This window comes from Brevibacillus borstelensis (assembly GCF_036700025.1).
GTDB classification, from domain to species: domain Bacteria; phylum Bacillota; class Bacilli; order Brevibacillales; family Brevibacillaceae; genus Brevibacillus; species Brevibacillus borstelensis.
Map to the genome: position 1 here is coordinate 2,093,355 of NZ_CP144922.1, position 57,671 is coordinate 2,151,025.

Annotated in this window: 50 protein-coding genes and 10 pseudogenes (2 of these 60 cut by a window edge); 45 read left to right on the top strand and 15 right to left on the bottom strand. The window is 45.6% G+C overall.

What is annotated here, in order from left to right; genetic code table 11:
- The 10 genes and pseudogenes from V5G20_RS09665 to V5G20_RS09710 form a co-directional block, all read left to right on the top strand.
- Positions 1-819 carry the 3' portion of a hypothetical protein gene (locus V5G20_RS09665; protein ID WP_338463364.1) on the top strand. 285 nt of this gene lie to the left of the window's left edge, so 819 of the gene's 1,104 nt are visible here — the last part of the coding sequence; the start codon falls outside the window, past its left edge; it ends in the stop codon at positions 817-819.
- Positions 806-1,633 (top strand): ThiF family adenylyltransferase, encoded by an 828-nt coding sequence (locus V5G20_RS09670; protein WP_338463365.1) that lies wholly within the window; start codon positions 806-808, stop codon positions 1,631-1,633. The genes V5G20_RS09665 and V5G20_RS09670 overlap by 14 nt, the downstream gene beginning before the upstream one ends.
- 539 nt (positions 1,634-2,172) lie before the next feature.
- The gene (locus tag V5G20_RS09675; protein WP_024984344.1) at positions 2,173-3,057 is read left to right on the top strand and encodes a hypothetical protein; all 885 of its coding nucleotides are present in this window, start codon (positions 2,173-2,175) and stop codon (positions 3,055-3,057) included.
- Between the two features lie 63 nt (positions 3,058-3,120).
- On the top strand, positions 3,121-4,038 hold the full coding sequence (locus tag V5G20_RS09680; RefSeq protein WP_024984345.1) for a hypothetical protein: 918 nt from the start codon (positions 3,121-3,123) through the stop codon (positions 4,036-4,038).
- Positions 4,039-4,312: 274 nt separating this feature from the next.
- Positions 4,313-5,072 (top strand): annotated as a pseudogene (locus tag V5G20_RS09685) (transposase); the annotation flags it as partial.
- 48 nt (positions 5,073-5,120) lie between these two features.
- Entirely contained in the window at positions 5,121-7,682 is a 2,562-nt protein-coding gene (locus V5G20_RS09690; protein ID WP_122958800.1) for a LuxR C-terminal-related transcriptional regulator, read from the top strand.
- Between the two features lie 221 nt (positions 7,683-7,903).
- Positions 7,904-12,745 (top strand): leucine-rich repeat protein, encoded by a 4,842-nt coding sequence (locus V5G20_RS09695; protein WP_338463366.1) that lies wholly within the window; start codon positions 7,904-7,906, stop codon positions 12,743-12,745.
- Positions 12,746-13,015: 270 nt separating this feature from the next.
- A pseudogene (gene istA / locus V5G20_RS09700) lies at positions 13,016-14,216 on the top strand (IS21 family transposase).
- Entirely contained in the window at positions 14,213-14,584 is a 372-nt protein-coding gene (locus tag V5G20_RS09705) for an ATP-binding protein (RefSeq protein WP_024985588.1), read from the top strand. Before istA (V5G20_RS09700) ends, V5G20_RS09705 begins: the two are co-directional and overlap by 4 nt.
- Positions 14,553-14,933: pseudogene (locus V5G20_RS09710) on the top strand (radical SAM protein); the annotation flags it as partial. The gene V5G20_RS09705 and the pseudogene V5G20_RS09710, both read left to right, overlap by 32 nt.
- Here V5G20_RS09710 and V5G20_RS09715 read toward each other — a convergent pair.
- The 4 genes and pseudogenes from V5G20_RS09715 to V5G20_RS09730 all read right to left on the bottom strand — a co-directional run.
- Positions 14,915-15,082 carry a macro domain-containing protein gene (locus V5G20_RS09715; protein ID WP_081787894.1) on the bottom strand — a complete coding sequence of 56 codons (168 nt, stop codon included), beginning with the start codon at positions 15,080-15,082 and terminating at the stop codon, positions 14,915-14,917. The pseudogene V5G20_RS09710 and the gene V5G20_RS09715 sit on opposite strands and share 19 nt — an antisense overlap.
- 183 nt (positions 15,083-15,265) lie before the next feature.
- Complete coding sequence (locus tag V5G20_RS09720) at positions 15,266-16,483, bottom strand: IS256 family transposase (RefSeq protein WP_243014977.1); 1,218 nt, start codon at positions 16,481-16,483, stop codon at positions 15,266-15,268.
- A gap of 110 nt (positions 16,484-16,593) precedes the next feature.
- Positions 16,594-16,797, bottom strand: a pseudogene (locus V5G20_RS09725) (macro domain-containing protein); the annotation flags it as partial.
- A pseudogene (locus V5G20_RS09730) lies at positions 16,796-17,704 on the bottom strand (sensor histidine kinase); the annotation flags it as partial. The pseudogenes V5G20_RS09725 and V5G20_RS09730, both read right to left, overlap by 2 nt.
- 72 nt (positions 17,705-17,776) lie before the next feature.
- Here V5G20_RS09730 and V5G20_RS09735 point away from each other — a divergent pair.
- Together V5G20_RS09735 and V5G20_RS09740 are read left to right on the top strand one after the other, a co-directional pair.
- The gene (locus V5G20_RS09735) at positions 17,777-18,109 is read left to right on the top strand and encodes a transposase (protein ID WP_025848869.1); all 333 of its coding nucleotides are present in this window, start codon (positions 17,777-17,779) and stop codon (positions 18,107-18,109) included.
- A complete protein-coding gene (locus tag V5G20_RS09740) occupies positions 18,100-19,029 on the top strand; it encodes an IS3 family transposase (protein ID WP_283858068.1) in 930 nt (309 codons plus the stop codon). The genes V5G20_RS09735 and V5G20_RS09740 overlap by 10 nt, the downstream gene beginning before the upstream one ends.
- 430 nt (positions 19,030-19,459) lie before the next feature.
- Here the strand turns inward: V5G20_RS09740 and V5G20_RS09745 are convergent.
- Positions 19,460-19,741, bottom strand: a pseudogene (locus V5G20_RS09745) (winged helix-turn-helix domain-containing protein); the annotation flags it as partial.
- Between the two features lie 515 nt (positions 19,742-20,256).
- Here V5G20_RS09745 and ltrA point away from each other — a divergent pair.
- Positions 20,257-21,600, top strand: coding sequence for a group II intron reverse transcriptase/maturase (gene ltrA / locus V5G20_RS09750; protein WP_023555181.1), 1,344 nt, complete (start codon positions 20,257-20,259; stop codon positions 21,598-21,600).
- 92 nt (positions 21,601-21,692) lie between these two features.
- Here the strand turns inward: ltrA and V5G20_RS09755 are convergent.
- Positions 21,693-22,094: pseudogene (locus V5G20_RS09755) on the bottom strand (response regulator transcription factor); the annotation flags it as partial.
- Between the two features lie 211 nt (positions 22,095-22,305).
- Between V5G20_RS09755 and V5G20_RS09760 the strand changes: the two are divergent.
- From V5G20_RS09760 to V5G20_RS09860, 21 genes are all read left to right on the top strand, one after another.
- Positions 22,306-22,521 carry a hypothetical protein gene (locus V5G20_RS09760; protein WP_115311194.1) on the top strand — a complete coding sequence of 72 codons (216 nt, stop codon included), beginning with the start codon at positions 22,306-22,308 and terminating at the stop codon, positions 22,519-22,521.
- A gap of 68 nt (positions 22,522-22,589) precedes the next feature.
- Entirely contained in the window at positions 22,590-23,612 is a 1,023-nt protein-coding gene (locus V5G20_RS09765) for a DJ-1/PfpI family protein (protein WP_122958834.1), read from the top strand.
- 43 nt (positions 23,613-23,655) lie between these two features.
- Positions 23,656-24,300, top strand: a complete 645-nt coding sequence (locus V5G20_RS09770) for a DUF2306 domain-containing protein (RefSeq protein ID WP_338463367.1) — start codon at positions 23,656-23,658, stop codon at positions 24,298-24,300.
- Positions 24,297-25,067: a DJ-1/PfpI family protein gene (locus tag V5G20_RS09775; protein WP_338463368.1), complete on the top strand. Its 771-nt coding sequence runs from the start codon at positions 24,297-24,299 to the stop codon at positions 25,065-25,067. Before V5G20_RS09770 ends, V5G20_RS09775 begins: the two co-directional genes overlap by 4 nt.
- 345 nt (positions 25,068-25,412) lie before the next feature.
- Complete coding sequence (trxA, locus tag V5G20_RS09780) at positions 25,413-25,727, top strand: thioredoxin (protein WP_036623452.1); 315 nt, start codon at positions 25,413-25,415, stop codon at positions 25,725-25,727.
- 24 nt (positions 25,728-25,751) lie between these two features.
- On the top strand, positions 25,752-26,654 hold the full coding sequence (locus tag V5G20_RS09785) for an NAD(P)/FAD-dependent oxidoreductase (protein WP_036623451.1): 903 nt from the start codon (positions 25,752-25,754) through the stop codon (positions 26,652-26,654).
- A 110-nt stretch (positions 26,655-26,764) separates the two neighbouring features.
- A complete protein-coding gene (locus tag V5G20_RS09790) occupies positions 26,765-27,673 on the top strand; it encodes a class I SAM-dependent methyltransferase (RefSeq protein ID WP_036628257.1) in 909 nt (302 codons plus the stop codon).
- Between the two features lie 78 nt (positions 27,674-27,751).
- Positions 27,752-29,137 (top strand): DHA2 family efflux MFS transporter permease subunit, encoded by a 1,386-nt coding sequence (locus tag V5G20_RS09795; RefSeq protein WP_036628256.1) that lies wholly within the window; start codon positions 27,752-27,754, stop codon positions 29,135-29,137.
- 122 nt (positions 29,138-29,259) lie between these two features.
- Complete coding sequence (locus tag V5G20_RS09800; protein WP_036623450.1) at positions 29,260-29,661, top strand: Rrf2 family transcriptional regulator; 402 nt, start codon at positions 29,260-29,262, stop codon at positions 29,659-29,661.
- Between the two features lie 432 nt (positions 29,662-30,093).
- Positions 30,094-30,243 (top strand): type II toxin-antitoxin system HicA family toxin, encoded by a 150-nt coding sequence (locus tag V5G20_RS09805; protein WP_227872737.1) that lies wholly within the window; start codon positions 30,094-30,096, stop codon positions 30,241-30,243.
- Between the two features lie 39 nt (positions 30,244-30,282).
- Positions 30,283-30,567 carry a type II toxin-antitoxin system HicB family antitoxin gene (locus V5G20_RS09810; RefSeq protein ID WP_213509925.1) on the top strand — a complete coding sequence of 95 codons (285 nt, stop codon included), beginning with the start codon at positions 30,283-30,285 and terminating at the stop codon, positions 30,565-30,567.
- Between the two features lie 320 nt (positions 30,568-30,887).
- Complete coding sequence (locus tag V5G20_RS09815) at positions 30,888-32,354, top strand: spore germination protein (protein ID WP_095397578.1); 1,467 nt, start codon at positions 30,888-30,890, stop codon at positions 32,352-32,354.
- Positions 32,355-32,369: 15 nt separating this feature from the next.
- The gene (locus V5G20_RS09820; RefSeq protein WP_007130944.1) at positions 32,370-33,554 is read left to right on the top strand and encodes a Ger(x)C family spore germination protein; all 1,185 of its coding nucleotides are present in this window, start codon (positions 32,370-32,372) and stop codon (positions 33,552-33,554) included.
- Positions 33,551-34,642, top strand: a complete 1,092-nt coding sequence (locus V5G20_RS09825) for a GerAB/ArcD/ProY family transporter (RefSeq protein WP_007130945.1) — start codon at positions 33,551-33,553, stop codon at positions 34,640-34,642. Before V5G20_RS09820 ends, V5G20_RS09825 begins: the two co-directional genes overlap by 4 nt.
- 7 nt (positions 34,643-34,649) lie before the next feature.
- Complete coding sequence (locus V5G20_RS09830; protein ID WP_007130946.1) at positions 34,650-34,868, top strand: hypothetical protein; 219 nt, start codon at positions 34,650-34,652, stop codon at positions 34,866-34,868.
- Between the two features lie 462 nt (positions 34,869-35,330).
- Positions 35,331-35,930, top strand: a complete 600-nt coding sequence (locus tag V5G20_RS09835; RefSeq protein WP_246000570.1) for an AAA family ATPase — start codon at positions 35,331-35,333, stop codon at positions 35,928-35,930.
- 1,202 nt (positions 35,931-37,132) lie between these two features.
- The gene (istA, locus tag V5G20_RS09840; RefSeq protein WP_243014969.1) at positions 37,133-38,131 is read left to right on the top strand and encodes an IS21 family transposase; all 999 of its coding nucleotides are present in this window, start codon (positions 37,133-37,135) and stop codon (positions 38,129-38,131) included.
- Between the two features lie 112 nt (positions 38,132-38,243).
- Positions 38,244-38,972, top strand: a complete 729-nt coding sequence (gene istB, locus V5G20_RS09845) for an IS21-like element helper ATPase IstB (RefSeq protein ID WP_338463369.1) — start codon at positions 38,244-38,246, stop codon at positions 38,970-38,972.
- 434 nt (positions 38,973-39,406) lie between these two features.
- Positions 39,407-40,444, top strand: coding sequence for a DNA cytosine methyltransferase (locus tag V5G20_RS09850; protein ID WP_338463370.1), 1,038 nt, complete (start codon positions 39,407-39,409; stop codon positions 40,442-40,444).
- Positions 40,445-40,517: 73 nt separating this feature from the next.
- On the top strand, positions 40,518-40,850 hold the full coding sequence (locus V5G20_RS09855) for a transposase (protein WP_025848869.1): 333 nt from the start codon (positions 40,518-40,520) through the stop codon (positions 40,848-40,850).
- The gene (locus tag V5G20_RS09860; RefSeq protein WP_283858068.1) at positions 40,841-41,770 is read left to right on the top strand and encodes an IS3 family transposase; all 930 of its coding nucleotides are present in this window, start codon (positions 40,841-40,843) and stop codon (positions 41,768-41,770) included. Before V5G20_RS09855 ends, V5G20_RS09860 begins: the two co-directional genes overlap by 10 nt.
- 176 nt (positions 41,771-41,946) lie before the next feature.
- Here the strand turns inward: V5G20_RS09860 and istA (V5G20_RS09865) are convergent, their stop codons facing one another.
- The 5 genes from istA (V5G20_RS09865) to V5G20_RS09885 form a co-directional block, all read right to left on the bottom strand.
- On the bottom strand, positions 41,947-42,540 hold the full coding sequence (istA, locus tag V5G20_RS09865) for an IS21 family transposase (protein WP_338463371.1): 594 nt from the start codon (positions 42,538-42,540) through the stop codon (positions 41,947-41,949).
- Between the two features lie 203 nt (positions 42,541-42,743).
- The gene (locus tag V5G20_RS09870) at positions 42,744-44,336 is read right to left on the bottom strand and encodes an HNH endonuclease (protein WP_338463372.1); all 1,593 of its coding nucleotides are present in this window, start codon (positions 44,334-44,336) and stop codon (positions 42,744-42,746) included.
- A gap of 445 nt (positions 44,337-44,781) precedes the next feature.
- The gene (locus V5G20_RS09875; protein ID WP_338463373.1) at positions 44,782-45,870 is read right to left on the bottom strand and encodes a restriction endonuclease; all 1,089 of its coding nucleotides are present in this window, start codon (positions 45,868-45,870) and stop codon (positions 44,782-44,784) included.
- Positions 45,871-46,162: 292 nt separating this feature from the next.
- Positions 46,163-47,092, bottom strand: coding sequence for an IS3 family transposase (locus V5G20_RS09880; RefSeq protein ID WP_283858068.1), 930 nt, complete (start codon positions 47,090-47,092; stop codon positions 46,163-46,165).
- Positions 47,083-47,415: a transposase gene (locus tag V5G20_RS09885; RefSeq protein WP_025848869.1), complete on the bottom strand. Its 333-nt coding sequence runs from the start codon at positions 47,413-47,415 to the stop codon at positions 47,083-47,085. The genes V5G20_RS09880 and V5G20_RS09885 overlap by 10 nt, the downstream gene beginning before the upstream one ends.
- A 66-nt stretch (positions 47,416-47,481) precedes the next feature.
- Here V5G20_RS09885 and V5G20_RS09890 point away from each other — a divergent pair, with 66 nt between their 5' ends.
- From V5G20_RS09890 to V5G20_RS27110, 3 genes and pseudogenes are all read left to right on the top strand, one after another.
- Complete coding sequence (locus V5G20_RS09890; RefSeq protein ID WP_338463374.1) at positions 47,482-48,429, top strand: Mu transposase domain-containing protein; 948 nt, start codon at positions 47,482-47,484, stop codon at positions 48,427-48,429.
- Between the two features lie 11 nt (positions 48,430-48,440).
- Positions 48,441-49,168, top strand: a pseudogene (istB, locus tag V5G20_RS09895) (IS21-like element helper ATPase IstB).
- A gap of 170 nt (positions 49,169-49,338) precedes the next feature.
- A pseudogene (locus tag V5G20_RS27110) lies at positions 49,339-49,470 on the top strand (IS256 family transposase); the annotation flags it as partial.
- A gap of 18 nt (positions 49,471-49,488) precedes the next feature.
- On the opposite strand, the pseudogene V5G20_RS09900 reads toward V5G20_RS27110, so the two are convergent.
- Positions 49,489-50,401 (bottom strand): annotated as a pseudogene (locus V5G20_RS09900) (transposase); the annotation flags it as partial.
- 340 nt (positions 50,402-50,741) lie between these two features.
- Entirely contained in the window at positions 50,742-51,161 is a 420-nt protein-coding gene (locus V5G20_RS09905) for a TIR domain-containing protein (protein ID WP_221843794.1), read from the bottom strand.
- Positions 51,162-51,214: 53 nt separating this feature from the next.
- Here V5G20_RS09905 and V5G20_RS09910 point away from each other — a divergent pair, with 53 nt between their 5' ends.
- The gene (locus V5G20_RS09910) at positions 51,215-51,418 is read left to right on the top strand and encodes a PGDYG domain-containing protein (protein WP_221843793.1); all 204 of its coding nucleotides are present in this window, start codon (positions 51,215-51,217) and stop codon (positions 51,416-51,418) included.
- Here the strand turns inward: V5G20_RS09910 and V5G20_RS09915 are convergent.
- Positions 51,408-51,950 carry a DUF4231 domain-containing protein gene (locus V5G20_RS09915; protein ID WP_338463375.1) on the bottom strand — a complete coding sequence of 181 codons (543 nt, stop codon included), beginning with the start codon at positions 51,948-51,950 and terminating at the stop codon, positions 51,408-51,410. The genes V5G20_RS09910 and V5G20_RS09915 overlap by 11 nt on opposite strands.
- Before the next feature lie 187 nt (positions 51,951-52,137).
- Here V5G20_RS09915 and V5G20_RS09920 point away from each other — a divergent pair, with 187 nt between their 5' ends.
- Genes V5G20_RS09920 through V5G20_RS09935 form a run of 4 tightly spaced genes read left to right on the top strand, consistent with a single transcriptional unit; the run spans position 52,138 to position 53,209 of the window.
- Positions 52,138-52,422, top strand: coding sequence for a YolD-like family protein (locus tag V5G20_RS09920; RefSeq protein WP_221843645.1), 285 nt, complete (start codon positions 52,138-52,140; stop codon positions 52,420-52,422).
- 13 nt (positions 52,423-52,435) lie between these two features.
- Positions 52,436-52,651 carry a WYL domain-containing protein gene (locus V5G20_RS09925; protein ID WP_221843644.1) on the top strand — a complete coding sequence of 72 codons (216 nt, stop codon included), beginning with the start codon at positions 52,436-52,438 and terminating at the stop codon, positions 52,649-52,651.
- Positions 52,641-52,883 (top strand): hypothetical protein, encoded by a 243-nt coding sequence (locus V5G20_RS09930; RefSeq protein ID WP_221843643.1) that lies wholly within the window; start codon positions 52,641-52,643, stop codon positions 52,881-52,883. Before V5G20_RS09925 ends, V5G20_RS09930 begins: the two co-directional genes overlap by 11 nt.
- Positions 52,868-53,209: a YolD-like family protein gene (locus V5G20_RS09935; RefSeq protein ID WP_221843642.1), complete on the top strand. Its 342-nt coding sequence runs from the start codon at positions 52,868-52,870 to the stop codon at positions 53,207-53,209. The genes V5G20_RS09930 and V5G20_RS09935 overlap by 16 nt, the downstream gene beginning before the upstream one ends.
- 615 nt (positions 53,210-53,824) lie before the next feature.
- On the opposite strand, the gene V5G20_RS09940 is transcribed toward V5G20_RS09935, so the two are convergent.
- Complete coding sequence (locus tag V5G20_RS09940; RefSeq protein WP_024985259.1) at positions 53,825-55,270, bottom strand: IS1182 family transposase; 1,446 nt, start codon at positions 55,268-55,270, stop codon at positions 53,825-53,827.
- 125 nt (positions 55,271-55,395) lie between these two features.
- Here V5G20_RS09940 and istA (V5G20_RS09945) point away from each other — a divergent pair, with 125 nt between their 5' ends.
- The 3 genes in view from istA (V5G20_RS09945) to V5G20_RS09955 are tightly spaced (at most 37 nt apart) and all read left to right on the top strand, a layout consistent with a single transcriptional unit that may run on beyond the window.
- Entirely contained in the window at positions 55,396-56,637 is a 1,242-nt protein-coding gene (istA, locus tag V5G20_RS09945) for an IS21 family transposase (protein ID WP_024985197.1), read from the top strand.
- Positions 56,634-57,473, top strand: coding sequence for an IS21-like element helper ATPase IstB (gene istB, locus V5G20_RS09950; protein WP_338463376.1), 840 nt, complete (start codon positions 56,634-56,636; stop codon positions 57,471-57,473). The genes istA (V5G20_RS09945) and istB (V5G20_RS09950) overlap by 4 nt, the downstream gene beginning before the upstream one ends.
- Before the next feature lie 37 nt (positions 57,474-57,510).
- Positions 57,511-57,671, top strand: partial view of an IS256 family transposase gene (locus V5G20_RS09955; RefSeq protein ID WP_338463377.1) — the 5' portion only. 1,066 nt of this gene lie beyond the right edge of the window; only the first 161 of its 1,227 coding nucleotides appear in the window; it begins with the start codon at positions 57,511-57,513; its stop codon lies off the right edge, out of view.

The window sequence follows — 57,671 nt, forward strand, 5'->3', positions numbered from 1 at the left end:
GATGAACAAACCAGCATCGAAGAGAAGTTGAGGAAAATTACCGGCGAAGACGTGCGGAAACGGATGGAGAACGACTTTGGCGAATTAACCGAAGAATTAACGACGATGACATTCAACAAGGAAAAGAATATGATCATTCCGGTTCTAACCGCACGTAAAAAGGGTAGCGGGATGATTTTGGATCGCCGATATGGTGTATACCTCCGATTGGAAGATGCTGTGGCAAACCGACGGTCCAACATGTATGTTCCCGGAGCTGACGGTCATATGTACCATATCCGCGAAACAGAAGCGCTAACGATCTGCAAAAAGGCACGGAAGGTTCCCAGTGTTCACGCGTTGGTGGAAGGCGTGCGCCTCAAATTCCCCAGGATTCCCTGGGGGATTCTGACGCAGTTTTTGATAGTTGCCCGTCACTTCGCCCGGACATACAGCTCTGAGATTCACGGTGAGATATATTGGGATGGGCAAGGTTATCAATTGGTGATCCCGGCGCAGATCGTTAGCAAGCACATGTGCGAGCCGATTGAACAAATCTTTGATGAGAACCACGTCAAAGTAATGGAAATTCATTCGCACAACACGATGGACGCCTACTTTTCTGCCCAAGATGATCGCTCCGAGCAGGCTCCGATCCTCTACGCGGTTGTGGGAAGGGTGCTGGATTTCTTCCCGCAAATCCTGGTGAGAACGTGTCTGGACGGGGAGTATCTGATCATCAATCCCCATATCGTCTTTGAATCACCGTTGGAGTCTCCGACGAGCCTGGACTTTCCTCAAGTGTCCGTGAAAGGAGCGGGAGACGATGATACGGTTTAACGAACGGAAGAAGATCTTTTACTATATTGTTCAGATCGGCGCAGGCGCAAATGGCGGATATATTCTGCAGCAATGCGCTCAAATGATGAATATATTCAAGGTACAGGGGTTTTACCTGGTGGCCGATCCGGATACGGTAGAACAAAAGAATTTGGCTAATCAACTCTTTATACCAAAGGATGTCGGACAGAAGAAAGCTGCGGTACTGGCTAACCGGTACCGCAGCCATTATCAAGTGCCGATCGCTGCATTCGATGAACGGTACATTGAGGATGAAAGAACGTTAGACCGGCTGTTTCAGTTCACAGATTATCGCGGATGTTACAGGTGGGACACGTTTTTTCTTCCGATTTTGATCGGCGCGGTGGATAACAATTACACGCGCCAGGTCATGCACAGTTACTTTCTCAGTCAAGAGAAGCTCCTCTACATCGATGTGGGAGTAGAAGCTGCCTGGGTTCCCCGTGACGGCCGTCCACAAGAAGAATGGACGGAGGAGGATCAACAGCGCCACGCGAATACTGGATGGACAGGACAAGTAGTAGCCGGATTGAGATTGAACGGAGAAACGGTTCTGGAACCGGTGGCCGACCGCTTTCCAGACATATTGGAGAACGAGTTCGCTCCCTCTGAAATGGTCTGCTCACAGGTGATCGCGTCGAAGCCGCAGCGGTTAATTACCAACAGGTTCGCGGCGCAAGCAGTGGCAGTTTATCTAAATGAACTGTTTGGGGAGAGCTCCTTGTCTACACACGTGACGTTCTTCCACGCGAAGAAATTGTACATGCGTGGGGAAAGGATTGTTGATGGGTGAGTGTCCAGATTGGGCACTCTTTTTTTGTTTTGTTAGAAATTCTTGCAGTTTCAGTTAATCGGACTGGTATCCCGTCAGTGCTATTGATTGACTCAAACCTACTCAGGGCAGCGTTGCTCGTGGTCATGAAAAAGCTCCCTCACGCTGTTGTAGGCACGAACAGGTAGATAAAGGTAACTACACCAGGGTAATAACAAGTAAGCTGTTGGTTGTTTGAGCGAGTAGGGTACATCCATAGCGTTTAAAGCGTAGCCAATTTCTTGCCAATAGACGGGATTAAAAGGATTTTTCCATAAGATTACGCTCCTAAGTCGGTGGTAACGCACATGGGCATGACTCGTCAGGGCCTTACCTCCGAAGAAAACGAAAAAGTTAAACTATTACAGCCCTCCTTCGGAGAGATTCGGGGAGGGGATTTTTTCTCCTTAATACCATTTTTTCGTCGAACAGTGTAGAATTTTTTTTGTAGATTTATAGGAAAAATTGTTATAAAATCCATTTTAGTTAATTAATTGTAAAAAATGTATAGAAGGATTGCGATGAAGTTTTCACTGTTTAGTCGTTTACTTACTTTTTTGGTCGCTGTAGCTTTGCTAATTACTTCTCCTTTAAACAGTCATGCATTAGCCGCAACTTCCAAAAAAGAGGCACAACAATTTAATATTGATCGTGTTGCAGAGGTTATTCTAGTTTCACTTGACGGGAAAAAAATTGAGACAACTTTTTATGTGACTGAAGGAACCGAGATAGATGAATCTACTTTCGATTCGTTAGGAAAGGGTTATAAGCTTAAGGAACTAGAAATTAGAAAAATAGGTCCTGATGGATTCGATATTCAGGAATTAATTAAGTCAAACAAATCTGCTTTGTCTGCGGACACAGAAGATGGTGTAATTAAACCTCTATGGGTAGAAACTGCATTTGATGTTGGTAATTTCATGATGTCTTTAGCTGACTTTAGGGCTGAACCTTCTGTTTGGAATGGCTTTAAAGTAGTGTTTGATGGTGCATCAGTAGTTTTCCCCGGCGTTCCAGCAATTTCTGGCGTAGAGAGAATGATAAAAGCCAGTAAGACATTAAAACAATCACTACAAATTGGAGTGAAAAGCTTTCGTGACTTAAAGAAAGATAGTGTTCCATCTGGGTGGCATCGCCATCATATTTTTGAGAAAAGGTTTGCAGATCGTCTAGGTACAACAGAGAATGATTTGTTTGCAATTGCAATTCCAAAAGATTATCACAATATAATTACTCAAGCATTAAGAAAGGAAATCCCATATGGTGCAAACTATCGGGATTACAGCCGTTCTGAAATAATTCAAGCGCACATAGACGTGTATAGAGATTTATGGCAAGAATACGATGATGAAGTTTACGAATTCTTGTATAAATTTGCCAGAGAAAAACAACATAGTATCCGGTAATTTAAACGCTCCACACCTTATTGGTGTGGAGTTATAATAATATATAGAACTGGAGGTGAAGTAATGAAAATAAAGGTGCATTTTACGTTTCGTGTGTATGATCTGAAAACCAAATTTAAAATTGATCAAATTCTAAATTCTTTGATCAAAGATTTTGTTGTACCGGAACCTGATATAAAAAATGATGATGTTTATGTTCGGTATAAGTTTGAAGTCGTTTACGATAAATATTTAATTGAATCGATATTAGAGAAGCTTAACTCTATATACGAAGATTCTTTAGGAAGTAAAAAAATGTCATCTACCTTCCGGGATTTCCGATATATATATGAATATACGGATGATGAGATGGAAAATGCTGAATTGTATAGAATCACTTCCATCGGTAATAGGCCGGAATTATATGTATCTAACAAAACAAAATATGAACTAAAGCCATTTTGTCCAAAATGCTCAAGATATGAACGAATCATAAAAGATGAATTAATGTTCAATACATTCGTCCTTAAAAAATCCCCATTAGTTTTTGTCAACGACTATATGGTTATTTCTCAGGATCTTGCAGAAAAATTTAGGGAGTGGAACCTATCAGGTTATGAATTACGAGAGGTAAGGCATAAAGGATCAAAACCAGGGCAAAATGCCTTTCAAGTTATCCCAACCAATATCTTACCACCCCAAACATCAACTGCTCCATTAAGTGATGACCCTCAGATAAAGATGCGAAAATGCCCTGAATGCGGTGTTGTAGAGCATTTGCAGCTACCTTATGTCTATGATAAGAAAGCCATTCATTTCATGCAGGATTTTAATGTAACGTATGAATATTATCCCATTAATGACGACACAGTCATTCGAGATATGTTAATAAGTAAGAAGGTAATTAGGTTACTAGTTGAACAAGGAATTGCGAATATTAAAACATCGTCTAATGATAATAATTGGACTCTTGTTCCAGTTTTGACGAACACCACACTTTAAACAACCGTTTATTCTATACGATCCGTCTTCGTTATTAGAGACTGGACTGTAAAAACTTTCGTATTAGGTGGTCAGCCAGAAAAAATCTGGCTGGCCGTTTTTTGTGAAAATAGCTGTAAGATGACGATAGCCGAGTAGAACGATCCATAGTTAGGGCTTGCTGAACGAATAAAAAATTGAGAAACGACAAAGGTTTTGCCCCGTTTTCATTGAAGTCATGTGCAAGGAAATCAAAGATTTCCCTTCAAATTCCTTGCACATGGAGCGGATCTGAATGTACGAATTTCTCTCTCATCGTGAAAATCAACTGCTTCTCCCCGATGATTTTTTCTTGCCGTTTGGCGGCAAGTTGAATAAAGAAAATCGCTGGGGCAAGTTGGCTCGGTTGGTACCGTGGGCATATGCGGAAGAAAAGTATGCCAAGTCCTTCCGCAAATCGTTTCGTGGACAAAAGGCCGTTTCCATCCGTGTCGCCCTCGGGGCACTCATCATTCAGGAACGTTTGCAACTGTCGGACCGGGAAACGGTCCAGCAGATTGTCGAAAACCCGTATCTGCAATATTTCATCGGGCTGGAAGGCTATCAGGATCATCCGCCGTTCCACCCGTCGCTCATGACGCATTTTCGAAAACGTGGGCGAGCAGGTTCTCCGCGAAATCAACGAGATTATCGCGGTCGAGGCTGCCAAATCGACACCAGATTCCGACCGTGACGATGAACCGAAATCCGGTAGAAAATCCAAAGGTAAACGTACGACCAAGCATCATTCAACATCCGAGGAAGATCCGAACCAGGGTGTCTTGTTGCTGGATGCCACATGTGCCCCGGCGGATGTGGCGTACCCAACCGATTTGAACTTGCTGAACGAGGTGCGTGAGAAACTGGAGGAGATCATCGACACGTTACATGCTCCACAGATTGGTCGTGCCCGCAAACCACGGACTTATCGGGATCAAGCGCGAAAGGAGTACCTGGCCGTGGCCAAACAACGTCGTGCAGACGGCAAGGTGATTTGTCGAGCGATCGGCAAGCAGCCCTTAAGTAGATATTTGGTAAGATGATAGGGAAGGAGGGAGCAAACCGTGATCATAGCCACGAAACTTCATATTCCCCGATCACGAAGCCCGCTTGTTGTTCGTTCCAGACTCACCCATCGTTTGCATGAAGGGCTGGATCGTGCACTTACCTTGATCACAGCGCCTGCCGGGTATGGCAAAACCACCCTGCTGGGCGAGTGGGTGACGACGCTGGAAAAGCCCGTCGCCTGGGTCTCTCTTGATCAAGCGGATAATGATCGCATGCGTTTCTGGGCACATACCATTGCGGCGCTTAAACAGGCCTATCCGTCTTTTGACGAACAGGCTGTGCTTCGTCATGCCGTGGAAGATCCATCGGGGTTCTCACTGATTGCCACGCTCGTCAACGGGCTTCATCGTATACCGCAAACGACGGTGCTCGTATGGGATGACTTTCATCACATCGAGGAAGCGTCCATATTCAAGGGAGTCACTTATCTGCTGGAACGCTTGCCGTCACATGTTCATCTCTATCTCGCAAGCCGAAACTTCCCATCGTTGCCCCTCTCGAGAATACGGGCGGGAAATGGGTTGAACTGGCTGGATGCGAGAGATCTCCGCTTCTCTTCGGATGAAACGACTGAATTTTTTGCGAAGTGCGGCGGTATGGACATGGCCATCGAAGACGTGGCTGTCGTACAAAAAAAGACGGAGGGATGGGTAGCGGCGATGCGATTGGCGATCTTATCGTTACATGAACATGCTGATCCCGCATCGCTGGTCCGGAAGATGGCGGGAACGGAACGTGACATATCGGATTATTTTTTCGATGAAGTGTTATCCTATCAGTCTGAAACGATGCAGCAATTTTTGCTGCAAACGTCGATTTTAGATCGGATGACGGGCGAACTTTGTGAGGCGGTAACTCACATAGCCGAAAGCGATGCCTATCTGCAACAGTTAGACAGGGAAAGCTTGTTTCTTGTGGCTCTGGACGAGCGTCGGGAGTGGTACAGGTACCATCATTTGTTTCAGCAGTTTTTGAAGGCGCACCTGAAAAGGCGGGAGCCGCGGCGATGGCAAACCCTTCACATGGCAGCGGGAGAATGGCTAGAAGCGAACGGGTATCCTCGTGAAGCGGTGAATCATTACCTGGCGGCTACCAGTTACGAACATGCGCTTTCATTAATAGAGGCGATTACACCAGAGCTGATGGCCAATGAATGGACGACGCTCTGCACGTGGCTCAGCGCTATTCCCGATTCACTGTTATTTGCTAGGCCGATGATGCTTTTGACAAAGCTCGCTTCCCAGTACATGTCCGGGCATGTCGAAGCGGCCACAGTCGGGTATTGGCGAGCGGTTCGCAGGCTGGAAGAGGACACAGCTTCCCTTCATCCTTCTGAAGCCGAAACATTGCATGCCGGACTCGCTTTTCTGACCGCATTTCGCACGTTTTTGGATCGGGATTTTGAATATGCCGTTCAATTTTCAAAGGAATATGTCGAGAAACAACCGGAAGGCAATCTCTTCATTGGATTCGGAAGCGACCGGGATGGCTATCATCCGCTGTGGGACATCTATGTGTCGGATGACGGCCTTCGACTGGCGGAACAGGTGGTAACGCCCTTGCTGTCGATTTGGTCCGGAACCCGAAACGTGTATTTTGTTGCTCATCTGTATATTGACTTTGGGAAAATGCAGTACGAACGAAATCGCTTGGTCGAAGCGGAAAAGGTGATGCGCCAAGCCTATGATATTGGAAGAACGCATCATAATATAAGCCTGATGACCATCGCGGCGCTATGGCTTGCTCGCATTGCCGCCGTGCAGGGAGACGAGGAGATGGCAGACGACAGATTACAAGAGTTAGCCAAACTAGCGTCTGTGAAGGCGAATCCCAATTTGTCCGGGAAAATGGCCTTGTTCCGAGCCATGCAAGGCTGGATGCGTGGGGAAGAGAAACCGATGAGACAATGGCTGAGAAAGAGCGGCTTGCGATTTCAGGATGAGATTCCGGTATCCATGATCAAGGAATATGATCTGCTGGCTGCTATACTGGCAGAGCAGGGAAAAATCGAGGAAGCTGCATCTTTAACGGAGCGTCTCCTCTTTGTTGCTGGAGAAACAAGACGGCAAAGCGATTACATTCGCCTTCTCGTTCGTAAGAGCAGAATTTTTTTTCTTCAAGGAAGGATTACAGAATGTATGGATGTATTAGAAGAAGCGCTTGCATTGGCGTGGCCCGAAGGATATATCCGAACCTTTGTTGACGAAGGGAATGCCTTTGGGCAAATATTGGATCGATATATCCGACTGCGTCAAAATCAACATCGCCGCCCCAGTCATAAGGTGCCTTTATCCTACGTGAAACGATTGCTCAGACTGTTCCCGCCACTTGAAAAGGAAGCCAGCATTCCCCCAGAAAGAACGGCGGTTGCTTTAACAGCCAAAGAACAATGTGTGCTTCGTTTGATGGGAACAGGGATGTCCAATAAAGAAATAGCACTGAAACTGAATGTTTCCCTGGCAACCATAAAAACACACATTAACAATATCTATGGGAAATTACAGACGAATAATCGATTGCAAGCGCTGGAACGAGCCAGAACACTACAGTTGTTCTGACCCGTTCCTCTTTTTTTGTATAAATCATCTCCACCTCCCTGCTCAACCTTTTTGATCTCTTGTGCCAGGCAGGGTTGATCACAAAGGGATTTGGAAGTTAGTATAATGAGTTGGATAAAGCTATGAAGTGAGGGCAGGAGGATGATGAGGAGATGAATGTTTTAAAGATAAGGCAAATGAACATACCGAAGCGTTACAACGTGACCAGGATTGGTTTACTCATGCTGACTATACTTTTCGCATGGTTGGGTACAGACACTAAAGAGGCAACAGCAAGTGAAAGTGATTATGAATATCAGGAGATTGCCGGTGGTGTAGAGATTACGAAATATGTGGGCACGGCGAAAGATATAACGATTCCGGATACGTTAGGCGGTAAGGGCGTTATACGAATAGGAAATACAGCTTTTCGTAATAAAGATCTGACAAGTGTGACGATTCCGGACAGTGTGACGACCGTCGGGGAATCCGCATTTGCATCCAATCAACTCGAGAGTGTGACGATTCCGGACAGTGTGACGAGTATTGGGAGGTGGGCATTTCAAAACAACCGACTCAAAAGTGTACAAATCGGGAACGGTGTGACGAACATCGAGACTTCCGCATTTGCATCCAATCAACTCGAGAGTGTGACGATTCCGGACAGTGTGACGAACGTCGGACATTACGCATTTAAATCCAATCAACTCGAGAGTGTGACGATCCCGGACAGTGTGACGAACATCGGGGATGGGGCATTTGATGACAACCAACTCGAGAGTGTGACGATCCCGGACAGTGTGACCAGCCTTGGGGAGGGGGCATTTCGAAACAACCGACTCCAAAGTGTACAAATCGGGAACGGTGTGACGAACATCGAGACTTCCGCATTTGCATCCAATCAACTCGAGAGTGTGACGATCCCGGACAGTGTGACGAGTATTGGGGGGTGGGCATTTCGAAACAACCGACTCCAAAGTGTACAAATCGGGAACGGTATGACGATCATCGGGAATGGGGCATTTGAAAACAACCAACTCGAGAGTGTGACGATCCCGGACAGTGTGACGAGTATTGGGGGGTGGGCATTTCGGAACAACCGACTCCAAAGTGTACAAATCGGGAACGGTGTGACGAACATCGGGACTTACGCATTTGCGATCAATCCCCTTAAAGTGATCATCGGGGAAATTGAATCTCAGGCACAAGACTATGCCCAAAATAATGGCATTCTATTTCTGAATTTCGATCCATGGAGCAGCGGCGGACAGGAGCAAAAGGAAGCGGCGACGACTGTCAAGGCGCTCTGGAGCAAAACGTTCAGCTTGCAATATCAGTGGACAACAACTGAAGAGACTCCGGCTTTGCCAACCGAACCGGAAGGCGACGGCTGGACGGCGTTTGAAAGCGGAGATACCCTTAATCACTCCCTGGATGATGCGCAAACGACAGATAGTACCTGGTATGTGCACATTTATGCCGAAGATGAAGATGGCAAGGAATTATTTACAGTCCATTCCGGAGCATTTCTACTTGAAGTGCCGGAACAGGTCGCCAAGCCGGTGGCAGACCCGGCCGGCGGCGCAGTTCCGTCCGGCACCAAAGTGACGTTGAGCACAGCGACCGAGGGGGCGACGATTTACTACACGACAGATGGCAGCGAACCGACAAGCAGCAGTGCCGAATATACCGCGCCCATCGAAGTGACAACAGAGATGACAATCAAAGCAATAGCCGTGAAGGATGGCATGCTGGACAGTGAAGTGATGGAGGAGCGTTATACGATTGCAATGATACCTGCACCGACGAATTTGAGGGCTTCGGCGGGTGACCGTTCCGTTACATTAGAGTGGGATGTGGTCACGGAAACAGGTAGCGTGACTTACGCGGTCTACCAGGCGGAAGGTACATCAGCTCCTGACGATCCGGCGAACTGGAAACTCATTCAATCGGATGTTACCACGAACTCCTGCAACGTCACGGGATTGACGAATGGAACATCATACGCATTCGCAGTAAAGGCTGTCTCTGCAGAAGGAACCAGTGATTTCTCCAATGCAGCGACAGCGACCCCAAGAGCAACAGGAGATTATGAATACGAAATCAAGACGGATCCTGAGGGCAGTGAATATGTGATCATTACCGGTTATACCGGGACAAATACGGAACTGAGTATCCCCGATACTTTGGATGGCAGGCCAGTAAGAGAAATAGGGGAGAGAGCTTTTTATTTGAAGAGTCTCAACAATGTGATTATCCCGGATAGTGTAACGAGCCTTGGAGATTGGTCTTTTTACGGGAATTACCTTAAGTCTGTAGTAATAGGGAAAGAAGTGAAGGTGATCGGACGAAGTTCATTCGATAGCAATCTACTTGAGGACGTGATTATCCCGGACAGTGTGACAAACATCGGGGACGGAGCATTTCGAAACAATAGGCTAAAAAGCGTACAGATCGGAAACAGCGTAGAGCGTATCGGGGCTCAGGCGTTTGCGAACAACCAACTCACCAGCGTAACGTTCCCTGACAGCTTGTTAATCGTTGGTTCCCAATCATTTTATAAAAACCAACTCCAAAAGGTGTCGATTCCGGACAAAGTGACGACTATCGAGAATTCGGCATTTGAAGAAAACCAACTCACCAGCGTACAGATCGGGGACAGTGTCGAAAGTATTGGGGCGTCGGCGTTTGCGAACAACCGGCTTACCAGTATAAAAATTTCTGATAAGGTCACATTGCTCGGCCCAAGTCTATTTAGGAACAATCCCCTTAAAGTGATCATCGGGGAATTTGAATCTCAGGCACAAGACTATGCCCAAAATAATGACATTCTATTTCTGAATTTCGATCCATGGAGCAGCGGCGGACAGGTGCAAAAGGAAGCGGCGACGACTGTCAAGGCGCTCTGGAGCAAAACGTTCAGCTTGCAATATCAGTGGACAACAACTGAAGAGACTCCGGCTTTGCCAACCGAACCGGAAGGCGACGGCTGGACGGCGTTTGAAAGCGGAGATACCCTTAATCACTCCCTGGATGATGCGCAAACGACAGATAGTACCTGGTATGTGCACATTTATGCCGAAGATGAAGATGGCAAGGAATTATTTACAGTCCATTCCGGAGCATTTCTACTTGAAGTGCCGGAACAGGTCGCCAGGCCGGTGGCAGATCCTTCCGGTGGTGTGGTTCCTTCCGGCACCAAGGTGACATTGAGTACGCCAACTGAAGGAGCGACGATTTACTACACGACAGATGGCAGCGAACCGACGAGCAGCAGTGCCGAATATACTGCGCCCATCGAAGTGACAACAGAGATGACGATCAAGGCGATTGCCGCGAAGGACGGTATGCTCGACAGCGAAGTGATGGAGGAGCATTATACGATCTTGTCTCCCGAGCAAGTCGCCAAACCGGTTGCAGATCCCTCAGGCGGTGCGGTTCCGTCTGGTACAAGGGTGACATTGAGCACGGCGACCGAGGGAGCAACAATTTACTACACGACGGACGGCAGCACGCCGAGCCGCAGCAGTATGGAATATACCGCACCAATCGAAGTTGCTTCGGAGATGACGATCAAGGCGATTGCCGCGAAGGACGGTATGCTCGACAGCGAAGTGATGGAGGAGCATTATACGATCTTGTCTCCCGAGCAAGTCGCCAAACCGGTTGCAGATCCCTCAGGCGGTGCGGTTCCGTCTGGTACAAGGGTGACATTGAGCACGGCGACCGAGGGAGCAACAATTTACTACACGACGGACGGCAGCACGCCGAGCCGCAGCAGTATGGAATATACCGCACCAATCGAAGTTGCTTCGGAGATGACGATCAAGGCAATTGCGATAAAGTCCGGCATGCTCGACAGCGAACTAATGGAGGAACAGTATACGATTGAAACGATACCTGCACCTGCGAATCTGACAGCTTCGGCAGCTAATCGTTCCGTTACATTGGAGTGGGATGCGGTCACGGAAACAGGCAGCGTGACTTACGCGGTTTACCAAGCAGAAGGCGCATCAGCTCCGGTCGATCCGGCGAACTGGAGGCTCGTTCAATCGAATATTGCAATGAACTCCTACATCGTCACCGGATTAACGAACGGAAAAACGTATGTATTCGCAGTGAAGGCTGTCTCTGCAGAAGGAACCAGTGATTTCTCCAATGTAGCGACAGCGACCCCAAGAGCATCAGGAGGTAACCGCGGTTCCGGTGGTGGCGGAGGAGGTCGCGGGTTGTCCAACAATGCGGATCTTGCGGATCTGCAAGTATGGGCGGGAGGCAAACCATTGAATCTAAGCCCTTCATTTGCTTCTGGAACAACGGCATATACGGCACGTACAACATCCGAACAAGTGGAGCTTGTAGTAAAAGAAGCGCACTCCGCAGCCAAAGTCATTCTACAGAATAAAGTCATGGCCGACAGGGCGAAAGTCGATCTGGAGGAAGGCAAAAATACGTTCGTATTAACGGTACGAGCAGAAAATGATGCGGAGAAAAACTATACGTTGACCATTTACCGCGAAACGCCACAACCGTCCGAACCGGCCATTGAATTTTCCGATATCGCCGGACATTGGGCAAAGAACTACATCCTGCGTGCTGTAGAGAAAGGCTTCGTTAGCGGTTATCCAGACGGCACATTTAAACCGAACAATCCGGTCACTCGCGCCGAGTTTACCGTGATGCTGGCAGGCGCTTTGAAACTGAAAAGTGAAGGTACAGCACTTACGTTTGCCGACAACGAACAAATCGGCGAATGGGCAAAACAAGCCGTTGCACAGGCGGTAGAGGCGAGAATTATCGATGGATACGATGATGGCAGTTTCCGGCCAAACAACCGCATCACGCGTGCAGAGATGGCGGCAATGATCGCCCGGTCCCTTACATTGCAGACGAATCCCGGCATGTCAACCGGCTTTGCCGATGATGAAGTGATTCCACAATGGGCGAAAGGTGCAGTCGAAGCGATCTGCAAACTTGGCATTGTCGATGGGCGGGGAGGAAACCGTTTTGTAGCAAACGAAATCGCAACCCGCGCAGAAGCGACGGTGATTCTGCTTCGGATGTTGGAAGTCAACAAATCATAACCCCCGTCCAACGGGTGGTTCAGACTGTCGACAAAGTACCTGTCGGCAGTTTTTATTTTGTCAAGAATCTTTATCTATTCACTGCGTTAATATGTTATAATAATATAAGATATACCGTAGGGTTTGCTGAACGGTTTTCAAACCACAAAAATGTTCCCAAATGTCACCGCCGGGATATAATTGACCCAGGTTCGCCGGAATGAAAATGACCCACCCCTGTAGAATACCTCTCTGAAATTACCGACCAAAGTAGCTTCAGAGGGGAGATATATGCTAAGGAGTGGGACTGTGATCAGATTACACGAACTTCAAGCGAGCGGCAAGAGTATCCGCGAAAGCACAAGAGAAACGGGCTATTCTCGTAATACCATTCGAAAATACCTCCGTGCAGACGGAATTCCGGAACCTCGTTCACGAAAGAAGAGAGTTTCCAAGCTCGATCCGTTCAAATCCTTGCTGGATCAATGCCTGGAAAAGGGGATTTTTAATTGTGAAGTTCTGCTGCGTCTCTTGTATTACGATCATCAAGGACTATGTGAAGCCCCGTCGGCCTCCAAAGCATGCACCTGCGGTGCAACGCTATGAGACAGAAGCCGGGTACCAAGCCCAAGTGGATTGGAAGATTTGCGAGTACATCGATTTAAACGGTGAAGTGCGTAAAATCCCCGTTTTTGCGATGGTGTTAGGTTACTCTCGAGCCATGTACATCGAATTTACAAAGCGTTGTGATATCCACAGTTTCTTACGCTGCCTGATGAACGGATTGGAATACTTCGGTGGTGTCCCGAAGACCATGCTGACCGACCAAATGAAGACCGTGATTCTAGGCATGGGCGATGATCGTAAGCCGAGATGGCATCCGTTGTTTGAAGATTTTGCTGCTGCAATCGGCTTGATTCCCAAGGTCTGTCGCGTTCGTCGTCCCCAAACGAAAGGAAAGGTCGAACGAAGTGTTCAGTTCATTGAGCAAAGCTTCATGCCAGGGCGATCATTCACCGATCTTGGTGACCTAAATCGCCAAGCCAGACAGTGGTGTGATGAGCAAAACCGTCGGATCCACGGTACAACTGGAGAAAGACTGATCGATCGCTTGGCACAAGAGAAGCTCGGTATGCTTCCGTCTCCGGAACGCTGGGCAAAGTACCGATTTGAACCGCGGAAGGTAAGCCGTGACGGATTTGTAAGCTACGACGGCGTTCGTTATGGCGTTCCATGGCTGTATAGCGGACGTGAAGTAAGGGTGCGAGACATAAACGGATTCATCGAAATTTACTGTGAGAAGCAGCTCATCGCTCGGCACGAGAAGCAGTACCGATCCCGAATGCTCGTCATGTGTGAGGGCCAATACGCGAATCTGAGTACGGCTCAGGGATATGCTTATCCAAAGCCGCAAGGCGTTCAGATTCCTGTTCAAGACGTGGAAGTGCGTCCGTTGGACGTGTATGAGCATCTTGTAGAGGTGGGCGTATGATCGAGCTGGAACAAGCCCGTCACCGTTTGGAGGAGCTCGGATTGGGCCAAGCGGCCCAATCGCTCGATGCCAAGCTGGAAGCCGCCAGTCGTAGCCAAAGTACGTATCTCTCTTTTCTCATTGAATTGCTGGACGCTGAGATACAAGAGCGCCAGCGCCGAAACGTAGAGGTTCGCATGAAGCTGTCCCACCTTCCTTTTCGGCGCACGCTGAACGAATTCGACTTCTCCTTTCAGCCGGGGATTGATGAGCGACTGATTCGTGAACTGGCGGCTCTTACGTTCGGAATATTTGCGCGTGTTCAAGTCCTGATCTTCCGGAAAGGTACCCAGTTAAATGAATATAGAGATCAAAGATATCCTGTCTAAGAACATTCTTAGCGAAGTGAAAGGTTATCTGGATGTCGGATTTACCCATTCGTTGAATCCGTACAGTGGCTGTGCCTTTTTTTGCACGTATTGCTACGTAAGGGAAATGCCGATTCAACGGTTTAAGGATATTCCATGGGGAGAATGGGTGGATATTAAAACGAACGCAGCAGAAAACTATCTGGCTGAGGTGGTCAGACTACGTCGCAGAAACAAATCTATTAATATCTTTATGTCCTCTGCAACGGATCCTTACCAGCCGCTCGATCGAAAGGTAGCTCTTACAAGAAGGATACTCGAAGCAATGATTGAAATGCCGCCTGACCTACTTCAAATCCAGACAAGAAGCCGCCAATCATTCACCGTTTGAACAGCTACTTTTGCAGCTTCAGGCTTGGGGAATCCAAAAACCCCTGTTGAGATCGCACAAAATGTAATACTCTTTATATCCGGGATCTTAGCCGCTAGTTCCAAACAAGCGCGATAACAAGCAGCCAGCGGGAATGTAAATTATTTTGTGTAAATGGGTTTTTAAGAAATGAAGAGTTACATCATAGGCTTTACATGGAGGGGCGGGCATGATAGGCTGGTTCGCCATGCGATGCATGGTATACTGGCATCGCCCAATCGCAAGAAATCATGCCCGCAGAGGCTCCATGTCAAGCCGGCTCAACAGTTGGATTAGGCGGACAGTTCCGCTTGCAACCGATCCCCAAAATGGATGGCAAGCTGCGATATACATTCTTTCCAACTCCTGACTGGCATAGTCCACTTCCTCGAAGCCTCAATCGTCGCAAGATAGATGATTTTACGCAGAGCATCATCAGACGGATAGGCGGTTTTCGTTTTTGTTACCTTGCGGAGTTGACGGTGATATCCCTCAATCACACTCGTGGTGTAGATCATCTTGCGAATCTCTGGAGGATAGGTAAAATAAGCGGTCAACTCAATCCAGTTATTTTCCCAGGAACGGATAATAATCGGATACTTCTTCTCCCACCTCTCTTTAAAGGCAGAGAAGGCAACTTCGGCTTCTTCTAACGTAAGAGCTTGATAGACTTTCTTTAGGTCCGCCAAGACTAGTTTCTCTTCCTTGAACGGTACATATTTCATGGAATTCCGTATCTGATGGATGACGCATAGCTGAATCTGCGTTCTCGGAAACGCGGCGTTAATGGCCTCTGAAAACCCGGAAAGCCCGTCCTTACACGCAATCAGGATATCTTCGACTCCACGACTTTTCAACTCCGTACACACATTTAGCCAAAAGCTAGCACTCTCGTGCTCGCCAATCCAGATACCCAAAATATCCTTATGTCCAGACATAGTAATTCCTAGAACGCTGTATGCTGCTTTATTGATGATCCGATTATCTTGGCGAACTTTAAAGTGAATGGCATCAAGAAATACAATGGGGTAAACGCGGTCAAGTGGTCTACATTGCCATTCCGCTACCATTGGCATGATCTTATCCGTTACTTTACTGACCATCGCTGCTGATACTTCAATTCCATATAGATCCTTCATGTGCTCCTCAATGTCTCGCGTAGACATCCCTTTCGCATAGAGAGCAATGATTTGGTCCTCTAAGCCATTCACGGTAGTCTCGTGTTTTTTTACAATATGAGGTTCAAATTCGCCGTTGCGATCGCGAGGCACACGGAGTTCAGTATTGCCAAATTTGGTTTTTACCGTCTTTTTGCTGTAGCCGTTTCGACTGTTTCCAGTATGATCACCTTCAGAGCTATGCTTGTTGTAGCCCAAATGCTCATCCATTTCAGCTTCAAACAACTGCTGGATCGTGTCACGAAACAGGTCCTTCAGCATCATGTGGACATCCTCAATCGTGCGGCAATCCTTAGCCAATTCTTTAATCGTAAGATCTCTTTTGTCTTGCATAAATGATCATCTCCTTAATGGGAAGTTTAACTATTTACACAAAACTTTTTACGCTCTCCAGCCAGCTCGACACGGTGTTTATCTGTTAATTTAGTTTCTTTAGGTACAATGGGACCTACCGTATGAAGCACATAATCTGACGGTAAGTTATAGCCCCTTGTGATCTTAGCCCCACCTGTTGCCTCTGTCTCGCCTTGTATTCGCATGATCGTGCTGCAATCTTCGCGTAGTTGTGGTCCTGCTGCGGAATGAATAGCATTATCGATACAAGCGTGATAGGGCTGAAAGCATCCCAGTAAATACTTATTGGCGGAAGCCCGGGCCTGTATCACGGATCATAAACTTTATTTTGTTACCTTCTTTATAACATTGAACAACAATTTCACCAAACGAGGGTGTGTGTCTGACGGCATTATCCAACAAATTGTTCATCGCTCGTTCCAATAAATGCATATCACCGCTAATGAAGCAGTCATCTACAGTATGGGTCGAGATCGAGAGGTTCTTTTGGCGAGCTAGCGGACTTAAACTGTCAATCGATTTCAGGATGATGAGTTTAAAATCAATCGTTTGCTTGTTAAGATTCATCTCCACATGCTCCATCTTTGTAAATGTGAAAAGGTCCTCTACCAACCGGTCCAATTGCGCCGATTTTTCCTTACAAACCGCCAAATACTTGGTTATTTTATCCGGAGATTGGGCAATGCCCTGCTCCAGACCATCCAAATATCCTCTTAATACGAAGAGTGGAGTCCGCAAATCATGCGCAACTGCTGCGATCACGAATCGGCGTGCTTCTTCCAATTCCGCTTGTTTTTGAAAAGCTTTTTGTATTCCATTCACCATCACTTCGAATGCATCGCGTACTTCAGAGATTTCGGTGATCCTGGATCTAGGCAACTCCACGCCCCAATCTCCTGCAGCGATTTTTCTAGCTGCAAAACTCATCTTTTCGAGAGGCTTAAGAAGAAACCTTCGCATTTCAACACCGACAATAAAAAAAGCTAACAATAGCCCGGCAAATATCGAAATGATCCGAACCCCATTTGACTTCGGAAGATAAATAATGACCTTTCCAAGTAAATGACCGTCCTCTATAATGGAGAACCGTTCGGTAGAAGGCAATATGCCATGGCTCTGCGGATTAGAACGGTAAATTTCTTGATCTGATGCAGATAGAATAGCCGCTTCCATTTTCGCTTGTTGCAACTCACTTTTAAGCCCCAAAATTGGATTTGAGTCATACCCCCTTATCTTGTTAAGCTGATATCAGAAGAACAGGGGGATATTTTTATGCAACGGAGACGCTATTCAATCGAGTTCAAACAACAATTGATCCAGGAAGCCCACGAAGTAGGAAACGCTAGCCAAGTAGCCAGACGGCATGGGATAGACCCTAAAATGCTGTATCGATGGATACGTGACTCCAAACACGCAGATTGGCAGAATACGTCTTCCGAAGCTAAAGCTGTAACAAGCTATACACCAAGTCCAGGAGAGTTTCGGGAACTGGAAACGGAGAATGATAAACTGAAGAAATTACTGGGAGAAAAGGACTTGGAAATCGCGATCCTTCGTGATCTTGTAAAAAAGGTGAACCCAGCTTATCGGACAAAATGGAAATAGCCGACAAGTGGATACAGCTGGGGTACACAGCCAAACTAGTGCTACGTATTGTCGGCATCCTGGAAGCAACCTACTATTACCGAAAAAACAAAGCCTCCCAAAAACCTCGCGTTTATCACGGAGGAAGACCTATACCCGGTTATTCGTTGTCAAAAGACGGACAACCTGTCAGTGACGAACAAATCAAAGAATGGCTATCCGAGTTGATTGCCGATGAAGAATCTGCTTATGGATATCGAAAGCTTACCGTCTGCCTACGGCGAGACCACCAACTGGTCATCAACAAGAAAAAGGTTTACCGCTTGCTGAAAGAAGAAGAACTCCTGCAACCACAACGACAAAAGAAAAGGAAACATCCTCGAAAGTTGGCAAACAACCGAGAGATTACCGCTCCGAATCAATTGTGGGAGATAGACGTAAAATACGGATTTATCGTAGGAGAACAGCGTTTCTTTTTCCTGATGAGTCTCATTGATGTCTATGATCGAGCGATCGTGGACTACCATTTCGGACTGACCTGCGAAGGAAAACATGCTGCTCAGATTCTCCAACGTGCTTTGTGGAAACGGCAGCAATTCAATTGTGATGATCGCCCTGTTATCCGTACGGATAACGGTCCACAGTTTATTAGCCATGCCTTTGAAGAAGCCTGTCAGCATTTCCAAACGGTGCATGAGCGAATTCCTCCAAAGACACCCAATAAAAACGCTCACATTGAGTCATTTCACAGTGTTTTGGAGAAAGAATGTTTGCAGCGGAATGAATTTCAGAGCTATCAAGAAGCCTATGAAATCGTGACAAACTATCTGCTCTTTTATAATCAGCGACGGATTCATGGAAGCTTGTACGATTTATCACCTGTAGAATTTGGTAAAGCCTTTGCCTTGCAACTCATTACACCATTTGTTGTGAAAGTGTAGTATGGCAAAGGATTGCAGAATGATCCCTACTTCAACCTAGCTGACAAGCAGGAAGGAAAACGTCTGGGGTCAAGTGATCTCCTTGACGCTAGGCGTTTTCCTTCCTAGACTCCTAGGTGGTTGAAGGAGGGAAGAAGCATATGAAAATGCGAGAATAAGGGAGAAAGACTCAAATTTTAAGGGGTTAAACCGCTCATGATGCAATTGGTTTTGCCAATTCGGATCCCTCCATTTGTCCGAATTGGTTTCGATCAGCTGTACGATCTTCTCGATCCATTGTCCTTGCAGAATCTCGGCTTGAGCTCCGTTTTTTGCGAAGCTGAGCGTTTTTGTCTCTATGAAGTGTGTTGTCACATAAAAGATCCACGGCACTAACATTAAGAAAAAGAAAAGCAGTATAGTAAACGAACGAATACGAAGTGTTCTCATCTTAACCTCCCTCGAAGCGATACCCTATTCCCCATACGTTGACTAGGTATTGAGGATGGTTCGGATCGGATTCAATTTTCTCGCGAAGTCGGCCGATGTGCACCCGAATCGTATGCCTGTCGCCTACCCCGTTCCAAAATTTCGAAAGTATCTGTTCATATGCAAAAACATGCCTGGGGTGTTCGGCAAATAATCGCAATAATTCATATTCCCTCGGGGTGAGCACTACACTCTTCCCATCCACGAATACTTCTCTTGTGGATAGATTTAGCTTGAGGCGGCCAGCGCGCCCAGCAAGCCGTTAATTGCTAGTTGGTGAAAGTCCAACCGAGGTAAGAGCCAAGTCGCCTCGTAGCTGACAGGCAACTGGTGGAGAGATCCTAAGGTTGAAGCCCTGTGACAAAGTATCCCGTAAGGGAGCGAGCAAATCAGCGGACCGTAACATAAAGTGAATCCTGCCGCTTCGTTAAAGGGACCATCAGTGGATGGACAAGGAGGAGACGAGCCCGGTGGCCGCAGGCGAAGTCCATGGACGATGTGTAGAACTTGGAGACAGCATCAAGGAACCTCCCGGAGTATGGGGAGCGGTACGCTGAGAAAGTAGTTAACGGAACTGGGGAGACCCTACTCTGCACACCCCGTTGGGGTGTAAAGCGAAAGCCTATAAGCACATGCGAAAGGGTGGACGGCAGAGAGGGAGTCGGAGGGGTTTATAGTACCGTTGAACATAAGGACAACACAACCTTGTGGAGGGAAGGAACCCTGCTTTGTTCTTGGGTTGAAAGGAGGTAAGAGTGAGTGAATGCAAGTAAACTTGCTAACTACACCAATGTAAAAGCTCGACAACTTTGGACAACCCTATATCTTTGTGCCAAGGAAAATCCAAAACGGCGATTTCATGCTCTGTATGACAAAGTGTACCGGCCAGATATTCTTGCGGAAGCGTGGCGTAGAGTTCGAGCCAATAAAGGTAGCGGCGGGATAGATGGACAGACAATTGAAAGAATCGTTCAGGAGTATGGGGAAAGTAAATTTCTCAACGAAATTTATCTCGACCTGAAGGGTAAGCAATATCATCCATCTCCTGTGCGGCGCACGTACATCCCGAAAGCGGATGGGAAACAAAGACCGCTTGGTATCCCGACCATCCGAGATCGTGTTGTTCAGATGGCAACCAAGATGGTTATTGAGCCTATCTTTGAAGCCGATTTCAAAGATTGCTCATACGGATTTCGTCCCAAACGAAATGCCCACCAGGCGATTACACAAATCAAGAAAACCAGCAGGACGGCCTCCTGGGTAGTCGATGTAGACATCAAAGGATACTTTGACAACATTAATCAGGAAAAGCTCATGAAGCTAGTAGAGAAAAGGATTTCTGATCGCAGGATACTAAAGCTGATTCGGAACTGGCTCCGTGCGGGCGTCATGGAAGATGTACAGTTTCATGAAACCGAATGGGGCACTCCGCAAGGAGGGGTAATCTCTCCACTGTTGGCAAATATTTATTTGGACTACATGGACACGATTTGGGAGAAGCAATTCACTCATCTTGGGAAGCTGATCCGATATGCGGATGATTTTGTAATCATGTGTAGATCGAAACAAGACGCTTTGGAAAGTATACAAGTCATAAAAGCGGTACTAAACAAACTGGACCTTACACTTAGTAAAGAAAAGTCTCGACTGGTTAATATCTGGGACAATACCACGGGCTTTGACTTCCTTGGTTTACACCATCGAAAATTTCCCATTCTTCTCAAGGGTGGAAAGAAAATGTACGTCATGTCACACATTCCGAGCAAGAAGGCTATGAAGGAAATGAGAAGGAAAATCAAAGAGTATACCAAACCGCGCAACAAGTTGTACTGGTCACTAGACGAGCTGATACAAGGGCTGAATCGAAAACTTCAAGGTTTCAAGAATTATTACTCACTTTCACCCATAGGAGCTAAGTGGTTATGTCGCATCGACTGGTATGTTCTGACAAGACTTGTGCTCTTTAACAACAAGAAAAGGAATAAACAAGCGAGACATGCGCGGATGAGAGAGATAGCAAAAGCTACAAGAGGAATTCTTGTGAAGCTTGCCGTACGCGATAACCGAATGCCAAGGAAAGAAGAACATCGGAAAGCCGTATGAGGGAGAACCTCACGTACGGTTTGATGAGGGGGAACTGAAAGGAGTAAGGCGACCAAACGGTCGCCAGAAAACGTCAGTTCTCTACTCTACAAATCCAAGATTCTCTCACTCATTTGCAGTTGGGAAACAGAACGTCGTAGTACAGCTTTTATCCTGGCTACAATTTCACCGGGTGAAGCGGTTTTGACAATATAATCATCGCCGCCGAGCGTCAGGCCGCGAATCTTGTCCACATCGTCGCTGCGTGCGCTCAAGAAAAGGATCGGAACGTTACTCTTCTCCCGAATCCGGCGACATAACTCAAACCCGTTTTGACCCGGCATCATGATGTCAAGAACAATACAATGAATGGAATTCTGCTCAAACAATGTCCAAGCTTGAACAGAATCGCAAGCGGTTATAACGCGATAATTTTCATACTCTAAAAAGTCGCTCAATAGTTCAACAATGCTTTGATCATCGTCTACAACCAGTATGGTACTGATTTCACTCATGAATATCCCACCTTTGAAAACTAGTTTATCATTTAACCCCATGCAACAAACAGAACCACCTAATTTGTGATGATTTGTTTATTGTTTTGTGACCTTTATACAACTTCATTTGAGATACTCGTTTGTTACGATACTTCTTGCCGAGTCGGACAGCAAATATCGCGAGTTAGGGCCCGTTCTACGCAAAAACGGATGAAGGAGGTTGACAAACTTGGAATACGGAAGTTTCTCATTTTTTCCATTCGGTGCTCTATTTTGTCTTACGCTTTTTTCTTTTGTCGCAATTCGAATTTATCTGATTCGTCATCGCTACAGAGATTCCAATCCAAAAGACCGTGACATCGCATTGATTCTAAAAGGTCGGATGGCGAGTGGTGAAATCGACGAGAAGGAATATCACAGGCTGAAGGATCTTCTGACAAAATAACTTTTCCCTGATACGATCCGCAGGTTCGAGGATCAATCTATTGACTTTGAATATGAGGAGGTTTATGGATGTTAACGGTTCAAGTCGTGCTTTTTGATGGCTTTGACCTTCTGGATGCCATTGCACCTTACGAAGTTTTTTGTGCCGCGGCAATGTATGCTGAACACGCGTTAAGCGTAGAATTCGTTACCGCTGAAGGGCCGAGATCCGTCACCAGCGGCATCAACGGGTTAAAAATTGAAGCGAGTGGCAGACTGAACCCGGAACGAACAGGCATCATTCTTGTACCTGGCGCGTCGGGCGACGTCGAAGGAGATGGGCCGAATTCGCCCCCAGCCATTCTGTCGCGGGCACTGAATACCGAATTGGTTGAAATGATTGAGCAAGCACTCGGGCAAAATGACATCATCGTTGCCACGGTTTGCGGCGGTTCCCTGTTACTGGCCATGGGAGGGCTCTTGGAGGGCAGACCGGCGGTAACGCATCATCTGGGCATGAATGTACTTGGAGCAACCGGAGCCATTCCCGTCCCGGCACGCGTAGTGGATAGCGGCAATCTGGTTACTAGCGGCGGCGTTACTTCGGGACTCGATGCAGCGCTGTATCTGGTGGAACGCGAGCTTGGACCGCGTATCGCGCACGCGGTAGAGCAGCTGTTCGAATATGAACGGAGAGGAACGGTCTGGCGGGAAGAAGGAAGGGCGCCTAGCTCTCACAAGGCAGAGACCGACGAAGAAACGAACAATACGGGGATGATTTATGATACCTCGGAAATCAAATTACCCGGAGAATCTGAATTCGACGGGGATTGGGATACGACAATTGCTACGCCTGTTGGGAAACTGGAGGTCAAGCTCTCCATTTCCATAAGGAATGGGTTGATCCAAGGCCAGGCCACACAAGGGGATGAAACGGTCGAGTTTATAAACCCCTTACTTCAGGACAATAAGCTTACCTGGTCGCTGCGCGTCACGAAACCTATGCGGTTAAATCTAAAATTCGAAGTTATCGTGCGTGGAGATGACATGATTGGATTCGCCAGGGCCGGCATACTGCCTGCATCCAAATTAACAGGCAAGCGTGTTACCTAACCCATAAATGCGAATTGGCAATTAAAATGAGGGGATGGATCGCATGAAGGAGTGGAAAATATCATACGGACTTTTGGCCTGCATCAGTATTCTATTTATCCTTTACGCTTTGGTGGCCAATTTTATTATCGATCCTGGAGCCAAGGCGTTTTTAAGCCATAAAATCGGCCTGAAGTGCGAACTAAATCTTCCAGTCTGGATCAACGTTATGCACGTTCATGTTGCGTTTGCCTGCATCGCCATGGCGACAGGGTTGCTCAACTTCTCCAACCGCGTCTTTGAAAAAAGCCGCAAGCTCCACCGTATAAACGGCTACGTTTATTTAGTATCCGTCCTTCTTGTCGTGCTTACTTCCGGATATATGGCTCCTTATGCTACCGGAGGAAAAATAAGCAGTATGGTGTTCAACGCTCTTAATCTAATATGGCTGTTTATCACCATTACGGCGCTTGTACAAATCAAAAAGAAACGCATCATTCGGCACCGGAACTGGATGATCCGAAGTTACGCCTTTTGTTTTACGAACATGACAATTCATCTCATCACCTCCCTTTTTTATCAGGGATTTGGTCTCAACTACGCTACCAGCTATACAATTGGCGTTTACGGCTCTATTGTGCTGCTGTTGATCATTCCTAACATCATTATCAGAAATATCAATCGATCCAGAAAGGCAGTGGTAGGATGAAAAAAATTATGGGAGTACTCATGTCGTTTGTACTAGTTCTATGTCTAGTTACCTCTGCAGCAAGTGCGAATTCAAAAGAAAATAATGATCCATTCAAAGACAAAAGGATGCATGTTCAAATCGTCTTGTTCGATGGTTTCGATCTGCTGGACGCATTAGCACCATACGAAGTATTTGCTGCTGCGGGAATGTACTCAAACGGAGCAGTTACTGTGGAATTGGTTTCCGCGGAAGGCAAGCGTTCTGTCCCGAGCGGTCTGAACGGGCCGGCTCTCGAAGCGCAAGCTGCATTAGACCCCAAGCGTCCTGGAATCATTTTGGTGCCCGGGGCTTCGGGCAAGCCAGCAGGAAATTCGGAAGATACCATTCCGAATATTTTAAAGAAGGCCATGATGACGGGCTTGTCGGAGAAATTGAAACAAGCTTTTAACAATGAGGAAGTTATTGTAGCTACAGTATGCGGTGGTACACTGCTGCCTGCGATGGGAGGTTTGTTGAAAGATAGACATGCGGTTACCAATCAAATAGGCATGGAAGCGTTAGGAGCTCTCGGTGCAATTCCGATTGAAGCAAGAGTCGTTGAAGATGGTCCTCGCTTCGTAAGCGGGGGAGGCGTGACTTCGGGTCTTGATGTGGCCTTGTATTTGGTTGATCGTGAGTTAGGTCCTCAAATCGCAAATGCTGTAGAACAGTTATTCGAGTACGAGAAAAGAGGCACGGTGTGGCGAGCGGAAGGCATTGCGCCGATCCATTTTGACGAAAACTAATACCGATCCGATAAGAGCAACAGCGGCAGACTAGGATGATGCAAAACACCCTGGCCTGTCCGCTGTTGTTGGCTCGATCACAGGCCAAAAGAATACAACTGGCCTGGGTTTGGCTAAATTTTCTTGGGACTGACTTGCATCTTATCCAAAACAAAGTTATCATAGATACATGAAGTCTTTAATTCGAATGGAGGAGTGCTATGAAAACTCACAAGCCACTGATTATGCGTTTGAGGTGATGTTCCATTTACTGGCAACAACGCCGGACAAGATTACTAGACCCATCTTATGACAAATTAAAGATATTATATATCCATAGTATATTTAATCGAAAGGAAGATCACGATGGCTATTCAACATGCGAAAGATTCTACTTTTAATGAGATGGTGCAAACGGAAGGTATAACAGTAGTGAATTTTTGGGCCGCTTGGTGCGGTCCATGCAGAATGTTTGCACCTGTATTAGAGGAGTTTGAAAGGGAAGCAAATGATTCCATTAAAGTCGTTAAAGTTAATGTAGACGAAAATCCGGTAACCTCTTCACAATTTCAGATTATGAGCATCCCGACAACCATTATATTCAAAGATGGACAGCCTCTATATAAAGAAATAGGCATATTGTCGAAAGGTGAACTGCAGCAGCTTGTTGGCTCCAAATAAATCAACAAAAAAGGGGAGATTCTTTTGATTTATGATTGTGCTATTATCGGCGGAGGCCCGGCAGGACTCAATGCGGCTCTGGTACTTGGGCGGGCCAGACGCAGTGTTGCGTTATTTGATAACAGCCAGCCCCGAAATGCGGTTACACATGCCTCTCATGGATTTATAACAAGAGACGGTGTGACACCCGCCGAGTTTAGGCGTATTGCATATGAGGAGGTTCTGGGGTATCCCTCCGTTGAACTTTTACCTTGGGAGGTAACCGAGATTCACCGGACTGATCACAGGTTCGTCGCCGTGGCGTCAACCGGAAAACGGATTGAAGCACGCAAATTACTGATCACCACTGGACTTAGGGAGATTTTCCCGGATATTCCAGGTTTGCGTGATTGTTATGGAACAAGTTTGTTCAGTTGTCCCTACTGCGATGGTTGGGAGCTTCGAGATCAGCCGCTAATTGTTGTTTCCGAGAACTCTGGAGTGTTTCATATGGCCAAGCTGCTCTATACCTGGAGTAAAGATCTTGTGGTTTGTACAAATGGGCATGCGGTTCTGGACAACGATCAAAAACAACTGTTGAAATCCAGAAACATCGAAGTGGTTGAACAAGCAGTAACGATGTTTATCGGTCATGAGGGGAAATTGCGGCAGGTGGAATTTGCAGATGGCACGCGAATCGAGAGAACGGGAGGATTCATTACACCGGAATGGAAACCGAAGGCGTCTTTTCAGGGTTCGCTTGGTTATGAGGTAAATGAGTTTGGCGGTATCGCCACAAATGAGTGGGGCAAAAGCTCGGTTCCAGGTGTGTATGCCGCCGGGGATGCAGCTTACGTCATGCCTTCCCAGTTGATTTATGCCGCAGCAGGCGGAAGCAAAGCGGCGATTGGCATCAACATGGAGCTGACCGAAGAGGATTTCGTTTAGCTCTAAGTGGACATGTCCTTCTCTTGGGGAAAAGTTTCTTAGAGAGAAGGACTTTTTTCAAAAGTCATAAGTGTAATGACTGCATCAAACAGAAAGGGATGAAGAGGATGATGACGAACGATTTTTTTAATGATGCCGTTTGGGAAGCAGCTTGGAAGAAGGATCCAGATACAGCGATTAGCAAAATGAAAAAAGTTGGAATTGATCCAGCACATACTTTTGACCATAGGGCAAAGTCATTTAACGAGCAGGCGTTTAGCGAAGAAGGCAGGCGAAGAACAAAACGGATAATGAATTGGCTGGAAAGTCAGGGTGTGACATTTAAAGATACCTCCATATTAGACATTGGAGCGGCCTCAGGCGGATTTACAGTGCCGTTTGCGGAGAGAGGGGCTAGTGTTACTTCTGTGGAGCCTAGTCTTCCATTAGTTGAGCTCTTGAAAAGTAATATAACGGGATTAAAGAACGGGAATGTAGAGATTGTGGCTGAGCCTTTTGAAGACATTGATATTCAAGCAAAGGGGTGGGAAAAAGCCTTTGATTTCGTATTTGTCTCCATGTGCCCGGTTATTGCCGACTGGGAGAGTGTGGAGAAAGTGCTGAGCTGCGCACGACAGTATTGCTATATCAGCCTGTCTGTCGGCTCCAGGGAGCACAGTCTGGTAAAAGAGATTTGGCCTTTGGTCACTGATCAGCCCATGAAAACGGAACATTTGGAAATGGCTTATTTGCTCCATTTACTGTATCTCAAAGGGTATTCCTATCAGTCGCTCGTAACCCGGGAAATGAAATCTACAGAGGTACCTAGAGACACGGCGCTCCAGGAGGTGATGGAATGGCTGAGAATCTTCGGTTTGCCTGCGGACGACCAGAACAGGAAAATCATAGCCAATTATTTGGAACGGACCTATCCGACGGATAAGGTTGTCATCCAGCAGGGTGGGCGTTTTGGCAAGGTGCTTATTCAGTTGAAGGATCAGAGCATGTACACCGGTGTCCAAGAATTTTCCCATAAGTAATTTCTTTAACTATATAATGGACAAAAAATATCTGTAATATCTACAAACTGGAGTGTCTGTAGTAAATTGAGGAACGTTATGAAAAGAAAACCTGTAATCATTGTCGCATCTCTAATCGTCGCGAATTTTTTGGCACAACTCATGCAAACCATGCTGAACACGGCTTTGCCACAAATGATGCTTGACCTTGGAATCCAGGTCAATCGGGCGCAATGGCTGATCACCGTCTATCTTCTGGTTTCTGGAATTGTCATCCCTGTGACGGGATTCCTGATCGGAAAATACTCGACGCGAACCCTGTTTTTCGCATCCGCTGGGGCCTTTACGACAGGGACGCTAATTGCCGGCTTCTCCGTCGACTTCACATTGATCCTAAGCGGACGAATTATTCAGGGGATTGGCGCCGGATTGCTGGTACCGGTGTTCCTGAATACGATTATCCTAGTGTTCCCAAAGGAAAAACTCGGGGCAGCGATGGGACTGGCCAGTCTCATTGTGGGACTCGCCCCTGCACTGGGGCCGACGATTTCCGGCTTCGTGATTCAACATCATTCTTGGAGAATCTTATTCTATGGGGTGGCGCCCATAGCGATCGCGAACCTGTTTGTCGCCTATTATTGCTTGGAAAACGTTTGGGATACGCATAAAGCGAAATTGGACTGGAGATCGATTCTTTATTCAAGTTTGGGCTTCGGCAGTCTGTTGTATGGATTTAGTATCCTTAGCGATCAGGGAAAAGGGATTCAGCTTGCGCTGACCTTCCTTATCGTGGGATTCGCACTGTCGTTTCTGTTTGTGAAGCGCCAATTCAAACTGGCCGTCCCTTTGCTTGATTTCAACGTATTTCGTTACCCGAGATTTACTTATGCATCGATTATAGGCGTAGTCCTGTTCATTGTGATGGCCGGGGTGGAACTGCTGCTCCCGATATATGCACAAAATGTCAGGGGACTACTGCCTAGAGAATCGGGGCTAATGCTGCTCCCAGGTGCATTGCTGATGGGGGTGTCCGGAGTGGTATCGGGTAAAATCTACGACCGTTATGGCGGTCGCTATTTGATTCGGATCGGCTTCTTCGGGATAGCCGCCGTAACGGCTCTATTAACGATAGCGCTATCGATTCACGCTCCGTATGGTCTGTTGGTAGGGTTATATGCGTTGCTTATGACCGGGGTCGGTTTTATGATGACCCCAATTACTGCTTTTGCCATGGCGAGCTTGCCGAATTCGATGATGAATTACGCTTCGCCGATGACCACGGCCATACGTACATTGGGCATGTCAATGGGCGGGGCACTGCTCATCACCCTGGTGACAATTACCGCAGATTATAGCTCATTCTCTTTTCCGATCAATATGCATCAAGGAATTCAAGCCGCGTTTTGGTCACTAGCCCTCGTTGCAGCGAGTGGTTTTCTTCTTACTTTCTTTGTTCCATATGGTAAAGGTTCAGTGGAATCGTAGGTCTTGGAGTGTTGCCAGTTACAACGAATAAAGGAGTAATAAGGGAGGCGATATTTGACATAAGCCAATATAAAAAGTTATTATGGGCACATAAAGTCCATAATTGAGGTGAACATCACGTTATGAAATTTTCTAAAGCGACAAACTATGCTCTTCATACGATGCTCTTTCTTGCCGCATTCCCGCCGAACAAACTTATCGGCGTACAGCAATTGGCGGAGAGACAAGAGGTTTCTCCAACGTATTTATCCAAAATCCTTACCAAGCTGGTCAAGGCAGGAATGATTGAATCGACTTCAGGAGCCAATGGTGGATATCGCTTAAAACGGAATTGGGAAGAAATCTCGTTTCTCGACGTGATTCATGCCATTGAAGGCTCCGCCTCCTTATTCGACTGTGAAATGAATCATGGATCAGAGTGTTTAGTTCAGAAGGTGATGGTATCGGCTGAAGAGAAAATGGAGGACTTTTTAAAAAACCAAAAATTATCTGAGATTGCTAAGAAAATGACGGTAGTTCTTTGAAGAAAAACTGTTTTTATGAGAATGGTTTATTTTATTAAACCGTTTGGGAAAAGCATGAAAGGAAGATATACAAACGGCATTGAACAAGATTGTGCTGCGTTAGATTGATACCATTGTCCTCTCGACCGCATCGATGTCGCGAAGAAGAGCTCTCGATATACCTTAATGGTGAATCGAGAGCTCTTCTTTTGCATATTCGGAAACTTGTCGAATGCAGGAGCCTGGAGGGTCTGGTTTAATTCGTGAAATGATGGGTCAGGAATCGGGATGATGGACTGAAAAATAAAGTATTAGACGGGAAAGCACTCGTCCCTATTCTTCCTCCGCAGGATAAATTGCCGACGTTCGGACAATATCGTTACTGGTTCAAGACTTGGAAGATACCTTAAAAAGGCGGATTAGTTTGCGTTCTCAATTGACAAATATAATAGTATTTGTTACCGTGGATTTTTCTCGGGAAGTCATCACCAGTTCAAGCACCCAACCCAAAAGGGACGAACAACCGTCAAACATCCTGACAAAGACATTCCCGTTCCTACGCTCAAAAGCATTGAACGGCGGTCGGGGTTAAAGTTTGAATAGCCCCGGCTCCCTCCCGACCATTCAAAGGAGGTATCCGACATGAAGAAGCCGGAGCGATATTTCTACCCTGCCGTTTTCACTTATGACCCCGGCAAGGAAATCGCTGTTGTTTTCCCTGATCTGGATTGCGCGACAAGCGGAACGGACGATCACGATGCGCTTTTGTCCGCGCGGGAACTGCTCGGCATTGTCCTGTACGGGCTGGAAGAAGATGGCGAACCTATTCCCGCTCCAACGCCGCTTTCCCAGATTCAAACCACGCAAGCGAACGAACGCGCTGTGCTGATTGATGTCTATATGCCATCTATCCGCAGGCGCAAGTGAACCGTTCTGTCAATCGGACGGTCACGCTTCCGGCTTGGCTGAACGCCGCCGCGCTGGAGAAGGGCATTAACTTTTCACAGGCACTGCAATCCAAGCTGATGCAGGAATTGGGCATTGATCGCGTGAACGATGCGAAGTGCTTCCTACACAGTCACATTCGCACTCCCGGCGCAACCTTTCCCGGCTTGGACGTTTTCTTGAATGTCTCGTATGGATTTCACCTCACGATAATTTGCAACAGCATAACTGCCAATGGAATAAGAATCCACCCAATAGGAAACAATGATAATGATGAGATGTGAGAATCTGGAGGTTCGTCGATGGCAAGAAAAAAACAAAATCAATCGATCAAGAATGATTTTTTCGGAGACATTCAATCAGCCCTCGGGTTACCCCCGGACTTGGTCTGCCGATCCTTGTTTGTCCAAGGGGAACAAACCGTGCAGTGCGTATATCTGGAATCGATGGTCAATAAAAAAACGATTGACGAATATATTTTGAAATCGTTCACGGAAAATACGTTTTCCGAAGGGGAAGCGCCTCTTTCCGCCGAAAGCGGTTTTTTGCGCGAATTTTCCTTTTCCGATCCATATGAACAGTTGCGGGAACATGCCGTAAAAGCTCTCCTGGCAGGCCATTGCGCACTAACCGATTTTTCAAGGGAGCGCGTTTGTCTCATCAATGTGACCGAATCCAAACAACGCTCCATTGAAGAACCGAAGTCGGAATCGACCATTCGCGGGCCGCACGAAGGCTTTACGGAAAGCATTCTGACCAATGTGGGGCTTGTCCGCAAAAGAATCCGCAACCCATTCCTCCGGTTTGATAAAATGAACATCGGCAATCAAACCGGGACGACTTTGCTTATGGTGTACATGGAGAACCTCGCCCCGGAATCGCTGGTCCGGGAAGTGCGCGGCAGATTGTCAGCCATCCGGACGGACAGTGTGCTGGAAAGCGCTTATGTGGAGGAATTCATCCAGGACCGGATTTGGTCTCCTTTTCCGACGCTTACCAACACCGAGCGCCCAGATATGGTAGCTGCCCAGTTGCTGGATGGTAAAGTGGCCGTAATGGTGGACGGAACGCCCAACGTCCTGCTTGCCCCCATGACGTTTTTCGAGTTTTTCAGTTCTCCTGAAGATTATTATCAGCGGGCGGACATCGCCACGTTTATTCGCTGGATTCGGTTGATTTCCTTTTTTACGGCCGTGTTCGTCCCTTCCTTGTATGTCGCGGCCACGACGTTCCACCAGGAACTGATCCCGACCCAACTTCTGATCAGTTTGTCCGCCCAGCGGGAAGGGGTTCCCTTCCCCGCCATCTTCGAAGTGTTGTTAATGGAAGTCGTGTTTGAAATTATCCGGGAAGCGGGGCTGCGTATGCCGCGAGCGGTCGGACAGGCGCTTTCGATCGTGGGGGCGATTGTACTGGGGCAGGCGGCGGTGGAAGCCGGTCTTATTTCCGCCGCGATTGTCATTGTCGTAGCCATAACCGGCATCACCAATTTTGTCGTTCCGGTTTACAGCTTCGGCATGTCACAACGCCTGCTTCGCTTTTCGTTCGTGCTGTTGGCCGGCTTTATGGGCCTTTTTGGCATTTTATGCGGTGCCCTGTTTCTGGTTGCCCATCTGGTGTCGCTTAATTCATTTGGCGTTCCTTACTTCACTCCCGCTTCCCCGTCCATAGGAACCGATTGGAAAGATGTGTTGGTGCGGCTGCCCCGGCCCTGGCTGGATCCGAACGGTCTGCCCGGATATATTCGGAATATGAAGAGAAAAAGGTAATCTGGAGGAACAAACATGACCAACCGGTATGCAGCGGGTCTGTTCATCCTGATGATGTTTACCGCCCTGCTTACGGCTTGCTGGGACAGGACGGAGATGAACGAACTGGCGCTGGTCAGTATGATGGGGGTGGACAGCGATCCGGAGAGCGACAAAATAACCGTGTATTACCAGATCATCAACCCGCTCAGCGGCACTTCCGCCAAAGGTACGCCGGGAGGCGAACAAGCCCCTGTGTACACTTACGAAATCAGTGGATCGTCTTTTGGAGAAATCAAATCTACGATTTACAAAATGTTGCCGCGCAAGTTATTTATGGCCCACTGCAAGGTGCTGCTCGTTTCCCAGCGGGCCGCCAAACAAAACATGCGCGATATTGTCAACTTTATCGAAATGCAACCCAACGGCCGCTCGTCGGTCCCGATGCTGATTGTCGACGGATCGATATCTCAGGTCATGAGAACATTAACTCCCCTGGAGCGGGTGCCGTCTGACACGATCGATTCCAGGCTCGACCTGCTGATCCGGAATTCGCTCCTGGTGGGAAAACAGATCAAGGTCAGTGATGTCATTGAACGGATGGAAAAGTCAGATACGATCGTATTACCGTTGATCACCGGAATGACAGAGGCACCTTCTTCCAACAGCGGGGAAAGGTCGGCGGATATCGACGCCAATCAAAACAACTTTATCATCCGAGGCGGGGCGGTTTTCCGTGATTATCGCATGGCGGGCAAACTGAATGATACGCAGCTGGTCTGGTACCATTTGCTAAATGGCGATCGAGGTCGCCACGTGCGACAGTTTCAGGTGGAAGGAAAACAGGTATCCGTGGAATTGAGACTGGTTCGCATAAAACGTGAGGTCTTCTGGAAATCCGACCAACCTGTCGTTCGGATCCGCTTGGACCTCGAACTTTCCACTGCCTATACAATCGAGTTCGTCCCGAAGTCTCGGAACGAGGTGGAGAGACTTGAAAACAGACTGAATCAGATCATAGCAGACGAGTCGCTTGCTTTCTATCAAATGATAAGGGAGCGTGGCTGGGATCTGTTAAGCATCAACGACTTGTTGCGCAAACAAACGCCAAATCATCCGGATATCGACCAAGCGGCGAAAAATGCACAAATTGAGATTCGTGCAAATACCCGGCTGCTCCGAACGGGAAGCATGAGTCAACCTTATGGAGGAACAGGATGAAGCCAATGATTTCCCGATTCCAGTTTTATCTGCTGACAATCAATTATATCCTCGGAACCACCCTTTTCGTGCTGATCGGGCGGCTGGTCGTACAGGCGGGACAGGATGCCTGGCTCATGCCCTTGTGGGCAGGAAGTTTTGGCATACTCGTCGGTCTGTTCTGGATTTTTCTTTTCCGATATTACCCGGGCAAAAGTCTGGTGCAAATCCCGCTGGAAGCTTGGGGACGTTCTCTGGGAACGCTTGTTTCCGTCCTGTATTTTCTTTATTTCTGTATTTTGGCTGGATGGGCTCTTCGAAATTTAAGCGATTTTTTAAATGGAACCATCATGCCGGAGACGCCGAAAACCGTTTTTCACGTCATGTTTTTGCTTGTCGCCTTTTACACGGTCGCTCAGGGGACGGAAGCCATCGGACGATTAAATCAAATCATCACTCCGTTTTTGTTCTTCCCGTTCTGGTTTGTTCTGTTGCTGGCAATGGTGAACTGGGATTGGGGAAGACTTCAGCCAGCTTTCCATTCCGGCCTGGGTGCCATTTTACAATACCATTCCTTTTTGGGCTTTCCCTATATGGAAACTATTGCGCTCACGATATTGTTTCCGCTGGTCAAACAGGGGGCAACACGCCCCTTTTTGCTTGGGTTGATGACCGCTTCCCTTTCTCTTAGCATGACCTTGTTTATGATTATCGGTTTATTAGGAGTGGAGAGGGCGTCACAACTTACCTTTCCAGTGTATACGACCGTGCAGGAAATTTCCATCGGAGAGGTGATCGTCAACATCCATTCCATTATCTCCGTTATTTTACTGATTCTGATTTTTATCAAGCTGTTGGTACTCGTTTACGGAGCTTCCGAAACGCTGCGTCAAGTATTTCGTCCAAAAACCCGGTGGCCTCATTTTCTGGGTTTGACGATTTTGTTGTCGGCGACCGCCTTGTCCATCTATGAAAACCCGATCCAAAACGAGGAATGGGATGAAAAATATACATTCATATATGACAGTTTCTTTGTTCTACTGATCCCCTTTTTGTTGCTAGTGACAACATGGGTCAAACGCACGTTCGAGAAGCGAAAAGGAGGATGAATTGAACATGTTGATGCTTCACATCCTGCTGGCGCCTTTGATAGGTTTGCCGATGTTGGGATTGCTTCGAAAGAGACTTTATCGGGATGCAGCAGTTTTTGGGGCTGTATCTGTTATTGGATACGGATTATGGATTTGTATCGTGAATCATCGTCCTTTTATCATTACGATTTTTATTGAAAGAATGATTGAAATGTTAAAATCCATTTCAACGACGATGATATAAACGTAGAATGAATAGTTTTGCGGGTTCTTCCCAGTTTGTTACCACTATGATCCGCCAATCCTTGTGATAGAACTTTAACAGGAGATATGAAGGATGACTGAAGTGGCAGACTTCACCTGAAAGGTGCTCCTCCCTTTGGGTGATGTGTTTCAGTCAAACACCATTCTACCAAAGATTTGGATCCCTTTTATCGTTATCAAGAACATATGTAACTATACAAAAATCGCTCGAATAGTCAACAACATAACTTTTCCACGTTGTATAACCAAGGATAGCCCCGCCAAAATAAAAGATTTTGTAAAATGGTAAGGAAGTTGTTCATTCCTGATGATTATAGTCAAAGGGAAGGGGGCAAACCATGATCATAGCCACGAAACTTCATATTCCTCGATCGCGAAGCTCGCTTGTTGCGCGTTCCCGTCTCACCCGGCGTTTGCATAAGGGTTGGATTGCACGCTTACTTTGATCACAGCTCCAGCCGGGTATGGCAAAACGACATTGCTCGGCGAATGGGTGATGACGCTGGAAAATCCCGTCGCCTGGGTCTCGCTTGATCAAGGGGATAATGATCGCACGCGCTTCTGGGCACATACCATTGCAGCGTTAAAACAAGCGTATCCGTCTTTTGACCAACAGGACGTGCTTCGTCATGCCGCGGAAGATCCATCGGGTGTGTCGCTGATTGCTGCGCTCGTCAACGGGCTGCATCGCATTCCGCAAACGAAGGTGCTCGTTTGGGATGACTTTCATCATATCGAAGAAGCGTCAATCTTGAAGGGCGTCACTTATCTGCTGGAACGTTTGCCACTACATGTCCATCTCTATCTTGCAAGCCGAAATTCTCCAGCGCTTCCTCTTTCCAGACTACGAGCAGAAAATAGGCTGATCTGGTTGGATGCGCGCGATCTCCGGTTTGCGCCGGACGAAACGACCGAATTTTTTGCAAAGTGCGGCGGTATACAATTATCCAACGAAGATGTGGCGCACATCGGCATACTCCGGGTTTTCCAATGTACATCCATATCCGCTCCATGTGCAAGGAATTTAAAGGGAAATCGTTGATTTCCTTGCACATGAGTTCGATGAAAACGGAGCAAAACCTTTGTCGTTTCTCAATTTTTTATTCGTTCAGCAAGCCCTAAATAGGGCAGCAACATCAGTTTTTTGTCTCTGACCTAAAACTAAAGAAAAAAGCTTCTGGTTTCCAGAAGCTCAGGCTGTCGACTTTCTCGACAGCCCCATTATGTTTACTCATTGGCTAAGCGTTTCTTTGTCACCCATTCATTCCAATATTCTACTTCCTCTACACCTTCTCCTATTGCTTGAATTTTGCCAGTACAATATTCGCATACTAAAAAAAGGATCTTCTTCACGGATAATGGAGCACTGTTTTGGGGTTAATTTATCTAGTTCCCATAAGTAGAAATGTTTATTACAATGATCACATTTTACGATATCATTGTCATCTGCCATTTTTTCCTCCCTGATTATCCTTAAGAAGTCGTTATTTATATGGTACAACAGATCTCCTTCCATTCCTATCCTTCAGCAAATTTCTATCTTTCTTTGCTTGCTTAGATTTTTTTCATAGTCTAATTGATCTCTTGTGGTTTTTTGTAAATGCTCGTTATAACTGGGGTTGTAACGAACTTTATCAAAAATTTGAAGTCAAAGTTACCGAGATAACGCTGATGTTTTAGCTCCTTTGTTCTATCAGCCTGGGGAACAAAGTGGGCATGGAATAACCGTTGATCTTTGTGACTAAAAATTAGGAATACAGTATAGCCACTTAGATTTAAACTTTCATTGCGGTATGATGAATTTGCAATTTTTGACCCATCTACATAATTACCAAGATGCCTATTTACGGTTGTTCTAAGAGTAGAATTAATGTCGTACACCAAAAGAACAGATCCTCTGATATCTGTAGTGCTAACAAAGATCTCTAGGTCCCCATCATTATTTCTATCTCGATTTATTCGATTTACAATTTCGTTAACACCTGCTAATTCAATATGTCTCGTAGCCGAGGTTGCTCTATCGTTAGGAATTTCAGTAAAGTCACTCCAATTATCTACATAAGTATCCCTTGTTCGTACCTCTGCGGTTTCATCTGATGTTTATGGCAGGATAAAAGTGCAGAGAATTGCGGCGGAAAACTGCAGAGTTCCACCGCAATTCTGAGGCCATGAAAAAGGCACTTGCCAACATCCCCCTACAAAATCTACCCTTGGATTTGGCTAGAATCTGAGGGAGTGAGAGGAATGTTGAAAGTGCCACAACAACAGTATATCCGATTTTTGCGGGAAGTCGAAGGGTGTTCGATTCAGGAAATTGCAGAACGTGTCCAGGTGAATTGGCGGACCGCCAAGAAATATGCGGATCGCGACGATTGGAATGAACCGGTATGCAAGCGAAAAGGCCGCCATCCGGTGTTGGGACCGTATATCGAGATCATTGACACATGGCTGGAGGAAGATGAGCGTCTTCCACGCAAGCAACGCCATACAGCCGTCCGCATGTTTCAGCGGTTACGGGATGAGCACGGATTCCCTGGCGGGCAGCGAACGGTATCCGAATATGTCTCCAAACGGAAGAAAGCCATGGCATCTGAACGAGCCGAACATTTTGAACGTTTGGAGCATCCAGGTGGAGAAGCTCAGGCTGACTTCGGGACGGTGTACGTTGTCAAGTCGGGAGAACTGGTGGAGCGGAAAGTATTGACTCTATCGTTTCCGTACAGCAATGCCGCCTTTGTGTTCCCGGTTCCGAAAGAAAACACGGAATGCTTTCTGGAAGCCTTAGGGCGGCTGTTTCAGCAAATGGGAGGAGTCCCTCGCAAGATTTGGTTTGACAACTTGTCCGCTGCTGTTATGTCCATCCAGCATGATGGTAAACGAGAGTGTACGGAAGCATTTCGGCGTTTCTGCGCCCATTACCGCTTTGAGCCCCTGTTTTGCAATCCATACAGCGGCCATGAGAAAGGCCATGTGGAAAACAAAGTGGGGTATGGACGCCGAAACTGGTGTGTTCCGCCACCGGTTATCGATACGCCGGAACAACTGGAGACGTATTTGGCGGAAGCTGCCCGTGCGGATATGCAGCGCCCTCACTATGTGAAAAAGCAAACCATTGCCGAGTTGTGGGAGCAAGAAAAATGCAAGCTGCTGACGCTGCCGACGACACCGCTGGAGATTTTCCGGCTGGAGACGTGCCACCTGAACAAATACGCTGAGCCTTGGAGCATGCCCTTTACGCGATAAAACACCCTGTTTTCCGCCCGGAACCGTTTCCAGAGTCGCATACACCCCCTGCCCTTCACGGGCAGATACCAATGCTGGATGAGTACGACCGGATCCTGGGGGTGAGGGTGGAATGAGAGAAGAGCTGGCAAAGGTGTGTAAAACTTTGCATTTGGCGCATGTGATGGAAACCTATGAACAGGTGCTGTTTGAAGATCGTGAGAGCTTCCTGCTGGGTGTCTTGCGGATGGAGATTCAGCGGCGAGAAGAAACCAAACTGAAGCGATTATTGAAGAAAGCCGCGTTTCCCCAACTGAAGACACTGGAGGATTACGATTTTGAGGCAGTCACCTTTCCGGAAACATGTACAAAGGAGGGATTGATCGACCTGCGTTTTTTAAAGCGCCGGGAAAATGTGCTGATGTTAGGGAAAGTCGGCACGGGAAAGACCCATCTGGCTACAGCGCTTGGAGTGGAAGCATGTCGGAGAGGTTATGCAGTTCGTTTCTTCCGTGCACCCGATCTTGTGGCTCTCTTGCAGGAAAAACATGCAAATGGGGCACTGATGCGGTTTCAAAAAGAACTGGCAGACTGTGAGTTGTTGATTTTGGACGAGGTTGGGTTTGTTCCCTTTCACCAAACGGGGGCTGAGCTGTTGTTTTATGTCATCTCGGCCTGCTATGAGAGAAACAGTGTGATTGTGACGTCGAATTTGGAGTTTGGGCAGTGGAATACGGTGTTTGGAGATACGCGATTGACGGCAGCCCTTGTGGATCGCCTCGTCCACCACGCCCATGTTCTGGCGTTTACCGGAGAAAGCTACCGACTGCGCCATGCTCTATCCAGCATGAAGTCTTCCTAAATTCTTTGGGATTGATGTTGGCAGTGTTCTGCATAAATTGGCCGCCAAACTCTGCATTTTTGAGTTGCAAAATACAAGAACCAATGTAGGTGCAGGAATTTATGCCCAGCCCTAATCCTGCCTTTGTACAATGTTTAATACAAGATCCGAGGTTCTATTTCAAAAATATGTTTCGTCAGGTACAATATTAGTTAATAGTTTGCGTTTATTAGGACTGTGTGCTAAACCAAACTGTTTCAATAATGGTTAATGGTTAGAAGAAGCAATTTCTTTATTGGTGAAGTTGAGCCAAGATGGGATAAGATAGAAGATGTTCATTTCGATGAATTATCGGAATAAAATCAGTTTGATAAGGATTTTCGTGAGGTATTGCATTACTTGATTGAGTGGAAGGAAACATTGGAAACAAGAACTGAGAGAGGAAGTTAATGAGCATGAAATCTCCCGGCATATTTAGCTTTTTTTCTGGGGCTGGCTTTCTTGACCTTGGTTTTGAAATGGCTGGCTATCAAATAGCATATGTAAATGAAATCCATCCTCCCTTTTTAAAAACATACAAACATTCTAGACAAATTCTTAATATTCCTGAACCTCAACACGGATTCCACGAGGGCGACATTTCCGACCTTTTAAATTCTAAAGCCACTTCGGAACTTAAAAGTTTAATCAAGGATTGCAAGAGGGAAACCGACGTTGTTGGGTTTATAGGTGGCCCGCCTTGTCCTGACTTCTCCGTTGGCGGTAAAAATCGGGGGCGAATGGGAGACAATGGGAAACTTTCGGCTACATACGTTGAGTTAATCTGTGAACAAAAGCCTTCATTCTTTTTGTTTGAAAATGTAAAAGGACTTTGGAAAACAAAGAAACACAGAGAGTTTTATGAAGAAATGAAGTGCCAGTTACATCAAAGTGGATATGTGACGACAGAACGGCTGATAAATTCTTTGGAATATGGAGTTCCACAAAACCGAGAAAGAATAATTCTAATTGGGTTTAAAAGAGAATTATTGAACGATTTGGGTTACAATTTCGGCAACATTACATCGCTCCCTGAAGGTTTGTTTCCTTGGGAATCACACATTAAGTACCCGTTAAACGAGGTCTTCTCATATCCCTGGCCTACAACCAATCCTTTTGAAGCAGATTCTGAACTTTTATGTCCAGACGGTATTCCACTGGAATTAACCGTTGAATATTGGTTTAGAAAGAATGATGTGCTGAATCACACGAATTCATCACAATATTTCCAACCGAGGGCTGGAATAACGAAATTTACGACAATAGATGAGGGCGATGATTCAAAAAAGTCCTACAAACGTCTTCACAGGTGGAGATATTCACCAACAGCAGCTTATGGTAATAACGAGGTACATTTGCACCCATACAAGATGCGTCGAATTTCCGTTGCAGAAGCACTTGCAATACAATCGTTACCAAAAGAATTTGAGCTTCCGCTTAATATTTCCTTTTAAGCCCCAAAATTGGATTTGAGTCATACCCCCTTATCTTGTTAAGCTGATATCAGAAGAACAGGGGGATATTTTTATGCAACGGAGACGCTATTCAATCGAGTTCAAACAACAATTGATCCAGGAAGCCCACGAAGTAGGAAACGCTAGCCAAGTAGCCAGACGGCATGGGATAGACCCTAAAATGCTGTATCGATGGATACGTGACTCCAAACACGCAGATTGGCAGAATACGTCTTCCGAAGCTAAAGCTGTAACAAGCTATACACCAAGTCCAGGAGAGTTTCGGGAACTGGAAACGGAGAATGATAAACTGAAGAAATTACTGGGAGAAAAGGACTTGGAAATCGCGATCCTTCGTGATCTTGTAAAAAAGGTGAACCCAGCTTATCGGACAAAATGGAAATAGCCGACAAGTGGATACAGCTGGGGTACACAGCCAAACTAGTGCTACGTATTGTCGGCATCCTGGAAGCAACCTACTATTACCGAAAAAACAAAGCCTCCCAAAAACCTCGCGTTTATCACGGAGGAAGACCTATACCCGGTTATTCGTTGTCAAAAGACGGACAACCTGTCAGTGACGAACAAATCAAAGAATGGCTATCCGAGTTGATTGCCGATGAAGAATCTGCTTATGGATATCGAAAGCTTACCGTCTGCCTACGGCGAGACCACCAACTGGTCATCAACAAGAAAAAGGTTTACCGCTTGCTGAAAGAAGAAGAACTCCTGCAACCACAACGACAAAAGAAAAGGAAACATCCTCGAAAGTTGGCAAACAACCGAGAGATTACCGCTCCGAATCAATTGTGGGAGATAGACGTAAAATACGGATTTATCGTAGGAGAACAGCGTTTCTTTTTCCTGATGAGTCTCATTGATGTCTATGATCGAGCGATCGTGGACTACCATTTCGGACTGACCTGCGAAGGAAAACATGCTGCTCAGATTCTCCAACGTGCTTTGTGGAAACGGCAGCAATTCAATTGTGATGATCGCCCTGTTATCCGTACGGATAACGGTCCACAGTTTATTAGCCATGCCTTTGAAGAAGCCTGTCAGCATTTCCAAACGGTGCATGAGCGAATTCCTCCAAAGACACCCAATAAAAACGCTCACATTGAGTCATTTCACAGTGTTTTGGAGAAAGAATGTTTGCAGCGGAATGAATTTCAGAGCTATCAAGAAGCCTATGAAATCGTGACAAACTATCTGCTCTTTTATAATCAGCGACGGATTCATGGAAGCTTGTACGATTTATCACCTGTAGAATTTGGTAAAGCCTTTGCCTTGCAACTCATTACACCATTTGTTGTGAAAGTGTAGTATGGCAAAGGATTGCAGAATGATCCCTACTTCAACCTAGCTGACAAGCAGGAAGGAAAACGTCTGGGGTCAAGTGATCTCCTTGACGCTAGGCGTTTTCCTTCCTAGACTCCTAGGTGGTTGAAGGAGGGAAGAAGCATATGAAAATGCGAGAATAAGGGAGAAAGACTCAAATTTTAAGGGGTTAAACCGGTATGTGATGACTTGGGTACAGCACCGAAAAATTCAAAAGCATCTACATGGCCTTGGAGAAGAGCCTCTTGCTTCTGATGAGCAAATGTTTTGATAAAAATCTTTCTGCTGTATGTGCAACGCATACAAAAGACTTGAACCTTTACTTGTTTCCCTTGTAAATGAACCGTAACCTCACCCCAGTCAAATTGAGCAAAGCGCCCTGGCGGGAAATCGAGAGGGACAAATGCTTTAGGGGGAGAAACCCGCAACTCTCTGACGTAGCGTCGTACAGTAGATTCACCGCCGGTGAATCCATGTTCGTCAACGAGTCTCTGGTAAATGCGTTTGGCAGTATGACGCTGCTTCGGGGGAGCTTGTTCATCTTGATGCAGCCACTCCAAGATGATGGGCTTGACAGAATCAATGACTGGCTTTGGCTTCGGTTTTGAAAGCTGATACACAGGAATCTCAGAGGATTTCAAAGCCTTTCGTATCACTTGACGGGAATAGCCGGTCTCTCGAGAAATTTGGCGAATCGACTTTCCTAGCAGAATGTGTTGTTTCCTGATAAACTCGTAATTAGCCATCTGAAGCATTTCCTTTCCTCCTATATCTTGTGGTCCGACAACTTCAAGATACAGGAAAGAGGTGCTCAGGTGGTCAACTTTTTTATGAGCAATGTACCACTAGGTGGTCAATTATTAGATTAGCATTCACAATAGACTCGCTTTACACTTTATCTCTAATTCTTTATGAATATCGCCTGTTATTGATGACTATGACAATTTTTGTGACCATGTTAAGAACCATATAGTTGTTTTTTCTTCAAAAAAATTTCCCAAACATATTCTAAGCTTTCTTTATCAAAATCATGATTTTTAATCCTTTGTAAAGGCTTATTATGATACCTGTCTGATTCATCTAAGCAATAAACTATCCAATTTTCTGGATGAATAGCAAAGTAAAATTGATCAAACTGAGAATGATGATTAGGGCATAATACTATCATATTACTGATTTTATCTTGTCCATTGTGAATTTGATTATATGGTCTAATATGATGGACTTCTGCTATATTATCTCCTGTGGAACCCTTAACTGGTTGATTGCACAACTGACAAACACTGTTATACATTTTCTTCAATACTCTAGCAATTCTTGAATCTCTAGCTAATCTACTTATTGTAATCTTATCAATTCGTGGTTCAAATTCTTCAAAGGTATCGTAATTTTCCAAGTCATTTATATTAATATCCAATTGTTTTGAATAAGGCAGTACGACATTAAAAATATCTATATCTTCTTCTGACTTAATTTGTATTTTATTATTAGTTAAATCATTTATACTCGTTATTTTACTTAAAATACTTTGTTCACTATTTGATTGTAATGTTTCGATTCTCTCTAAATCAAAATCTTCTTGATATTTCTGTTCTCCGTAAATATTGTTTATCATCTCAATATTTACTATTTTTTTCGCAGATAAAATATTTACATTAAACTTATTACTTATAATTGTATATTCCTCTGCATCTAATTTTCCACTCTTATCCAAGAGCAATTTTCCTAACCAAAGCATTCCACTATATTGAATTTTTTTATAACTTTTTAAAGTTTTTATTCCAAAAATTTCGGCAAGCCCTATTAATCTTTGATATATTACATGCTCATGTATTTCTTGTAAGTGGGAGTTATTAGTCATAGTGGGCTTTATCACAAATCCAGTCTCAATTAATGGCAAACTAACTCTGCGAGTATTTTCAGTGATGTGTCCATTTTTTGGGATATAATTATTTTGCTTAATAGCACCTTCTAATAAACGAAGACATTGCTTAGAAACCTTAACTTCCCTTTTTTCTTTTTCTAAATCCTCTACATTTAAAATTCCAGTTTCCCAGTCAATGTTTTCTGGTCGTAAACTTCTAATTTCCCATAATTCCTTTCCAGCAACCCCATCAAACAGTAATTGAATAATTACAGCATCTTGTTCATTAGCCGTACGCTCTATTAGCTCATTCACTTTATGCTTAGAGAGATAATCTATATCAGATACAAAATCTAAATGCCAGTCTTTTGGAACTGTATTTAGTGGATTATCCTTATTTTCTCTTATTCCATTATCGATTGCCCAATTAATATATAATTTAATCAAACTTTCGTTATGACGACTAGAACTTGGAGTACCTGGCATAATATCATACATTAAATCCACTAATTCAAATAGGCTAAAATTTGCTAAATCTTTACCCCAAACATTTTCAAGATGGAAACTTTTTTTGAATAGCAATCTAAATTTCTCTCTATATCTTTCTGAATCTGTATATTCATTAAGAAATTTCTGTTTTATTCCATCATTATAAATTGGATTTTCGTTATACTTAATATTTGCCAATCCTGCTTTACTCCTTTACTTATCGTTTAAATATATTATATACCCATACTTTTTGCATATGAGTTCAAACTTTTTATTCACCACTATTTATCCTTACTCTGATCAAACTAGTCTGCTGACATTACCTGTTTTTAACTCCGCATTAACAGACATTATACCATCGACGATCATATGATCAAGCGTGTCATACAGGGAGAATTATCGTGATTCTCCCCTTTTTCATTAATTCAGTCGGACATCTTGTCCGTCACCAGCAGGACAACTTATCCCGTCAACTGGTGGACATTATGTATTAGCAGTAACAATTGAACGAATTGCTTGCATGTTTTTTCTTCTCTGTCCTCCAGAAAGAACATCAGCCATATTTACCTCCAATTAGTCGTTTTTCCACATATTTTACCCATAAAAAAGAAAAAGAGACTCCATTTAGTAAGAAGTCTCTTCTTTAAGCTGAAGCAAGTTGTAATGTAGGTTCCATAAAACAGTCGAGAAATTCTTCGGTTACCCCACGGATTTTTCGCCGTTGACAAAGGGCGTACAATTCTTCAACTGCGGAATAAGGAAAATACTTTACATTCAAGGATTGGAACTGTGGGCGATTTGCTTCCCTGAATACCTTTTCCCTATCCTCGTCGGGAGCAACAATAACGTAACGGGTTGGAAAAGGTGGTAAAGCATCTTGTAATCCTTTCATTCTGGTCAAACCACTCGTAACTCCCGTACTATGTTCAACTTCCATTACAGCAGGCATTAGCTTACCATTTTTGAACCAAATACAATCAATCAATTGAGCCGCTTTGTAAGCATCTTCAAATGCCGATATTAGTTTTTCATTTCTTAACGTACTAACAACGCCTTCCATTTCGCTTACCTTCTGATTCTTATAGACGATTCCCTTGTCGTTTTGAGCAATCCAGGTTCGAAAGCCCAACTGCTGTCCAATTTTTATCAATGCAATTTGTATTTGAGAATGGCGACGTTTGATTTCAATGTCAATCCCTGTTGGCACTAATTCATCTGGAATTACCAAAGCATCATAAAACGCTTCAACACTTGGAACTTCTGAAATAACAATGTCCGTATCCGCTTTAACTAAAACACCGGGTAAGTGAGGGGTTTCAGGACACCACATAACATGCTTATGCCCCCTCTTTACTGTTGCGTTAGATGATGATGTACTTTCTATTCTCCCCGGATAACAGTAGTAAAACTGTGGGGTATGGGCAATAAGTGACTCTAAAACCGACCTTGTGTTGTAGCTACCCCCAAGAACTCTGTCAAAGTTAATGGGTTGATTTGGGAAAAACGCGTTTGCAATACGCCATATCATTTCAGGTGAAATGGATTCTTCTTTGGCTTTTGACGGTGTGCCACCTTTACTTGGGTCATACCGTTTAATAATAATTGGCCCTTCTGGACGTACCACCCGAACAATCTTTATTAACCCTTTAGTTTTTGGGTTTATGTAGGGATAGGCTCGGTCTTTTGGTAACTGGTCGATTGCCGAGACAAGTTCCGAAGCGGTAATTCGCATACTTTCACCCCCAAAAAGTCAAGAATTGTCTCCGCTATCCCCAATGAAGCAAGGTATGGTACTCCGTTACCAACCGTCTTAAACGCGTCAGTTAACGAAACGGTTTAACCCCTTAAAATTTGAGTCTTTCTCCCTTATTCTCGCATTTTCATATGCTTCTTCCCTCCTTCAACCACCTAGGAGTCTAGGAAGGAAAACGCCTAGCGTCAAGGAGATCACTTGACCCCAGACGTTTTCCTTCCTGCTTGTCAGCTAGGTTGAAGTAGGGATCATTCTGCAATCCTTTGCCATACTACACTTTCACAACAAATGGTGTAATGAGTTGCAAGGCAAAGGCTTTACCAAATTCTACAGGTGATAAATCGTACAAGCTTCCATGAATCCGTCGCTGATTATAAAAGAGCAGATAGTTTGTCACGATTTCATAGGCTTCTTGATAGCTCTGAAATTCATTCCGCTGCAAACATTCTTTCTCCAAAACACTGTGAAATGACTCAATGTGAGCGTTTTTATTGGGTGTCTTTGGAGGAATTCGCTCATGCACCGTTTGGAAATGCTGACAGGCTTCTTCAAAGGCATGGCTAATAAACTGTGGACCGTTATCCGTACGGATAACAGGGCGATCATCACAATTGAATTGCTGCCGTTTCCACAAAGCACGTTGGAGAATCTGAGCAGCATGTTTTCCTTCGCAGGTCAGTCCGAAATGGTAGTCCACGATCGCTCGATCATAGACATCAATGAGACTCATCAGGAAAAAGAAACGCTGTTCTCCTACGATAAATCCGTATTTTACGTCTATCTCCCACAATTGATTCGGAGCGGTAATCTCTCGGTTGTTTGCCAACTTTCGAGGATGTTTCCTTTTCTTTTGTCGTTGTGGTTGCAGGAGTTCTTCTTCTTTCAGCAAGCGGTAAACCTTTTTCTTGTTGATGACCAGTTGGTGGTCTCGCCGTAGGCAGACGGTAAGCTTTCGATATCCATAAGCAGATTCTTCATCGGCAATCAACTCGGATAGCCATTCTTTGATTTGTTCGTCACTGACAGGTTGTCCGTCTTTTGACAACGAATAACCGGGTATAGGTCTTCCTCCGTGATAAACGCGAGGTTTTTGGGAGGCTTTGTTTTTTCGGTAATAGTAGGTTGCTTCCAGGATGCCGACAATACGTAGCACTAGTTTGGCTGTGTACCCCAGCTGTATCCACTTGTCGGCTATTTCCATTTTGTCCGATAAGCTGGGTTCACCTTTTTTACAAGATCACGAAGGATCGCGATTTCCAAGTCCTTTTCTCCCAGTAATTTCTTCAGTTTATCATTCTCCGTTTCCAGTTCCCGAAACTCTCCTGGACTTGGTGTATAGCTTGTTACAGCTTTAGCTTCGGAAGACGTATTCTGCCAATCTGCGTGTTTGGAGTCACGTATCCATCGATACAGCATTTTAGGGTCTATCCCATGCCGTCTGGCTACTTGGCTAGCGTTTCCTACTTCGTGGGCTTCCTGGATCAATTGTTGTTTGAACTCGATTGAATAGCGTCTCCGTTGCATAAAAATATCCCCCTGTTCTTCTGATATCAGCTTAACAAGATAAGGGGGTATGACTCAAATCCAATTTTGGGGCTTAAAAGATACGACAACCTGACAACAGCCGTTAAGAAGGTATTGGAGGGTAAAAATCGCGAGGAGCAAGAGCGATTTGTTCAGCTACGTGCCCACTACCTGTTTGAAAGCTACTTCTGCGATCCGGGAAAAGGGCATCAAAAAGGCCAGGTGGAAAACCTCGTACAATTTGCTCAGAGGCAATTTTTTGCCCCTGTACCCAGTGTTTCGTCTCTGGAGGAGCTAAATCAATTCCTCCTCGAAAAATGTATCTCTTACGAGAATACAACCGTTCCAAGGTCTTCACTAACGGTTGGAGAAGCATTTGCTCAAGAGTTGCCTATCATGCTTCCATTGCCTCCACGGCCATTGGATTGTTTCCGTGTTGTACCCGTGAAAAGCAATACGCTATCCATGATCCACATTGAGAAAAATGCCTATTCCGTCCCCGTTTCCTATGCATCGACCCAGCTTACTTGCCGAGTGTTTGCTGAAAAAGTTGAGGTGTATCACGGAAAAAGCCTGATTGCGACGCATGAGCGGTGTTTGGAAAAGGGAAAGGAGATTTTGCAATACGATCATTATCTGGATTTACTTCTTATTCGTCCAGGAGCAGTTCTTTATGCTAGACCATTGCATCAGGCAGGATTACCCGCCATTTACCAAAAGTTCTTGGACAAGTGCCGCAACCGACCAGGAGGGATGAAGGAGTTCGTTCGACTCTTGCTTTTGCACCGTGAATTCGATACTTCTCTTGTCGAAGAAGCACTGGAGGAGGCCTGCCAAAAAGGGATGTTCCAATATGATGCCGTAAGGCAATTATTGTTTCAGCGAACATTGCCGGAACACCGTCTACCCCAACTCTCGTTGGTGGAGGATAGCTCTGTTCCACGTATTCAGGTAAAGGCCCCAGATCTTAGCCAGTACAATCGTTTGTTACAGAAAAGGAGTGTGGTTCATTGAGTACGAGTTTCTTGCTTGAAACCTATGCGAAACGCCTTCGCTTACCTGCGATTAAACGTGTCTATAAGGAAATTGCCCATGATGCTGCTGAACGGCAAATTCCCTACGAGGAGTTCCTCTTAGCCCTACTAGAGCAAGAAGTTCAGCAAAGGGATGCTAACCAAATCGCCAGTCGCATCAAGCATGCCAAATTCCCTTCTATGAAAACGATCGATCAATTTGAATTCTCAGCCATTCCGTCTCTCAACAAGCCCAAATTGCTTCAACTGGCTCGCTGTGAGTACATCGAAAAGACAGAGAACATCATGTTTATCGGAAACTCTGCACTGGCAAAACTCATCTCTCCATTGCACTCGGGAAGGAAGCTTGCCATCATGGCTATTCCGTCCAGTTTTGGACTGCCGCTAAAATATGCAATGAGCTTATGGAAGCTCAGTCCCAAAAGCGAATTCTCCAGCTAGAGAGGCAATGGTTGAAAACAGATTTGATTATTTTGGATGAAGTCGGGTTTGTCCCTCTCAGTCGGACCGGGGCGGAGTTATTATTCCAATTTTGTGCGGCCCGCTATGAGAAAGGAAGCATGATCATTACCAGTAATCTGGAATTTACGGAATGGACACAGATTTTCAAAGATGAGCAAATGACGTCAGCCCTGGTTGATCGGCTTACCCATCGTGCCCACATCTTTGCAATGAATGGGGACAGTTATCGCTTTAAACAGAGCATTCAAAGATCGTGATCATGAAAAAGTTACCCACCCGACGGGTGGATTGATTTTTGCCATGGTGGTCAATTTTTTGATGAGCACTGTGGTCAACATTTTGGTTGACATTCACAGTCTATAAAATATTTAGTGTAAACTCTCAACCTACTAATTTACAATTTGATTAGAAAGGTTGGGATGTTTTTATGACCCTCATACCGAAAGAGCAACTCAGGCAGTGGATTAAAGAAAAGAACATGAAGTCGATGGAGGATGTACAATCAGCTATAAAAGAGCTGTTCGCAGACACCATCCAGGAGATGTTAGAAGCAGAATTAGGGTGTGCTGAACGACTCTCAAAGGGCACAAATTACCCGGAAGCTTGGGAATTTTACCGTGAACAGTTGTTTCATCAACGAAACAAAAAGATCCCGCAGCCTGCGCTCGAGGTTCATCACCAGGAGTTGCAGCGCGATGACGGTTTCGCTTGTCTTCGCAAGGCATGCTCGAATACGGCCAAGCCCATACGTGCGCTTACCCTCACCAAATTTGCCTTCAATGGCGTTGCGTTGGCGTGCATCTTGTCTTGCGACTCGCCGTTGTTCCGTCGCTTCTTCGCCTTGTACCGGACGGCCAAGCGCCGGACCGCTCAAACGAATGCCATGTGTTTGGCAAAAAGCCCGGTTCTCCCGCCTGCGATAAATCTGCTCGGCCAGTACCGCCTTCGGGTAAAAGCCGAAGTGCCTCTTGTACGCTTCAAGCACTTCGATCAGCGTTACGCCCTCGTATGAAGTTATCCCACGATTGGCGTTCCAAAATAGCATAGCCGTGTACCATGCTGACAGATACCTTGGCACCAAACTCCACACGGGCTTTCGCTTTGCCGCGTACGATCGGGCGAACGTGTGGTTGACTGATGCTCACGATTCGATCTTCAATCTGGTGCGACCTTCGCTCGAACATGATGCGTTGCTGCCGATACAGTTCTTGAATCACAAGCAAGTCGCGATACTGTTTCCGGCTCAGAATCTACAATGACTGCTGCGAGGCCAGGTCATGGATGATTCGAAGGTTACGTGCAACATACTGAAGTTGCTTGCCGATCGCTCGACGAATGACCTTGCCGCTTGCCCGATGCTGTTTGGCCACGGCCAGGAACTGTTTTCGTGCTATCTTCCGATATGTCCGTGGTTTGCGGGCATGACCGATCAACGGAGCATGCAACGTGTCGATGATATCCTCCAGTTTTTCACGCGCTTCGTTCAGCAAACCCTAATATAACAAATCGTGTTCGGATTCGCATACTCACCGGATCGAGAGTTGGCGGCTATCCTCGGGGCTGTCGGTAAAGTGGGTGCAGACAAATAAAACTGTAGTGTTGAATTAAAGGGAGAGAAAGTCATCCGCCGCCTGTCGCTGGTAAGAAATTGGCGGCGGAGTTATAATCAATTTGAGATGAGTTATCTTGGAGGTTTGATTGGAGGCATCGGTCGAGATGGCGGCATTGGACTTGGTGGATAACTTGGTTGCTTAGGTCCTGGAATCGGCCCTGGACCTGGTTTTGGATTTGGAGGATTAAATACCATTTTCAAACACCTCATTCAAATTATTACCTTGCAGCAACTGCATTTACAATCGAGCTTTTGTTCCAGCCAACCATAATGTCTGCATTATCAGAAACTTTTGTGGGAATACGTTCTTGACCCCATGGTTTGACGCCAATAATGTATTTTTCATACGATTTAGCTGTGTCAATTTCAAAGTCAATCCAATAACTGTGGGCAACATACATGCCAGCAAGAATAATAACAATCGACGCAGGTTTAATTTGAGAGTCTAAGGCTGCTTTCAGTTGTGCTTTACCAACTTCGGTATTCGGGTCGATAGCTGGATCATGTTCGGGGACAGAATAATTTTTCCAATTGAAGGTACCTTCTGACTGGGCTTCATTAAGCCACTGAACCACTTTATTATAGTGCTCGGAATACTTCCATGCGTGACTAATGAAAATGTTGTATGTTTTTGCCATCGTGCATCACTCTCCTTACTTTTAAAGTTTTTTTCATATTGGAGGGATGGTATATGGGAAAATTAAATGCAGGTAAGTACCGCAAAAAGCCAGTAACAATAGAAGCCTATCAAACCACTACGGCAGTGACCATTCAAACTCTGGAAGGCTTAATGAAGGCTGAACCGGGAGACTGGGTCATTACTGGAGTTGCGGGTGAGCAGTATCCTTGCAAACCTGAAATCTTTGAGCAAACTTATGAGAAAGTTAACGATTGATATGCTTTTTCTTCTCATCGGTAGAGGTAGCAAGTTGCGACCAGTTAAAATTTTCGGAAGAAATGAAACTTTCGACTCTTTGAACCAGGAGCTGAAAGTTTCTTTCTTCATATGGGCTTGTACCAGTCAGGTATAAATATTTTTCGTGCTTAAGCAACTCACAAATAGATCGATACTCGATCCAGTTTTCATGGTATTTGCCTAGCCTAGTGAGTGCGGCGATAATCACAACAAGTGTTCCCATTAAGGAAATCGCAAAAGGAATGGACCAGTGCTTGTCAGCATATCCACTGAGAAATGGGATCATAGCAGCCAAGACAATTTCGGCTCCTTGGAGACGTTTATATTTCCGTTGAGCGGATATGCTTTTGTTGTCATACCAAGTTATTTGGTCATCAAGCCTTGTTTTGATGTAGTCATGCACTGGCATCGAAACATACTCTTCAATCTGCCCCTTTTGTACAGTTTCGCTTATATATATCCCTCCTTTGTAATAGGTCTTAAGAGCATTCTCATGACCATCCTCCGACATAATTTTACACCATAAGCCCTTTTTTGGCGATATATGGAATATCTTTGGTAGGGAAATGACACCCTGTTCACAAAGGACTTTCTTTTCGATGTGAAAATTTTATCCCAATTCACAAGTTTTTTGTCTTGAAACAAGAACAAATGTTCTTGTAAAATACAAACAAATGTTCTTGTTTGGAGGTGCCGTCATGGCTTTGCTTATTGACGAAACCACACTGGTGAAACGTCCTGATGTCGACGAAGACGAACTGATGGAGTATGGCTACATGATCACGGAGAGTCAGAAAGAGGGTAAAACCGTCACCGTGCGCTGGTGGCATCCAGTGAAGGTCAAAGAGAAGCTTGGGGAGATTCGGGAAGTATGCGGCGTTGTGCAGAAAATTGACACATCCAATCGCCGCATTCGACTGGAGAACATACACGGTAGTGTCTGGATCGACGTTGCAAAGATTGTCCGTGTATCAACGAATTGAACGGGGGATGAGTATGCATCGTGAACTACAACGATACCTCAATGCTGGCCAGCTAGTGGAGATTATCTACATAGATCGTCGCGGCCAGACGAGCAAGCGAACCTTGCGACTGCACGCAATGACCGATGACCGGGTCAAAGCGTACTGCTTCGCTCGACGGGCGAACCGCGTCTTTACAATCGCCAACATCCTCGCAGTCGCCCCGGTGGTGACCCGACATGCTGTCTGATATCGAAAGGAAGGTCCTGCGTATCATCGGCAACTATTCTGCCGGGAGGAGTCGTACACCTACCATAGATGAGCTGTGCATTAAAACGGGACGTTCTCGCGGCGGAATCATGGAGGTACTGGAAGTCCTGAAGCGGGAAGAATATATCGAGTGGGACCGAATGCAGCCAGACAAAATTGTGCTGCTGGAAGCCTGGGAAAGGGGAGTCCATCATCCATGGCGAGCAAAATAGACAATATGTTTGCAGCATCCCGATTTGTGCTGCCAGAGCAGCGCGAGCTGTATCTGCAGCACAGGGAGGATATGAAGCTGGTAAAGATGCCGGAACTCGAGCAAGACGAGCTTGAGTCATTTCATTACCTCATCAGAGACTCGGCCCGCGAGGACTATGCAATCACCATCACCTGGTGGCAGCCAGTCAAAGAGGACTTGGGCAAAATCTTCAGCATGTGGGGCGTGATCAAGTGGATGGATCAAAACAGCCGGCGGGTTAAACTGGTGAACGATGAGGAGAGCCGGTGGATTCAGATGGAAGCAATCATTGACGTAATTCCATAAAGGGGAGAGCAACGTGTCAAATGTACTTACCTCATTTGATTCAATGGATGTAAGAAGTAGGATCATTGGAGCTATTTTTGTTGTTTTTAAAAAACCAGAAGCGATAGCACAATTTGTAGATGAGAGTACTGGGACCACGTACGTTGTTACTTACAACCGAAAAATATGAAAATCTCGGTTGGAAACGGTGATTACCAACAGTTCGACAACTTACTCGTATTTTTGACATCTCAGATAGGGCCCCCAGATAAAATTTACACCAAAGAATCAAGGCTTGATCCCGGACAGATGATTTCGTATATGGAGTGGCTCAACAAATAAGAAGCTGTAGACCCGTCTCTGCATTAATCGGAGACGGGTCTTTGCTTTCAATATCTGTAAGAAATCCGACGGACACTTGGGGACGAATTGGGGACGAAATTCGTCCCCAATCATCATAACGGTTCCTAACAAAACCGAAGGGTATCGCTCAAAAGCCTAATAAAATAAGCTTTCATCAGACTATAACAGGTTGCAGCCAAAGCGTTGTTTCCCTTTGACAGGGTGGGGGTCGCTGGTTCGAACCCAGTCCGGATCACCATACATAGGACGCTGAAACCCTTGAGAAATCAAGGGTCAGGTTGCAGACAAACTCCCTCGCTGAACGAACAGCAGAGGGAGTTTGTTTAATAATTTGATGAAAATACCGAAGGTGTTTTGATCGTTCACCTTTTGGCGACCTGATTTCCATAGCCAGGTCGCCATTTTTTTCAAGTTCATGGCAGCGAAAACAAGCATCGCCTGCATCGTGACCTTCTCCAGTCCTCGTAAGGTCGTCCAACGCATGCCATGCTTTTCCTTCATATCAGCGAATACACGTTCAATCGTTTCTTTCCGTTTGCTATAGATTTGTTTGTTTTCCTCGGTATGCCGGAGGTGGTCTACCTCTTCGAGGTAATCAGCCCAGATGTGGCGACTCACTCTCTTTGTGTAGTCTTTACTTTCCGTGCATTGTTTCAAGAACGGACAACTTCGGCAAACTTGAGAATTTGATCGATAGATACGGTACCCATCCTTGTTTGTTGTCTCATATGTTAAGATTTGCTCGTTCGGGCAGATGTAGCAGTCGAAATATTCATCATACACATATTCGTGCTTTTTAAAAAAACCTTCTTTGGTGCGTGGTCTTGTGTAGGGCATAACGGGGCGAATCTGGTCATCAAGGAGTGTTTTACTGATGTAAGGCGTCTTGTATCCCGAGTCCACTGCCACAGCTTGAGGCTGTGCAAACGTCTTTCGCACTTGATTCAAAACATCCTCAAAAACCTGACTGTCATGCACATTGCCTGGCGTTACCTTGGCACCAAGCACAAATCCATTTCGATCACATGCTGTATGAAAACTATAAGCAAATACACGTTCCTTTTCCCCTTTTACAAACAATCCGCAATCCGGGTCAGTTGTGCTGACTTTCACCTCCTTCTTCGAAGTTTCTGTCTTTTTTTCAAGGGGCTTCTTTCCATGTGCAATACGATCCTGATTGATTTCTTCGTCCAGCAGCTCTTGATATTTCTTCGCTTGTTCTTCAACGATTTCTTTCACGTATTTATGCTTATTCGCACTGGCTTTTACATGCGTAGCATCAATGAAAAGCACATCAGGCTTCACGAATCCATGATGAACCGCCTCCTCCAATATTCGAAGGAAGATCGACTCGAAGAGTTGAGTATCCCGAAAACGGCGAACATAGTTCTTGCCTAGGGTCGTGAAATGGGGAATGGGCTGACTGAAATCATAGCCAATAAACCACCGATAGGCAACATTGGTTTCGATCTCTTTAATCGTTTGTCGCATGGAACGAATTCCAAAAATATATTGGATGAAAGCAATTTTAACTAAGACTACAGGGTCAACACTGGGTCTGCCATTGTCATGACAGTAGAGGCTTTCCACCAAGTCATAGATGAACGAAAAGTCGATTGCATTTTCAATTTTTCTTACGAGATGATCTTCTGGCACCAACTCATCTAGCGAGAATGCAGATATCTGATAACGCCCTTCGGCCTCTTGCTTATTAAGCATAATGCCACCTCTAAAAAATAACTTTTGAAAACGTAACATGTTCTATATTCAACAAAAAAGCCTGCAGACCCTGTTCCTTACGGAACTTTGTCTACAGGCTGATACTCTCCGGGAGGAGAGTAAATATGGTGAAAAATGGGGAGTTTTTTGTGATCAAAGAAATGCGTCTGAAAGGTATGAGTATTACCCAAATTGCTGAAGAGATGGGACGGGATCGAAAAACGGTTCGAAAATGGCTCCTGAAAGATACGCCAGAGAGCTTTCCTACTCGCAAACCACGTCCCAGCAAGTTGGATCCTTTTAAGGATTTCATCTGTACTCGTATGGCGGAGGGCTGTCAAAATGCCCGCATCATCTTCGAAGAAATAAAAGCCCGTGGCTATACCGGAAAGGACACCATCTTACGAGACTTCATGAAGCCGCTGCGTCCCCACTTTCGTTCAAAAGTAACCGTACGATACGAAACGAAACCTGGACAACAAGCGCAAGTAGACTGGGGACATTTTCGAGCAAATGTCAACGGAAAACAAAAGCGTCTTTACGCTTTCGTCATGGTGCTGGGTTATTCACGCATGATGTATGTAGAATTTACCGAGGACGAAAAGCTGGAAACTCTCATCGGATGTCATCTTCGGGCTTGGCAGTACTTTGGGGGTGTCCCTCAAAGTTGTTTGTACGACAACATGAAAACAGTTGTTTCTGGTCGAGATGACAATGGTAGGGTAATCTGGAACGAGCGTTTCGCCCGCTTTGCCAGCCACTATGGGTGCAAGCTGCTGAGCTGCAAGCCCTATCGGGCTCGAACGAAGGGAAAAGTGGAGAATGGGGTGGGTTATCTCAGAAAGAACTTTTGGCCTCGCATCGGCACTTTTACCGGGCTACAAGATCTCAATCAACAAGTACGCTATTGGCTGGACACCGTTGCAAATTGTCGCCTTCACGGAACCACCCATCAAATGCCGAATGAACGATGGAAAGTAGAAGACCTCCAACCTTTGAACCACGTGCCTTTTGCTGTTGTGGACCGGCATTACCGGAAGGTGATGAGTGATGCTTATGTTTCTTTTGAAGCCAATCGTTACTCTGTTCCATGGGAGCACATCGGTCGAGTAGTAGAAATTCAAGATGAGAAAAATGGAGTCTTGCGATTTTATTGCAATGGCCATCTAATCGCTGAACACTCCAAACAGTGGGGGCGTCATCAGACCGTAAGCATAAAAAAACACTTCGAAGGAATTCGCACATCTACGAGCAAACCGGTTCCCCAACCTACACCTCGTTATATGGCGAATTCAACACCCGAAGTGTTGGAACGCTCTCTTACGGCGTATGAAGAACTGGCGGAAGAAGAGGTGACGCTGCAATGATCTTGCAAGAACGCCTGTTGGAAGCGTCCCGTCATTTTGGATGGATACGCATCCCCGAGATCCTCCACGATCACGCCGAAGAAGCATCCAAACACAACATATCGTATTTGGAGTTTTTGGACAAGCTTCTGCAGGAGGAATTAGCGGCTAAATACGAACGATTTTTGCATACAAGAACTCGATTAGCACGGCTTCCGTTCAAAAAAACACTAGACGAATTTGATTTCTCTTTCCAACCTTCCATTGATGAAAGACGTATCCGTGATTTGGCGACTCTAGGTTTTATTGAGCATCAGGAAAACCTCATCTTCTTGGGGCCACCCGGTGTCGGTAAAACTCATTTGGCCGTAGCGCTTGGTTTGGAAGCAATCAAGCAACGCTATACGGTTTATTTTATCACTGCCCACGATCTGGTACAGTCGCTTCAGACGGCCCATGGCAATCGCACGATTGCCCAAAAAATGCGGGCGCTCACCAAACCAGACTTGTTGATCATCGATGAAATTGGTTACCGCAAAATGGACGAAACTGCTGCTCACTTCTTTTTTCAGATTGTATCTGAACGATATGAAAAAGGTTCATTGATCTTGACTTCAAACAAATCGTACGGAGCCTGGGGAGAGATTTTCGGAGATACCATTTTGGCCACTGCGATTTTGGACCGACTGCTTCACCATTCCAGTACGATCAATATCAAAGGGGAAAGTTATCGCATTAAGGAAAAGAAAAAAGCAGGTTTCTTTCGACCGGAGCAGTTGAGTCCGTATAATTGTGTAAAAACGGAATCTCTTTTAAAAAATGAAGAGAGCCATTTCAAAAACCCTCGGTTAGAATGAAGTTTGCGGACACCATTCCTGGAGAGGAGTTTTTGTTATGGCTCAATATCAGATTACTGTAGATTCGCAACTTTTGCAGCAACTTTTTCTCGGAAATTCGAAGGATTCGGGGGTGGCCAAACTGTTGGAATCGGTATTGAATCAGGTGTTGCAGGCCCAAGCTACGGAACAACTGTCTGCGGAACCGTACGAACGTAC

Coding starts and splice junctions, on each gene's coding strand:
- V5G20_RS09670 (WP_338463365.1), top strand. CDS start 806: ATGATACGGTTTAACGAACGGAAGAAGATCTTTTACTATATTGTTCAG.
- V5G20_RS09675 (WP_024984344.1), top strand. CDS start 2,173: ATGAAGTTTTCACTGTTTAGTCGTTTACTTACTTTTTTGGTCGCTGTA.
- V5G20_RS09680 (WP_024984345.1), top strand. CDS start 3,121: ATGAAAATAAAGGTGCATTTTACGTTTCGTGTGTATGATCTGAAAACC.
- V5G20_RS09695 (WP_338463366.1), top strand. CDS start 7,904: ATGCTGACTATACTTTTCGCATGGTTGGGTACAGACACTAAAGAGGCA.
- V5G20_RS09705 (WP_024985588.1), top strand. CDS start 14,213: ATGATCGAGCTGGAACAAGCCCGTCACCGTTTGGAGGAGCTCGGATTG.
- V5G20_RS09720 (WP_243014977.1), bottom strand. CDS start 16,483: ATGCAAGACAAAAGAGATCTTACGATTAAAGAATTGGCTAAGGATTGC.
- V5G20_RS09735 (WP_025848869.1), top strand. CDS start 17,777: ATGCAACGGAGACGCTATTCAATCGAGTTCAAACAACAATTGATCCAG.
- V5G20_RS09740 (WP_283858068.1), top strand. CDS start 18,100: ATGGAAATAGCCGACAAGTGGATACAGCTGGGGTACACAGCCAAACTA.
- V5G20_RS09765 (WP_122958834.1), top strand. CDS start 22,590: ATGTTAACGGTTCAAGTCGTGCTTTTTGATGGCTTTGACCTTCTGGAT.
- V5G20_RS09770 (WP_338463367.1), top strand. CDS start 23,656: ATGAAGGAGTGGAAAATATCATACGGACTTTTGGCCTGCATCAGTATT.
- V5G20_RS09775 (WP_338463368.1), top strand. CDS start 24,297: ATGAAAAAAATTATGGGAGTACTCATGTCGTTTGTACTAGTTCTATGT.
- trxA (WP_036623452.1), top strand. CDS start 25,413: ATGGCTATTCAACATGCGAAAGATTCTACTTTTAATGAGATGGTGCAA.
- V5G20_RS09790 (WP_036628257.1), top strand. CDS start 26,765: ATGACGAACGATTTTTTTAATGATGCCGTTTGGGAAGCAGCTTGGAAG.
- V5G20_RS09795 (WP_036628256.1), top strand. CDS start 27,752: ATGAAAAGAAAACCTGTAATCATTGTCGCATCTCTAATCGTCGCGAAT.
- V5G20_RS09800 (WP_036623450.1), top strand. CDS start 29,260: ATGAAATTTTCTAAAGCGACAAACTATGCTCTTCATACGATGCTCTTT.
- V5G20_RS09810 (WP_213509925.1), top strand. CDS start 30,283: ATGAAGAAGCCGGAGCGATATTTCTACCCTGCCGTTTTCACTTATGAC.
- V5G20_RS09815 (WP_095397578.1), top strand. CDS start 30,888: ATGGCAAGAAAAAAACAAAATCAATCGATCAAGAATGATTTTTTCGGA.
- V5G20_RS09820 (WP_007130944.1), top strand. CDS start 32,370: ATGACCAACCGGTATGCAGCGGGTCTGTTCATCCTGATGATGTTTACC.
- V5G20_RS09825 (WP_007130945.1), top strand. CDS start 33,551: ATGAAGCCAATGATTTCCCGATTCCAGTTTTATCTGCTGACAATCAAT.
- V5G20_RS09830 (WP_007130946.1), top strand. CDS start 34,650: ATGTTGATGCTTCACATCCTGCTGGCGCCTTTGATAGGTTTGCCGATG.
- istA (WP_243014969.1), top strand. CDS start 37,133: ATGTTGAAAGTGCCACAACAACAGTATATCCGATTTTTGCGGGAAGTC.
- istB (WP_338463369.1), top strand. CDS start 38,244: ATGAGAGAAGAGCTGGCAAAGGTGTGTAAAACTTTGCATTTGGCGCAT.
- V5G20_RS09850 (WP_338463370.1), top strand. CDS start 39,407: ATGAAATCTCCCGGCATATTTAGCTTTTTTTCTGGGGCTGGCTTTCTT.
- V5G20_RS09855 (WP_025848869.1), top strand. CDS start 40,518: ATGCAACGGAGACGCTATTCAATCGAGTTCAAACAACAATTGATCCAG.
- V5G20_RS09860 (WP_283858068.1), top strand. CDS start 40,841: ATGGAAATAGCCGACAAGTGGATACAGCTGGGGTACACAGCCAAACTA.
- istA (WP_338463371.1), bottom strand. CDS start 42,540: ATGCTTCAGATGGCTAATTACGAGTTTATCAGGAAACAACACATTCTG.
- V5G20_RS09875 (WP_338463373.1), bottom strand. CDS start 45,870: ATGCGAATTACCGCTTCGGAACTTGTCTCGGCAATCGACCAGTTACCA.
- V5G20_RS09880 (WP_283858068.1), bottom strand. CDS start 47,092: ATGGAAATAGCCGACAAGTGGATACAGCTGGGGTACACAGCCAAACTA.
- V5G20_RS09885 (WP_025848869.1), bottom strand. CDS start 47,415: ATGCAACGGAGACGCTATTCAATCGAGTTCAAACAACAATTGATCCAG.
- V5G20_RS09905 (WP_221843794.1), bottom strand. CDS start 51,161: ATGGCAAAAACATACAACATTTTCATTAGTCACGCATGGAAGTATTCC.
- V5G20_RS09910 (WP_221843793.1), top strand. CDS start 51,215: ATGGGAAAATTAAATGCAGGTAAGTACCGCAAAAAGCCAGTAACAATA.
- V5G20_RS09915 (WP_338463375.1), bottom strand. CDS start 51,950: ATGTCGGAGGATGGTCATGAGAATGCTCTTAAGACCTATTACAAAGGA.
- V5G20_RS09920 (WP_221843645.1), top strand. CDS start 52,138: ATGGCTTTGCTTATTGACGAAACCACACTGGTGAAACGTCCTGATGTC.
- V5G20_RS09925 (WP_221843644.1), top strand. CDS start 52,436: ATGCATCGTGAACTACAACGATACCTCAATGCTGGCCAGCTAGTGGAG.
- V5G20_RS09930 (WP_221843643.1), top strand. CDS start 52,641: ATGCTGTCTGATATCGAAAGGAAGGTCCTGCGTATCATCGGCAACTAT.
- V5G20_RS09935 (WP_221843642.1), top strand. CDS start 52,868: ATGGCGAGCAAAATAGACAATATGTTTGCAGCATCCCGATTTGTGCTG.
- V5G20_RS09940 (WP_024985259.1), bottom strand. CDS start 55,270: ATGCTTAATAAGCAAGAGGCCGAAGGGCGTTATCAGATATCTGCATTC.
- istA (WP_024985197.1), top strand. CDS start 55,396: ATGGTGAAAAATGGGGAGTTTTTTGTGATCAAAGAAATGCGTCTGAAA.
- istB (WP_338463376.1), top strand. CDS start 56,634: ATGATCTTGCAAGAACGCCTGTTGGAAGCGTCCCGTCATTTTGGATGG.